Genomic DNA, 57,010 nt, shown 5'->3' with positions numbered 1-57,010 from the left:
GTCATACCGCGGTAGGTGACCTTGGCCTTGACGGAGAAGGGGACGTCGGCGCCCGAGCGCTTGCCGCCGGTCAGGGTCACGTCGCTGACGTGGGCGTCCTTGCCGAAGCCGGTCAGCGTGGTCGTGGCGGCGGCCGAGTCGTCGGTCGCCGCGGCCGCCGCGGTGACATCGCCGTTCTGCCAGGCGTTCAGGAAGGCGGTGGACGCCATGGAGACCTCGGCGGCCGACAGCGGGCCCGTCTTGACCGCCTTGCGGGTGGTGGCCGTGGTCCCCTCGTCGGCCGACGCCCCACTGCCGTAGAGGCTGTAGGCACCCAGCGCCCCGCCGACGACGGCCACGGCGATCACCCCGCCGAGTACGGCGGGCTGCTTCGTCTTCCGTCGCTCGGCGACGCGCCTTCTCTTGCCCACAGCCTGTTTCCTCCGCCGTCCCCTGGTGCCCCGTGATGCCCCCGTGCCTCTCGCTCCTCAACGAGAAGCACCACCCTAGGGTCCCGTCCTGTGCGGAGCGACTTCAGCCGCCCGTTCGTAGCACAGCTGCGACGATCGGGCCGGCCGCCTGACCGCCGTGACCGCCCTCCTGGGTCATGGCGGCGGCCGCCATGTCGTTGCGGTATCCGGTGAACCAGCTGTTGGACCTGGCCTGGCCGTCGACCTCGGCGGAGCCGGTCTTGGCTCCGATGATGCCGCCGAGCCTGGCCATCACCGGGGCCGCGGTGCCGCTGACGGCCGTGCGGTTCATCATCGAGCGGAGCTGGGCGACCGTACCGGAGGACAGGCCCTTCGCGGTGGCCAGTTCGCGGTCGTCGAGGGAGCGCGGCACGATGACCGGCTGCCGGAAGACGCCCGTCATCGCGGTGGCGGTCACCGACGCCATGTTCAGCGGGCTCATCTGGACCTGGCCCTGGCCGATCATGTTGGCCGCCGTGTCCGGGCCGCCGGAGGCGGGCACGGAGCCGTCGAAGGAATCGATGCCGGTCTTCCAGTTGTTCTGACCGAGTCCGAAGCGCTGCTGGGCCTCGTTGGTGAGGGAGTCGACCTTCACCTCGTCCGCGTACTTCACGAAAGCGGTGTTGCACGAGCGCGCGAAGCTGTCGGAGAGCGTGGCGTTCTCCTGTGGCTGCATGCCCTTGAGGTTGTGGAAGGTCTGGCTCTGCCAGGCCGCGGTGGGCGTGCAGGGCGCGGGCCCGTTCGCCGTCGTGATGCCGTTGTCGATGAGGGTCGCCGCGCTGATGATCTTCATCGTGGAGCCGGGCGCGAGTTTGCCGAGGAAGGCCGCGTTGAAGCCGTCCGCGCGGTGGTTGGCCACGGCGAGCACCTCTCCGGTGCTGGGCTTGACGGCCACCACGGAGGATTCGGCGAACTGGGTGACGGCCTTCTCCGCGGCGGCCTGCGCGCTCGCGCTGAGTGTCGTACGGAGCTTGCCCGCCCGTCCCTCGGCGAGAGTGACCAGGGTCGTGTCGCCGCTGCTCTCGCCGCTGTGCCGGATCGACAGCTCGATGCCGGGCGTGCCGCCCGCCGTGTCGCCGTACTTCTCCCGGAGCGCGTCCAGGATCGGCCCCAGGGACGGGTACTTCTCCTTCGTCAGGACAACGTTGTTCCGGTCCACGGCCTCGATCGCCGGGCTCGCCGACTCGCCCGTGACCAGGGTGTCCCCGTCCTTCAGTTCCGGGTGGACGACGGACGGCTTCCAGTCGACCAGGGCCTTCCCGGTGGTCTCGCCGCGGACGACGGTCAGTTCGGAGTCGTACGCGAACGGCTTGCTCTTCCCGTCGTACGACACCGTCGCCTTGACGGAGAACGGCACCCGAGCCCCGGACGCGGTGCCCGGCGTGATCTTCACGTCGGTCAGATGCGCGTCGTCGCGGTAGCCGGCGAGCAGGCCCTCGGCGTTCGACGCGTAGTTCGTGTCCGCGGCCGCCTCGGCCGCGTCGCCCTTCTCCCAGGCCGCGAAGAACGCGCGGCTGGCCTCCTTGACCTCGGCGCCGCTCGGCGGCCCGCTCTTCACCGCGGCGGGCCCGCCGTCTCCCGTCGCACCGCCCCCGCTGATCGAGGTCACCACGTTGTAGGCGCCGTACCCGGCGCCTCCCACCATCACCGCGAACACACTGCCTATGACGGCAGCCCTGGCCCCCTTGCGCATCGCGCGAATCCCTCCCCGTGAACCCTCCTCCGAACTTCTGAACGCGTTCAGAAAAGCCGGTTCACTTTGCACTGTAGGTGCGGACGGGGCTCGTGGTGCAGACCTTCGCCGAATTGTTGCCCAAACCACGGAGACGCATCCATGAATACCGTTCACGGATACGTCCATGGGTTTCTTTTCGGCCAGCCGGTCGGTCCGGCCCCGGCCGGCTGGCCGGCCACGGTCAGGCGGACGGCGGCGCCGATGACGCCGTGTCCAGCCATGTCCCGTCGCGCATGACGACCCTCCCGCGCAGTTCCGGCTCGCCGCGCCAAGCGCGCACCGTCCTCGGGACCACGCGCACATACAGGAAGGAACCCTCTTCCACGCGTGGGTCCCACCCGAACTTCTCGGCGAACGCCTCCGCCGCGTCCCCGGGCACCTCCCGGTCCGGGAAGCACTCCGCCTCGCCTTGGAGGAGCACCACGTCGAAGGTGTCCGGCAGCGCAAGGCGCACGCGCGCCTCCTTGCGGACGTTCCGCGCGGTCACGGAAGTGGCGCCGGTGCACATCCATATCGCCCGCCCGTCCCACAGGAACCACAGCGGCACCTGGTGCGGCCCGTGATCAGGGTGAGCCGTCGACACCCATACGTCCCGCTCGGTGACGAGCCGCTCCAGGGTGTCGCGCATGCGCTCCGCCGTCTCGCGGCGGACGATTCCCGTGGTCTCCATGAGGTCCGACCCTAGCCAGGCAGGCCCGAAGCCGCCTGAGGCGCGGGACCTACTCCCAGCGACCGATGGACCGCCGGATGTCTGCTCCGATGACGCCGGGCCGGCAACGACAGCGGCGGTCCGACAAGGTGTCGGACCGCCGCTGTGCGTTCACCCGGCTAGACCCAGGTATCCAGCCACATCCGGGACCGCCACTGTTCGATCGGGATCGCCGTGCCCGTGTACAGGGGCCAGAAGTAGATGAAGTTCCAGAGGATCAGGAGGACCAGGACGCCCGCTCCGGCCGCGCCGATGACGCGGCGGCGTTCCGCGGCGCCCGGTGGGCCGAGGATCGCGCCGATCATCATCGTCACGGCGAGGCAGAGGAACGGGAGGAAGACGACGGCGTAGAAGAGGAAGATCGTGCGCTCCTGGTACATGAACCAGGGGAGGTAGCCGGCCGCGACGGCGCAGGCGATGGCGCCCGCCCGCCAGTCGCGGCGGAAGGCCCAGCGCCACAGCACGTACAGGATCGCGAAGCAGGCGGCCCACCACAGCAGGGGCGTGCCGAGCGCCAGCACCTCACGGGCGCACTTGCCGCCGGCGTCGGAGGGGCAGCCGTCCTTGCCGGGCAGCGGGGACTCGTAGAAGTACGAGACCGGGCGGCCGAGGACGAGCCAGCTCCACGGGTTGGACTGGTAGGTGTGCGGCGACGACAGCCCGACGTGGAACTTGTAGACCTCGTGCTCGTAGTGCCACAGGCTGCGCAGCCAGTCCGGGAGGAAGGTCCAGTTGCCGCCCCTGCCGTCGGTCACGGCCCAGTTGCGGAAGTAGCCGCCCTTGCCGTTGTCCGGCGACAGGATCCAGCCGGTCCAGGAGACCAGGTACACGGACAGGGCGACCGGGACCGTCGCCAGGAACGCGAGGCCCGTGTCGTGCCGGAGCGATGCCGCGTAGGGGTGGCGGGCGCCCGCGACCCGGCGCGAGGCCACGTCCCACAGGACCGCCATCACACAGAACGCGGCGAGGACGTACAGCCCGTTCCACTTGGTGCCGATGGCCAGGCCCAGCATCAGGCCCGCCCCCCAGCGCCAGGGCCGCAGGCCCAGCCGGGTCGTCTCGGCGATGTGCGCGTCGGGGCGGACGAAACCGTTCCCGTCGGCGGGCAGCGCGGCGGCCAGCCTGGCCCGCGCCTTGTCCCGGTCCACGACCAGACAGCCGAAGGCCGCCAGCACGAAGAACATCAGCACCCCGTCGAGCAGCGAGGTGCGGCTCATCACGAAGTGCAGACCGTCCACCGCCATCAGCGTGCCCGCGAGGCAGCCGAGGAACGTCGAGCGGAACAGCCGGCGTCCGATCCGGCACAGCAGCAGCACCGACAGCGTGCCGAGCAGCGCCGTCATGAAGCGCCAGCCGAAGGGGTTGAAGCCGAACATCCACTCGCCGAGCCCGATGACGTACTTGCCGACCGGCGGGTGCACGACATAGGCGGCGTCGCTGGGGACCGGGACGTGCCCGTCGCGCTGGAGGATCAGGTCGTTGGCGTTCTTCGCCCAGTTGACCTCGTAGCCGCGGTGGAAGAGCGCCCAGGCGTCCTTGGCGTAGTACGTCTCGTCGAATATCACCGCCTTCGGGCTGCCCAGGTTCCAGAACCGCAGCAGCCCGGCGAGCAGGGTCACCAGAAGCGGCCCCACCCACCCTGACCAGCGGTTGAAACGGTCGGCGACCTCCTGGCGCAGCCCGAGCGAGGCCCAGATTCCGGGGCCTGGCTCGGCGTACGGCGGTACGAGCCGGTCGCGCACATCACTTCGGGGCGGCGCCGTGTAGCCGAATCGGCGCAGCCGATGCTGCCACGACGGCCGTCGAGCGTCGGCGGCCTGGCCCTGCCGGGTGTCCGTGGAGGACGCGGTACTGGTCACCGCGCCATCGTAGGGAACAGGTCTGTGGGAGTCCCGTGCATGGGCCCCTTCCGGTCGGATGAGCTTGTCGGGCCGCGCCCCTGCGAGGATGGGACCGTGACAGGAATCCTTGTGTTGGCAGGCACTCCCATCGGCGACATCTCCGACGCGCCGCCACGGCTCGCCGCGGAACTGACCGGGGCCGATGTCGTCGCCGCCGAGGACACGCGCAGGCTGCGCCGCCTCACCCAGTCCCTCGGTGTCCAGCCGACGGGGCGGATCGTGTCGTACTTCGAGGGGAACGAGGCCGCCCGGACCCCGGAACTCGTCGAGGCGCTCGTCGGCGGGGCGCGGGTGCTGCTCGTGACCGACGCCGGGATGCCCTCCGTGTCGGACCCCGGCTACCGGCTGGTCGCGGCCGCGGTCGAGAAGGACATCAAGGTCACCGCCGTCCCCGGCCCCTCCGCCGTGCTCACCGCGCTCGCGCTGTCCGGCCTGCCCGTCGACCGCTTCTGCTTCGAGGGCTTCCTGCCCCGGAAGGCCGGCGAGCGCCTGTCCCGGCTGCGGGAGGTCGCCGAGGAACGGCGCACGCTCGTCTACTTCGAGGCGCCCCACCGGCTCGACGACACCTTGGCCGCCATGGCGGAGGTCTTCGGCACCCAGCGGCGCGCCGCCGTCTGCCGCGAACTGACCAAGACGTACGAGGAGGTCAAGCGCGGCCCGCTCGGCGAGCTGGCCGCCTGGGCCGCCGAGGGCGTCCGCGGCGAGATCACCGTCGTCGTCGAGGGCGCCCCCGAGAAGGGCGCCGAGGAACTGGACGCCGCCGAGCTGGTGCGCAGGGTGCGGGTGCGCGAGGAGGCGGGGGAGCGGCGCAAGGAGGCCATCGCCGCCGTCGCCGCCGAAGCGGGAATTCCCAAGCGGGACGTCTTCGATGCCGTCGTGGCGGCAAAGAACGCCGAACGAACCGGCCCATAGAAGGGCAAAGGACTATCGTGAAAAGCAAAGATCAGGCCGGGTGACAGGAGCCTTCCGACAAGGAAAGGCCAAATCGACTCCAACACTCGACAGGCCGGATGCGTTCGCGCCGGGAGAAGCGTCCACTGGACAAAGGGACGCACCCGTCCCTCGCCTCCGGCGACTCGGCGGAACCCAGGGGGAGATCCGCCGACGGAGGTGCTTGTCCAGCGGACAAGAGGAGCTGGCATGAGTGAGACCACAGGACGGACCGGCGGTACCGCCGCCGGTCAGGTCACCGAACAGACCAGGCATCGCGGCACGGCTACGGCCGTCGTCCACGAATCGTATTCCTTCGCCTGCATGCGCTGCGGGCACGGCTGGGAACAGTCGTACGAGATCGAGCACCACCGCGACGCGGAAGGCGGCGAGTTCGTGGTGTACGTGGCGAACGGCGAGGTCGTGCCGTCGCCGCTCAGCCGGCCCACCTGCCTGAACTGCGACAGCCACGTGGTGCGCATCATGCGCGCCGGCCAGGTGTCCTCCGTCCACGACTCCATGCACTCCATGACGCAACGCCGGCCCCGGCCGGTACCGCGCCGGCCCGAGGACGGCCCGGAGGGAGAGGCGCGGGCCGGGGACTCCGCCGCCCCGAAGGAGCCGCACCACTGGCATCTGTCGGACCTGCTGCACCCCTTCCAGCACCGCCGGGCGGGCTGACCTCCCCGGGCGGACCCGCGCACGGGACCGCCCGCCGGCTCCCCGCGAGGTGAGACCGGGCGTGCCCCCTTCGTAGGATCGGGGCATGCCTTCCTCCGCCTCCGCCGCCGACAAGAACGCCGCACCGCCGCTCCCCGAGCCCCTGCGCGTTCCCGTGGCCGACTCGCACACCCATCTCGACATGCAGTCCGGCACGGTCGAGGACGCTCTCGCCAAGGCCGCCTCGGTCGGCGTGACGACGGTCGTGCAGGTCGGCTGCGACGTGAAGGGCTCGCGCTGGGCGGCCGAGACGGCGGCCACGCACGACGCCGTGCACGCCACCGTCGCCCTGCACCCCAACGAGGCACCCCGTATCGTGCTCGGCGATCCCGACGGCTGGTCCCGGCAGGGTGCCCGCCGGCCGGGCGGCGAGGCCGCGCTGGACGAGGCGCTCGCGGAGATCGACCGGCTCGCCGCCCTCCCGCACGTCAAGGGCGTCGGCGAGACCGGACTGGACTTCTTCCGCACCGGGCCCGAGGGCAAGGAGGCGCAGGAGCGCTCCTTCCGCGCCCACATCGAGATCGCCAAGCGGCACGGCAAGGCCCTGGTCATCCACGACCGCGACGCCCACGCGGACGTCCTGCGCGTCCTCGCGGAGGAGGGCGCCCCCGAGCGGACCGTCTTCCACTGCTACTCCGGTGACGCCGAGATGGCCGAGGTCTGCGCCCGCGCCGGCTACTTCATGTCCTTCGCCGGGAACATGACCTTCAAGAACGCCCAGCCGCTGCGCGACGCGCTGGCCGTGGCCCCGCTCGAACTCGTCCTCGTCGAGACCGACGCGCCCTTTTTGACCCCCGCGCCGTACCGCGGACGGCCCAACGCGCCGTATCTCATTCCGGTCACGGTGCGCGCCATGGCCGCGGTGCGGGGGATCGACGAGGACACGCTGGCGACCTCGATCTCCGCCAACACGGCGCGCGCGTTCGATTACTGAACGTAACGTCCTCGGGGGCCCCTCCCGGTCCCGCCGGGGTCTTCGGCGGAGGGATGTCGCGACACAGCGTAGCCGCGTTGCTTGGGAGAGTGACGATCGCTCCGCTAGGTTCTGGTCGCCCGATCCGGAACCTGGAGCGTGTCGTCGTGAGCAGCTCGCGGTACGAGTCGTACAAGACGTACGGGCCGACTGGCCCCGAGGCCACCACCGTCGTCATCGGCGTCACCGGCGCCGCCGCCGGCCCGCCCCCCGTGGCGGACCCGCTCGGCACGGCCGGGCCGCCCGGCGCATCCGGCCCGCCCGCCGGGCCCGGCCTCGCCGGTGCGACGCGGGCCGACCACGAGGGGTACCGCGGTCACGGGGAGTACCGGGGCCAGGAGACGTGGGCGGACCCCGGTCACCGGCCTCACCCCGGTCACCCGGCGTACACGGGTCACGAGGCCTGTCGCGGGCACGAGCTGCCGACGGACCCCGGTCATCAGACGCGGTCCGGTCACCCGGCGTACGCCGACGGCGAGGCGTACAACGGGCACGGGGTGCCGACGGACTCCCGGCACGACGCGTACGCCGGGCATGAGGCGCCGGCGGACCCCGGGCGCGAGGCGTACGCCGGGCGGGAGCCCTTCTCCGGGCGGGAGGCGTACTCCGGTCACGCGGGGTACGGGCCGTACGGCGGAGTCTCCCCGGTTTCCTGGACCCCGGCCTACGGGACCCGCGCCGCCGGGCCCGCGACACCGGAAGCGCCCCGAGCCCCCCTGCACGGCGTGCGGGGCGCGTCCGGCACACGGGGCGGGCGCACGGTGCCGGTGGCGCCCGACGCCCCGACCGAGCCCCGCCTGCCGCGTCTGCGGCAGGACAGCCCGGCCGCCACCACGAACCCCGCGGACGGTGTGGACGGTGTGGACGGCGCGAGGGGAACGGCCCGTCCCGGCAGCGGCAGCGGCACCCGCACCGCCGTCGCGGACGGGCGCGGTACGGGCGGCCGGGCCGAGGCGCGTCGCGCGGCCCGGCGCAGGCGGATCCCCGAGCGCTCCGAATCCCTGCGGCGGCTGCTCCCGCAGGCCCTGGTCGTGGCCTTCCTGGCCGGCGGCACCTCCGCGTTCGTCGCCAACGACAAGGCGATCGAGCTCAGCGTGGACGGCAGACCGCGCACGCTGCACACCTTCGCGGACGACGTGTCGGAACTGCTCGCCGACGAAGGCGTGAAGGTGGGCCCGCACGACATGGTCGCACCGGCCCCCGGCACCGCCCTCGCCAGCGGGGACGAGGTCGCGGTGCGCTACGGGCGCCCGGTGCACCTCACCATCGACGGGGAGCGGCGCAGGGTGTGGACGACGGCGCGCACCGTGGACGGAGCGCTCGGCCAGCTGGGGGTGCGCGCCGAGGGTGCCCACCTGTCGGCCTCGCGCTCCCGGCGCATCGGACCCGAAGGACTGGCGCTCGACGTACGGACCGAACGCGCCGTCACGATCATGGCCGACGGCCGGTCCCGGACGATCCGCACCAACGCGGCGAGCGTCGCGGAGGCCCTGCGGGAGGCCGGGATCACCCTGCGCGGACAGGACATGACCTCCGTACCGGGCGGGAGCTTCCCGCGGGACGGGCAGACGGTCACCGTGCTGCGCGTCACCGGGGCCAGGGAGGTCCGCGAGGAACGGATCCCGTTCGAGGTGCGGCGGGCCGACGACGCCTCGCTGTTCGAGGGCGTCGAGGTCGTCGAGAACCCGGGCCGGTACGGGGCCTGGCGCCTCACCTACAGCCTGCGCACCGTCAACGGCGTCAAGCAGCGGCCCCGGCTCGAACGGTCCGAGGTGGTGCGGCACCCGCAGGACCGGCTGGTCAGGGTCGGCACGAAGCCGCGTCCCCCGTCCCGCGGCGGCGCCGACCACCTGAACTGGAAGAGCCTCGCCGCGTGCGAGTCCGGCGGCCGGCCCGGCGCCGTCGATCCGTCCGGCACGTACGGCGGCCTCTATCAGTTCGACACCCGCACCTGGCACACCCTCGGCGGCACCGGGCGCCCCCAGGACGCCTCGGCCGCGGAACAGACGCGCAGGGCCAAGAAGCTGTACATGCGCCGCGGGACGACTCCCTGGCCGCACTGCGGGCCGCGGCTGCACAGCTGACACCGCCCCACCGGGCCCCGGCCGCACGGCCGGTACCGCCCCACCGGGCCGGAGCCGCACGGCCGACACCGGTACCACCGGGCCGCGGCTGCACGGCCGGGGCCCGGCCCCCCGTACCCTTGGCTCGTGACCAGCCCCACCTCCGACGCCCTCCTGGGCCCCGCCGAGATCCGCGAACTCGCGGCAGTCCTCGGCGTACGGCCCACCAAGCAGCGCGGCCAGAACTTTGTGATCGACGCCAACACGGTGCGCCGCATCGTGCGGACCGCGGAGGTGCGGCCCGACGACGTGGTCGTGGAGGTGGGCCCCGGCCTCGGCTCGCTGACGCTCGGTCTGCTGGAGACGGCGGACCGGGTCGTCGCCGTGGAGATCGACGACGTCCTCGCGAGCGCGCTCCCCGCGACGGTCGCGGCCCGCATGCCGCAGCGGGCCGACCGGTTCTCGCTGGTGCACTCGGACGCCATGCAGGTCCGGGAACTGCCGGGCCCGCCCCCGACCGCGCTGGTCGCGAACCTCCCGTACAACGTCGCCGTGCCCGTCCTGCTGCACATGCTCGACACCTTCCCGACGATCGAGCGCACCCTCGTGATGGTCCAGGCGGAGGTCGCCGACCGGCTCGCCGCCCCGCCCGGCTCGAAGGTGTACGGCGTGCCGTCCGTGAAGGCGAACTGGTACGCCGACGTGAAGCGGGCCGGCTCCATCGGGCGCAACGTCTTCTGGCCGGCGCCCAACGTCGACAGCGGTCTCGTGTCGCTCACCCGGCGTGCCGAGCCGATCTCCACGAACGTCCGGAAGAGTGACGTGTTCGCGGCCGTGGACGCGGCCTTCGCGCAGCGCCGCAAGACCCTGCGCGCCGCCCTCGCAGGATGGGCCGGTTCGGCCGCCGCCGCCGAGGCCGCGCTCGTCGCCGCCGGTGTCTCCCCGCAGGCCCGCGGCGAGTCCCTGACGGTCGAGGAGTTCGTCCGGATCGCGGAGAACCGCGGCGAGGCGAGCGGCGCGGACACCAGGAACGCACGCCGCTACCGCCCCGAGAACGCCGAGAACGCCGAGAACGAGGAGTCGACCCAGCCGTGACGGAGACGGTGACGGTACGCGTCCCTGCCAAGGTCAACGTCCAGCTCGCGGTCGGCGGCGCACGCCCCGACGGCTTCCACGACCTGGCCAACGTCTTCCTCGCGGTCGGCCTGTACGACGAGGTGACGGTCACCCCGGCGGACGGACTGCGCGTCACCTGCGCGGGCCCGGACGCCGCCCAGGTGCCCCTCGACCGCACGAACCTCGCGGCCCGCGCCGCCCTGGAACTCGCCCGCCGGTACGGCATCGACCCCGCCGTCCATCTCCACATCGCCAAGGACATCCCCGTCGCCGGCGGCATGGCCGGAGGCAGCGCGGACGGGGCGGGCGCGCTGCTCGCCTGCGACGCGCTGTGGGGCACGAACGCCTCGCGCGACGAACTCCTCGACATCTGCGCCGAACTGGGCAGCGATGTGCCGTTCTCCCTGGTGGGCGGGGCGGCGCTCGGCACCGGGCGTGGTGAGCGGCTGCGTGCCCTGGAGGTCGGCGGGACCTTCCACTGGGTGTTCGCGATGGCCGAGCGCGGACTGTCGACCCCGGCGGTCTTCCGGGAGTTCGACCGGATGAACGAGGGCGTACGCGTCCCGGAGCCGGTCGCCTCGCAGGAACTGCTGGACGCGCTGGCGAAGGGGGACGCCGGGGCCCTCGCCCGCACCGTCTCCAACGACCTCCAGCCCGCGGCCCTCTCCCTCTTCCCGGCCCTCGCCGACACCCTCGCGGCGGGCCGCGCGGCCGGCGCGCTCGCCGCGCTCGTCTCCGGGTCGGGCCCGACCACGGCGTTCCTCGCGCCGGACGCGGAGTCCGCGGAGACCATCGGCCAGGTGCTTCTCGCCTCGGGCAGCTGCCGGACGGTCCGCGTCACGCGGTCCCCGGCTCCCGGAGCGACCGTGCTCGACTGACCGGAGCGACCGTGCTCGACCGGGGGGACGGGGAACGCGCGGCGGGGACCGTCCGCCGCGCGGACTACCCTTGAGGGTCGATCGTCCCCCTTGTTCAGGAGAGAAATGGCCGTCAACCTGGTCAATGTCGAGTCCGTCAGCAAGGTGTACGGCACCCGTGCACTGCTCGACGGGGTCTCCCTCGGCGTCAGCGAGGGCGACCGGATCGGCGTGGTCGGCCGGAACGGGGACGGCAAGACGACCCTGATCCGCATGCTGGCCCGGCTGGAGGAGCCCGACACCGGCCGCGTCACGCACTCCGGCGGCCTGAACGTCGGCGTGCTCACCCAGCACGACTCGCTCGACCCCACGGCCACCGTGCGCCACGAGGTCATCCGGGACATGGCCGACCACGAGTGGGCGGGCAACGCCAAGATCAGGGACGTACTGACGGGCCTCTTCGGCGGTCTCGACCTGCCCGGGTTCCCGCAGGGGCTCGACACCGTGATCGGCCCGCTCTCCGGTGGCGAGCGCCGCCGTATCGCGCTGGCGAAGCTGCTCATCGACGAGCAGGACCTGATCGTCCTCGACGAGCCCACCAACCACCTGGACGTCGAGGGCATCGCCTGGCTCGCCGGGCACCTGCGCGAGCGCCGCTCCGCCCTGGTCTGCGTGACGCACGACCGCTGGTTCCTCGACCAGGTCTGCACCCGGATGTGGGACGTGCAGAAGGGCGCGGTCTACGAGTACGAGGGCGGCTACTCCGACTACGTGTTCGCCCGCGCCGAGCGTGAGCGCATCGCCGCGACCGAGGAGGTCAAGCGGCAGAACCTGGTCCGCAAGGAGCTGGCCTGGCTGCGGCGCGGCGCGCCCGCCCGCACCTCCAAGCCGCGTTTCCGCGTCGAGGCCGCCAACGAACTGATCGCCGACGTGCCGCCGCCCCGCGACAAGAGCGAGCTGATGCGGTTCGCCAACTCCCGGCTCGGCAGGACCGTCTTCGAGCTGGAGGACGTGACCGTGCAGGCCGGGCCCAAGGTGCTGCTCAAGCACCTGACCTGGCAGCTCGGCCCCGGCGACCGGGTCGGCCTGGTGGGTGTGAACGGCGCGGGCAAGACCTCCCTGCTGCGCGCCCTGGCCGAGGCCGCCCGCACCGAGGGCGAGAAGCAGCCCGCCGCCGGCCGGATCGTCACCGGCAAGACCGTCAAGCTCGCCTACCTCTCCCAGGAGGTCGGCGAACTCGACCCCACCTGGCGGGTCCTCCAGGCCGTCCAGTCCGTCCGCGACCGTGTCGACCTCGGCAAGGGCCGCGAGATGACCGCGGGGCAGCTCTGCGAGACGTTCGGCTTCAACAAGGAGAAGCAGTGGACGCCGGTCGGCGACCTCAGCGGTGGTGAGCGCCGACGGCTGCAGATCCTGCGCCTGCTGATGGACGAGCCCAACGTCCTCTTCCTCGACGAGCCGACGAACGACCTCGACATCGAGACCCTCACCCAGCTCGAGGACCTCCTCGACGGCTGGCCCGGCTCCATGATCGTGATCTCCCACGACCGCTTCTTCATCGAGCGCACCACGGACAACGTGTTCGCGCTCCTCGGCGACGGCACCCTGCGGATGCTTCCGCGCGGGATCGACGAGTACCTGGAGCGGCGCCGGAAGATGGAGGAGGTGGCCGCGGCCGCCGTGCTCGCCGCCGCTCCCGCCCCGGTGAAGGCGGCCTCGTCCGCCGACGCCCGTGCCGCGAAGAAGGAGCTCCAGAAGATCGAGCGCCAGCTGGACAAGATCTCCGAGAAGGAGACGAAGCTGCACGCCCAGATCGCCGACAACGCCACCGACTTCGGGAAGGTCGCCCGACTCGACTCCGAGCTGCGCGAGTTGGCGGGCGAGCGGGAGGAACTGGAGATGCGCTGGCTGGAGCTGGCGGAAGACGCCTGACGCGGGAGGGCGACCGCCCCCTGTCCGACGTGCCGCGCGCCCGGCTCGTTCGCCCGGCGTGACCGTCCCGGCGTGCGCGGCTCGCTCGAAGGGCGCGCAAGTGCCGCCGGGCGCCCCCGAGTTGCCGATGACGCCCCCCGTCACGGCGGTCCGGGGGCGGTGAACTCGCCCTGAGTGCCCGGCGTGAAGGGCACGTGAAGGCGCGTAACGGCGGCATCACAGCCCGGTCCTCCCTTGGGAACAGGGCGCGCACCGGCCCCCTGTCCGCGCCCCCCGGAGTGATAGAAAGAGCGGTCTGAGAACAGTCTGAGATCCACCGGGCGAGGCGCGAACCCGGCGCCGCCGGTGAGGGGTCACATCAGTGAAGAGGGGGACGCGCTGATGAGTCAGCCGCCGAGTCAGCCGCCGCAGGGCGGTTTCGGAGCACCGCAGGACCAGCCGCCGACAGGTGGTGCCGACGCCTCGCCGGACCCGCGGTCGCAGGGTGGTTTCGGCGCACCGCAGGGCACACCCCAGGGTGCGCCGCAGGGCACTCCGCAGGACCCGCGTTCGCAGGTCACGCCCCCGGCGCCCCACGGCACGCCCCCTCCTCCCGCGCAGCCGCCCCAGGCGCCCGCGCCCCAGAACACCCCGCCCGCCGGGCCCCCGCAGCCCGGCTACGGATACCCGCAGCAGCCCGGCCCCTACGCCCAGCCGGGCCCGTACGGACAGCCGCAGCAGCCGGGGCCCTACGGCGGGCCCGGACCCTACGGATACGGGCAGCAGCCGGGGTACGGGTATCCGCCCCAGGCGCCGTACCCGGGCGCGCCCGGCACCCCGCAGCCCGGCGGTCCCGGCGGTGGCTCGAAGAACCCGTTCAAGGGCAAGCCCGCGCTCGTCATCGCCGCCGCGGTGGCGGGTCTGCTCGTCGTCGGCGGCACCGTGTGGGCCGTCACCGGCAGTGGTGACGACAAGAAGCCCGTGGCGGAGCACAGTCCGAGCGGCAGCCCGTCGGCATCGGCGTCCGCGTCGGACGATCCGGTCAACCCCGGTGACGGCAGCGGTGACGGCGGCGAGGAGGACGGCGACCTGAACGCCGGCCGCAAGGCGGGCGAGGCGAAGGTCCTCTGGTACAAGTCGGCACCCGACGCGCCCGGTTCGGGCGCCGACGCCTCCGGGATGTGGATCACCGGCAAGACGGCGGTGAAGACGGCGTACAAGCAGCTCTTCGCGTTCGACGTCGGGGACGGCAAGCCGACCTGGCCCGCGCTGACCTTCCCGCAGAAGATCTGCGCGGTCACCCCGGAGAAGACCGCCGACGACAAGGTCGTCATCGCCTACATGAGCAGCTCCGCCAGCAGCGCCAAGTGCAACCAGCTCCAGCAGGTCGACCTGAACACAGGCGCCAAGGGCTGGAGCGGGAAGGTCGCGGACGGCGGCCTGTTCGACAGCACGCTCTCGGTCGAACTGTCCGTCACCGGGAACACGTTGACGGTCGGCCGCTCGATGTCGGGCACGGCCTACGACGTCACCAGCGGCAAGAAGCTGTGGGACAAGGAGAAGTACGGCGCCGGCTGCTACCCGGCGGGATTCGCGGGCGGCCCCAAGCTGCTGGCCGTCTCGTCCTGCGGGGCCGGCAGCAGCACCGAGCACGACGAGGTGCAGGAACTGGACCCGGCCACCGGCAAGGTCCGATGGACGAAGAAGTTCCCCAAGGGCTGGCGGGTGGGGCGCGCCTATTCCGTGGACCCGGTCGTGCTCTACCTGACCAACGACGCGAAGAAGACGGTGAACATCACGGTGCTGACGGGCAACGGTGCCGAGCGCTCGCAGCTCAAGAGCGACGACGGTCTCGCGCCCGAGTGCGGCTTCGCGATCCTCGACCGCGACCTGACGGGCTGCTTCGGTGCCGTCGCCGACGCCGACACGCTCTATCTGCCGACCGAGGCGAAGAGCGGCCCCAACGAGATCGTCGCGTTCAGCCTCGCGACCGGCAAGGAGAAGTGGCGCGTCAAGTCCCCGACGGACGCGACGATGATGCCGATGAAGACGGACGGCACCGGGCTCATCGCCTACGTCGAGGCGTCCTACGACGGCGGCGGCCGCGTCGTGTCGATCCCGACGGGCGGCACCGCCCACACGCCCACGACGCTGCTCCAGAACCCGCAGGGCACCGCGGACATCGAGTCCGGCTTCTACTCGAAGGCCGTCGACTACGTGGACGGACGCTTCTACATCTCCACGACCCGGCTGACGGGCAATGACGAGGCGAAGGAGAAGCTGATGCTGGCCTTCGGCAAGTGACCACGCCCCTGCCCGTTCCGTCGCGCCCGTACGCGCGCACAGGCCCGCCGTCCCGACGCATTCCGAGGTAATCACGTCATGAGCCAGCCGCCCCCGCCGCCGAACGAACCCCCGAAGGGCTTCGGCGCACCGCAGGAACCCTCCCCGGGCTCTCAGGAGAGCCCGGGCGGGGGAGCCCCCGAGCCCGGCGGTCCCGGCGCACCGCAGGACGCGCCCGCGAAGAGCCTCGGGGCACCGCAGGACGCGTCTCCGCAGGACGCGCCCGAGCAGGCTTCCGGCGCACCGCAGGTCCCGCCCGCGCAGGACTCGCCCACGAAGAGCCTCGGCGCACTGCAGGCCCCGCCCGCGCAGGACGCGCCCGTCCAGGGCTTCGGCGCGCCCCAGGATCCGTCCCCGCAGGCCCCGCCCGCGCAGGGCTTCGGCGCACCGCAGGCCCCGCCCGCAGGCGGTTTCGGCCCGCCGACGCCGACACCTCCACCGGCCGCCGCGGGTCCCGGCTATGGCTATCCCCATCCCCAGACGCCCCCGCCCGCGTTCCCGCAGCAGCCGTACGGCTATCCGCAGACGCCGCCCCCCGGTCAGCCGGGTTACGGCTACCCGGGTCAGCCGGGTCAGCAGGGTTACGGCTATCCGGGCCAGCCGCAGGCTCCGTACGGCGCCGCGGGCCAGCCGAGCCCGTACGGCTACCCGCAGCCGCAGACCATGCCGATGCAGCCGCACGCCCCGCAGGCCGGCGGCGGACGCAAGCTCAACAGTCAGCTGCTCATCATCGTGGCGGCCGTGGTGGCCGTCGCGCTGATCGTCGGCGGTGGCTTCCTGTACTCGCAGAACTCCAAGGACGACAAGCACGACACCGGGGCGACGAGCGGCGCCACCGGCGGCAAGGGCGGCAAGGGCGGCGACGACAAGGGCGGTGACGACGGGGAGAAGGTGCCGGCGAACACCAACTCCACGCTGCTGTTCCAGCTCCCCGCGCCGGCCGTGCCCAAGGGCCTCACGAGCGTGACGACGGCCGGCTCCTGGCTCACCGACAAGGTGTACGCCAAGACCGGCAACGCCGAGATCAACGGTTACGACCCGGACACCGGCGCCAAGACCTGGACGATCGAGCTCCCCGGCCCGGTGTGCCAGGCCAGCCGGCACACCTCGGAGCGCAACCGCTCGGCGATCATCTACGAGCCGGCCATGCCCACCAAGGCGCAGCCCTCGCACGGATGCACCCAGCTCGCCGCCGTCGACCTCGACGCGGGCGCGAAACTCTGGACCCGGACGATCAAGTCCGGTGACCAGTCGATCAACCTCGACAACGTGACGATCAGCGGGAACACGGTCGCCGCGGGCAGCACGGGCGGCGGCGGAGCGTTCGACATCTCCACCGGCAAGGCGCTGTGGGCGCCGAAGACGGGCGACAGCTGCTACGACTCCGGCTACGGCGGCGGCGAGAAGCTGGTCGCGGTCCGCAAGTGCGGCGAGTACGGCAGTACGCGCCAGCTGCACATCCAGACCATCGACCCGAAGTCCGGGAAGGTGATCTCCGAGTACAAGATGTCGCCCGGCATCGAGTACGCCAGCGTCGTCTCCACCGACCCGCTGGTCGTGGCGGCCGACGTCGGCGACTCCGCCGGTGACGGCAGCGGTATCTCGGACTTCTTCTCCATCGACAACAAGACCGGCAAACTGCGGGCGAAGATCTCGGCACCCGGCGAGACGTACGCGGCCAAGTGCGACGGCATCACCCGGATCGAGTTCTGCAAGTCGCTCGCCGTCGGCAACGACAAGCTGTACGTCCCGACGGAGGAGCACGAGGGCACCGGCGACTACAGCCGGACCAACGAGATCGTCTCCTTCGACCTGGCCACCGGGAAGCAGACGGGCCAGCGCGCCGACGCGGGCGACGGCTACAGCATCACCCCGCTGCGCATGGACGGCACCAGCCTCATCGCGTACAAGCGGCCGCCGTACGACAAGGGCGGGCAGATCGTCTCCATCGACGGAACCTCCTTCAAGGAGACGGAGCTGATGGAGAACCCGGCCACCCAGTCGACGCGTGACGCGGAGTCGAGCATGCTCCCGGACTACGCCGAGATCCTCTACGGCGACGGCCGGCTGTACATGTCCCAGGTCTACGCGTCCAAGCCGACCTCCGCGACGGACAAGGAGTACCTGGCGATCGCCTTCGGAACGAAGTGACCGTCACCTTTCGGGTGAAGCAAAGTGATCATCTTCGAAAGAATGCGGTGATCGTTTCTCCGGATTGATTTGTCCGGCCGAAACACCGCGTACGGCCCCGTCCCTGTTCAGGGGCGGGGCCGTACGCGTACTCCGCATCACTTCCTATTGGGTGGGATTTCGATATTCCGGGGCACTTCTCTCCAGTAGGGGAAGCGCAACGTCGAACAAGCGTGTAGCTTCCGGGGGATGGAGAGCCGGGGGGCTCCAAATCCACGGGGAACCAGTGGGGATGCTTGGGGGGACTGGGGGGTTGCCTGATGGGAGTCCGGCTCATGGTGGTCGATGACCACCGACTGCTCGCCGAGGCGTTGGCCTCGGCACTGAAGCTGCGCGGGCACCGGGTGCTCGCCGCGGCGGCGCCCGCCGCGGGGGCGGCGGAGCTGGTGATCACACGGGCACCCGAGGTGTGCCTGATGGGCACGGCGACACCCGCCGAGCCGGGGATCTTCGACCCGGTGGTGCGGATCAAACGGGAGCGTCCGCAGGTGGCGGTCCTGGTGCTCGGACCGGTGCCGAACCCGCGGGGGATCGCCGCCGCGTTCGCCGCCGGCGCCTCCGGCTACGTACGCCACGACGAGCGCATCGAGGGTGTCGAGCGCGCGATCATGAAGGCGAGGGCGGGCGAGGCGGCCGTGGCCCCGCAACTGCTCCAGGGCGCGTTCAGCGAACTGCTCAACCCCGCCGCCCAGCCCGACGACGAGGGCCAGCGGCTGCTCCAGATGCTCACACCCCGCGAGGTGGAGGTCCTGGTGCGGGTCGCCGACGGCGAGGACACCCGGCTCATCGCGGCCGGTATGGGCATCGCCCCGTCCACGGCCCGCACCCACGTCCAGCGGGTCCTGATGAAACTGGGCGTGGGCTCGCGCCTCGAAGCGGCGGCACTCGCGGCCCGCACGGGCCTGCTGGACCGGGCGGGCCCGATCCCGGCCCAGACACCGCACGGGAACATGGACGACGCCCGCTGAGGCGAACGGGGTCCACGGGCCGACGGGTCTACGGGGCTACGGGCCGACGGGTCTACGGGCTGACGGGCTGACGGGTCTACGGGGCTACGAGGAGGGGGGCTTCCCCTCCTCGAAGCTCGCGAAGTACGCGGCGGCCATGTCCTCGTCCCCGTGGCCGAGCGCGCCGGCACGGCCGAACCGTTCGGCGACGGCCTCGGCCACGTCCAGCCGCACGCCGTGCCGCTGCCCCGCCCGCACGATCAGGCGGGCGTCCTTCTCGGCGGTCGTGACGGCGAAACCGGCCGGGGACAGCCGGTCCTCCAGGACGAGGGCGGCCTTGGCGCGCAGATAGCCCATGTCGAGCGGGCCGTCCGCGATGAGGCCGAAGAAGTCCTCCGGGTCCACGCCGAGGCCCTTGGCCAGGGCGAGCACCTCCCCGGTCGCGGCCGTGGCGGCGAGGACCCAGCTGTTGGCGACGAGCTTGAGCCGGGTGGCGCTGCCCGCCGCGCCGTCCTCGCCGGTCCACACCGTACGGGCGCCGACGGCGTCGAAGACGGGGGTCACGGTGTCGCGGGCGGCGCTCGGACCGGCGGCGAGCACGGTGAGCTGTCCGGCCTCGGCGGGCGCGCGGGTTCCGAGGACGGGCGCGTCGAAGAAGACGAGGCCGTGCGCGTCGGCGAACTCGGTGAGCTCGCCGAGTGCCTCGGTCCCGGCGGTCGTGGACTGCACCCACACGGCCCCCGCGCGCAGCCCGGGTGCCGCCCGGCGCATGACGTCGAGGGCGGCCGGGCCGTCGTGCAGCATGGTCAGGACGACATCGGCGCCCCGTACGGCCTCCTCCGGGGTGTCCGCGACGTGCGCGCCGTCGGCGGCCAGCGGCTCGGCCTTGGCACGGCTGCGGTTCCAGACACGGACGTCGTGCCTGGCCCGGGCGAGGTTACGGGCCATGGCGGCCCCCATGATCCCGGTGCCGAGGACACTGATGGTGAGTTTGTCGGTCATGGGGTCAGCCTTCCCCGTCGGCCCTGTTCTTTATGTGGTTCAGGAGATGGACAAGGACACCCGGGGCGGTTGAGAGACGGGTGCCCGGGGTGTCGCTCTCACGGAGGTGGACGAGGCTGGGGGTGGTGGCGAGTTCGAGGCAGTTGTTGCCGTCGCCGCTTCCCGAGAAGGACGACTTCTGCCAGTTGTCGGGAGTGGTCACGGCAGGCCTCACAGTTCCTTCGCCAACTGGTGGATGAAGTCACGCGAACGGGTGGGTTCGAGCGACACAGCCTCCACCATATGGAAGAGCGTTCGAAAAGTGCCCAGTTGCGCTTCGGAGTCGATGAACACCGCGCCGTGAGGTGCGTCGCGTACCGCTGTGTCCAGCTTGGGCACGGCACCGCCCACGTACATCATCGCGTTCGTGGCTCCGGCGAAGCCGTCGAGCTCGAAGGGGATGACGCGCACGGTGACGTGGTCCGCTTCGGAGAGCTCCAGAACGGCCGCCAGTTGACGGTGAGCCGTTGTCCGGTCGCCGACCCTGATGCGCAGGGCCGCTTCATGGATCACCGCGGTGTAGGGAACCAGGGCGGGGTCCGCGATGACAGTCTTGCGCTCCATTCGATGGCGGACGCGCAACTCGATCTCGTTGCCTGGCAGTCGGGGGACCCGGTACGAGAAGACGGCACGCGCGTAGTCCTCCGTCTGGAAGAGACCGGGGACATGCAGGAACTCCACATCGAGCCGGTGCGTGGCGTGGTGCTCCAACTCGGCGAGATCCAGGAACGGCGTGGGCAGCAAGCCCCGGTACGCCTCCCACCAACCGCGTGTTCGGTCGGTCGCCATCCCTGCCAGCGCTTCGATCAACTCCCCGTCCGCACAGGAGTAGTGAGCGGCGAGACTTCGTACCCGTTCCTCGCTCACCCCCGCGATGCCGGACTCCATCTGACTCATCTGGGCGGAGTCGGACCCGACCAGTGCGGCAGCCTCGCGCGCCTTGAGCCCTGCGGCCTCGCGCAGTTTCCGCAGCTCGATGCCCAGGCGCTCCTGGCGTGCGGTTGGCTGCCGTCTGCGCGGCATGGCTTCCTCCCTCGCCCCAACTGCCTGGGGGCCGTGACTCCTTCGAGGGGAAGATTACGGCAGCGGCTTGCGCAGGCCCAAATTTTACCCATACCGTCGGTGACGCGACGCACACGCTGCGGAACCCCGGGGACCCGGAAGCGCACCACTCCGTCCTGCCACGGCGGCTGTGACACTGCCACCGGCCGCGCCCTCGGCAAACTCTCGACTCCCCACACCTGAAGCGGAGTTCACGCATGCCCACATCCGAGTCCTGGACCTACACCCTGCACATCCCGCAGGACGGCCGGGCGGTGACCGTCTGCCGCCGTACCGTCCGCCTGATCCTGACCCTGCACGGGCTGATCCGCCTCGTGGACGTCGCCGAGCTGATGGCGGCGGAGCTGGTCTCCAACGCTGTACGGCACACGAAGGGGCCCGCCGCCCTGCGGCTGCACCGGCGGGACGGGGTGCTGCGGATCGGCGCGTGGGACGCGAGCCCGGTGCCGCCGCCGTACGACCCGCCGGTCGCGGCCGACGCGGAGGAGGCGGGCCGGGGTCTCTCCCCGGTCCGGGCCTGCGCCGACGACTGGGGCTGGCATCCGCTGCGCCAGGGCGGCGACATCGGCAAGTACGTGTGGTGCGACCTCGCTGCCGCCTAGGCCTCGACGTGACCTCCTGGCGGCGAAGGGCCGGAGTTCCGCAGTGAACCCCGGCCCCCTGTGTGGGTGTTACTCGGTCGGCGGAGGCTGGTCCCCGGTCGGTGGTTCTGTCACGGGCAGGGGGCGCAGCCAGAGCCATGCCAGGAAGAACAGGCCGAGGGCGAGCATGCCCAGGCCGGTCCAGAGGTTGATGTTGATGCCGCCGGCCTTGTCGAGGTCGGCGTCGGAGGCCGTGATGCCGGCGATGGTGACGATGACGCCGTAGACCACGAACAGGCCGCCGATGATGCGACGGATGTCGAACAGGCGAGCGGCGGTCGCGGACTTCTTCTCGAGGTCCGAGACCTCGCGCTGCGCGTCGCTTTCCGAATAGTCGGACATGGTTTCTTGGTTCTCCCTCGTCGGAGTGGGCCAGGACTCGTCGGAACGGGATCAGAACGAGAACGGGATGTAGCAGGCGGCCGCCAGGATCAGCGCGCCCCAGCCCAGCAGGGCCGGCTTGCGGTACCAGGCGTCGTCGCCGGCGGCCGGCGGCTCGGCCATCCCGGGGGACACCGTGCCGTAGACCAGGCCCTGCAACTCCTCCGCCGGCTTCGGGGCGGTGAAGAGCGAGACCCCCACCATCACCACGCCACCGGCCACGAAGGCGACGATCGCGGAGACGAAGTTGGCGCCCTGGTCGGAGGGGAAGCCGATGACGTCCTGCTTGTAGAGGACGAAGTAGTTCACCATCGCGGCCGTCGTACCGGTCAGCAGGCCCCAGAAGCCCGACTTCACCGACGCCCGCTTCCAGAACATGCCGACGATGAAGACCGCGAACATCGGCACGTTGAAGAAGGAGAACAGTGTCTGGAGGTAGCTCATGATGTTGGAGAAGGACGAGGCCAGGAAGGCCGTTCCGATCGACGCGAGGACACCGATCACCGTGATCAGCCGGCCGAAGCGGACGTAGTAGGAGTCCTCGCGCCCCCTGGCCACGTACTTCGCCCAGATGTCCGAGGTGAACACCGTGTTGAAGGACGAGATGTTGGCCGCCATGCCCGCCATGAACGCGGCGAGCAGACCGGTCACCGCGATGCCGAGGACGCCGTTGGGCAGCAACTCCTGCATCAGATACGGGATCGCGTCGTTGTACTGGAGATCCGAGCCGGGGGTGCCGATCTTCGGGACCAGGACGGCCGCCACCAGGCCCGGGATCATCACCAGGAACACGATGAAGATCTTCGGGTAGGCCGCGATCAGCGGGGTGCGCCGGGCCGCGGAGAGGTTCTTCGCCGACAGCGCGCGCTGCACCTCGGCGAAGTTCGTCGTCCAGTAGCCGAAGGACAGCACGAAGCCGAGGCCGAGCACGATCGTCAGCCAGTTGGCGCCGAGCGGGTTGGCGCTGCCGATGCCCGTGCCGCCCCAGGCCGTCGTGAAGTCGGTGCCGTGGGTCTTGTCCAGGGAGTCCGTCAGGCCGTCCCAGCCGCCCACCCGGTGCAGGCCGAGCACGGCGATCGGGATCAGGGCCGCCAGGATCACGAAGAACTGGAGCACCTCGTTGTAGATCGCGGAGGAGAGACCGCCCAGGGTGATGTAGGCGAGGACGAAGAACCCGGCGACCACGATCGCCACCCACTGCGGCCAGCCGAGCAGTGCCTCGACCACGATCGCGAGCGAGTAGAGGTTGACGCCCGCGATCAGGACCGCGGCGAAGGCGAACAGGACCGAACTCAGCAGATGCGCCCATTTGTCGAAGCGCAGCAGCAGGAACTCGGGCACCGAGCGGACCTTGGAGCCGTAGTAGAACGGCATCATCACCAGGCCGAGGAAGACCATCGCCGGGATGGCGCCGATCCAGTACCAGTGCACGGTGTAGACGCCGTACTGGGCGCTGTTGGCGGCCATGCCGAGGATCTCGGTGGCGCCCAGGTTGGCCGAGATGAAGGCCAGGCCGGTGATCCACGCGGGCAGTGAGCGCCCGGACAGGAAGAAGTCGAGGCTCGTCCTCACCGAGCGGCGGGCCGCGAAGCCGATGCCGAGGACGACCACGAAGTAGATGCCGAGGATTGTGTAGTCGAGTGCGTTCGTGGGGAGACGCAGCTCGGCGGCGAGCAGGGTGCCCGGTTGGGGCGGATGTGTGGGGGACTGCATCAGAACTCGCTTCGTCGCGTGAACCAGTCGGAGCGGGACGCGTGCCTCCGCATTCAGGAAATACGCCCTTCCGATGGTGTCCTTTGTTTGATTGTGACGTTGACTGCGGTGGTGGCTTGTGGTTTGTTGTGTCCGGTTATGTTTGAAGGTTTGATCGGGTGCTGATGGGGAGTCCGACTGTGAAGAAGACCTCGACCCGGCTCGCCGACGGTCGTGAGCTCATCTACTACGACGCGGGCGACGACCAGGTGCGCGACGCGGTGGACCGGCGCCCGCTCGACCCGACCGTCACCACCTCGGAGGTGCGCCGCGACCCGCTGCTCGGCGATTCGGTGGCGATCGCCTCGCACCGCCAGGGGCGCATCTACCACCCCCCGGCGAACGAGTGCCCGCTGTGCCCGTCCTCGGGCGGCCGGCTGAGCGAGATCCCCGACTCCTCGTACGACGTCGTGGTGTTCGAGAACCGCTTCCCCTCGCTGGCGGGGGACTCCGGCCGCTGCGAGGTCGTCTGCTTCACCTCCGACCACGACGCCTCCTTCGCGGATCTGACGGAGGCGCAGGCGGCCCTCGTCCTGGAGGCCTGGACGGACCGCACCGCCGAACTGTCCCATCTGCCCTCCGTCCGACAGGTCTTCTGCTTCGAGAACCGCGGCGCCGAGATCGGCGTGACACTCGGTCACCCGCACGGGCAGATCTACGGCTACCCCTTCACCACCCCTCGTACCGCGCTGATGCTGCGCTCGCTCGCCGCGCACAAGGAGGCGACCGGCGGGGAGAACCTGTTCGACGAGGTCGTCGCGCGCGAGCTGGCGGACGGTTCACGGGTCGTCCTGTCGAGTGACCACTGGGTCGCCTTCGTCCCGTACGCCGCCCACTGGCCGTACGAGGTCCACCTCTACCCGCGCCGCCGCGTGCCCGACCTGCTCGGCCTCGACGAGGGCGCGCGCACAGAGTTCCCCCAGGTCTATCTGGAACTCTTGAGGCGCTTCGACCGGATCTTCGACGGACCGGACGGTGGGAAGGACGGGACGGGCGAGCCGCCGACGCCGTACATCGCGGCGTGGCACCAGGCTCCCTTCGGCCCGCTGGAGGAGTTCGAAGGCGTCAACCGGGACGACTTCGCGCTCCACCTCGAGCTTTTCACCATTCGCCGCACTTCCGGCAAGCTGAAGTTTCTCGCGGGTTCCGAGTCCGGCATGAACGTGTTCATCAACGACGTGCCGCCGGAGACCGCGGCTCAGCGACTGCGAGAGGTAGCGAGTACATGAGTGGGAAGTATCTGGTCACGGGTGGAGCGGGCTACGTGGGCAGCGTGGTCGCGCGCCACCTGATCGAGGCGGGCCACGAGGTCACCGTCCTCGACAACCTCTCGACGGGCTTCCGCGAGGGCGTGCCCGCCGGCGCCGCGTTCATCGAGGGCGACATCCGCGATGCCGCCAAGTGGCTGGACCCCTCGTACGACGCCGTCCTGCACTTCGCCGCGTTCTCGCAGGTCGGCGAGTCCGTGGTCAAGCCCGAGAAGTACTGGGACAACAACGTCGGCGGCACCATGGCGCTGCTCGCCGCGATGCGCGAGGCCGGCGTGCGCACGCTGGTCTTCTCCTCCACCGCCGCGACGTACGGCGAGCCCGAGACCACCCCGATCGTGGAGTCCGCGCCGACCCGGCCCACCAACCCCTACGGCGCCTCCAAGCTCGCCGTCGACCACATGATCACCGGCGAGGCGGCGGCCCACGGACTCGGGGCCGTCTCCCTGCGCTACTTCAACGTGGCCGGCGCCTACGGCGAGAGCGGCGAGCGGCACGACCCCGAGTCGCACCTCATCCCGCTGGTCCTCCAGGTCGCGCAGGGCCGCCGCGACGCGATCTCCGTCTTCGGCGACGACTACCCGACGCCGGACGGCACCTGCGTCCGCGACTACATCCATGTCGCGGACCTCGCCGAGGCGCACCTGCTGGCCCTCGCGGCCGCGGCCCCCGGCGAGCACCTGATCTGCAACCTCGGCAACGGCAACGGCTTCTCCGTCCGCGAGGTCATCGAAACCGTGCGCCAGGTGACCGGGCACCCGATCCCCGAGGCCGTGGCCCCCCGCCGCGGCGGGGACCCGGCGGTCCTGGTCGCCTCGGCCGAGACCGCCCGGGAGCGGCTCGGCTGGAACCCGTCCCGCGCGGATCTCGCGGGGATCGTCGCGGACGCGTGGGAGTTCGCACAGAACGTGGCAAAGGGGTAGCAGTGGACCAGGTGGGGGTACGTGAGGGCTTCGAGGAGCTGTACGGCGCCGCGCCCGAGGGGGTCTGGGCGGCGCCCGGCCGGGTCAACCTGATCGGCGAGTACACGGACTTCAACGAGGGGTTCGTGATGCCGCTCGCGCTGCCGCACACGGCGGTCGCGGCGGTGTCCCGCCGGTCCGACGGGGTGCTGCGGCTGCACTCGGCGGACATCGACGGCCCGGTCGTCGAGCTGCGCGTGGACGAACTGACGCCCCGGTCGGACACCGGCTGGGCCGCCTATCCGGCGGGTGTGGTGTGGGCGCTGCGCGAGGCGGGCCACGCCGTCGGCGGCGCGGACATCCATCTCGCCTCCACGGTCCCCACCGGCGCGGGGCTGTCCTCCTCGGCGGCCCTGGAGGTCGTCACCGCCCTCGCCCTCGACGAGCTGTACCGGCTCGGGCTCACCCGGCCCGAGCTGGCACGGCTCGCCCAGCGCGCCGAGAACGACTTCGTCGGCGTGCCCTGCGGGGTCATGGACCAGACGGCGTCGGCGTGCTGCACCGAGGGCCACGCCCTGCACCTCGACTGCCGCGACCTGTCCATCCGCCAGGTCCCCTTCGACCTCGCCTCCCAGGGACTCGAACTCCTCGTCGTCGACACCCGGGTGAAGCACGCGCTCGGCGACGGGGCGTACGCGGAGCGGCGCGCGGGCTGTGAGGAGGGGGCACGCCTGCTGGGCGTGTCCCATCTGCGCGACGTCGCGTACGAGGACCTCGACACGGCCCTCGCCCGGCTCTCCGACGAGCGCGTGCGCCGCTACGTCCGCCACGTCGTCTCCGACGACCACCGGGTGGACCGGGTCATCTCCCTGCTGGACGCGGGTGACGTCCGCGCGATCGGGCCGGTCCTGACGGACGGTCACGCCTCGCTCCGCGACGATCTGCGGATCTCGTGTCCCGAGCTGGACCTCGCGGTCTCGGCGGCCAACGCCGCGGGTGCGCTGGGTGCGCGGATGACGGGGGGTGGGTTCGGGGGATCCGCCGTCGTGCTGGTGGAGTCCACCGACATCGACGGGGTCACCAAGGCTGTGGTGGAGGCCTTTGCCGAGGCGGGCTTCACCGCTCCGCGGGTGTTTCCGGCTGTTCCTTCGGCGGGGGCCCGGCGGATCGGCTGACCTCCGGGTTTGTTTCGCCCCCTCCGCCCCTGCCCTCCCCCAAGGTCTCGGCTTCGCTCGACCAGGGGGGACCCCCATCGTCCCCGGGGGCTCCGCCCCCGGGCCCCCGCTCCTCAAACGCCGGAGGGGCTGAGACTTTCAGTCGCCGGAGGGGCTGGAACTTGCGCCGGAAGGGGGCCAGCGCTTCGTCAGGGTGTACTCCGTGATTCCCGGGGGGTAGTCGGGGATCACGGCCACCACCTCGTAGCCCTGTTTCCGGTAGAAGTCCGGGGCCTGGAAGTCCCAGGTCTCCAGGCGGGCGGCGTGGCAGCCCCGTTCCTCGCGCGCGACGCGCTCGGCCTCCGCCAGGAGCCGGCTGCCGAGACCCGTGCCCCGGGTGCGGCCGTCGACCCACAGGTAGGTCACGTGCAGCCAGGTCGTCCAGGTGTGGCCCACCAGACCGCCGGCCAGGGCGCCGTCCTGGTCCAAGGCCCAGACGTGAAGCGGGGATTCACGCTCGCCCGGGGTTCCGCGCAGCGCGCGCAGCACCGGGGAGGCCGCCGTGTTCGTGTCCAGCAGCCGTCTGCGGAGCAGATCCCGACGCTCCTTGTCGTCTCCTGTCTCGATACGAAACATACGGCTCACCATAAACGCGCTGGCCAACCAGTTCTGCAAATCACCTTCCGCTCCTCGCCCCCGGCCGTACTCTGATGAACAGTGCCGGTGGGGGCCGGTGCTGATCAGGGGGCGAGACAGTCGGGTACGACGCCCGAAGTGGGGGTAGCACTTCCAGCACGGCGGCGGCCGTGCGGCGGAGGCACCTCGTTTTCCGGGTCGCAAGCGGGCCCGGGATCACCTCGGGCGCCGTACCCGTACGGATCGTCCCCCGACAGTGGGGGTTTCTGTGGTTCGCATCCGAGTACTGGTCGTCGACGACCATCGCATCTTCGCCGAGTCGCTCGCCGCCGCGCTCGCGGCCGAGCCCGATGTCGACGTGTCCGCGGCCGGCAGCGGTCCGGCCGCGCTGCGCTGCCTCGAACGCGCGGCGGCCGAGGGCCGCCGCTTCGACGTGCTGCTCGTCGACGCCGACCTGGGCGGCAATCTGCCCGGCATGCGTCCGGCGGTGCCCGTCCAGGAGAGCAACGAGGACGGCCTGGTCGACGGCATATCGCTGGTCGCCGGAGTGCGCTCCGGGCAGCCGAGCGTACGGACCGTCGTGCTGGCCGAGAAGGACGATCCGCGCCGGGCCGCGCTCGCCCTCCAGGCCGGCGCCTCGGGATGGGTCGCCAAGGACTGCTCGCTGTCACGGCTGCTCACGGTCATACGGGGTGTGCTGCGCGACGAGACCCATCTGCCGCCCGCCCTGCTCACCGGGGTGCTGCGGGAGCTGACCGCCGCGCGCAAGCACCGCACCGAGAGCGAGCGGCTCGTCGAGTCGCTGACGCCCCGTGAGCGCGAGGTGCTGCGGTGCATGGTCGCCGGGCTCGGGCGCAAGGCGGTGGCGGAGCGGCTGTTCCTGTCGCCGCACACCGTCCGCACCCATATGCAGAACGTCCTGGGGAAGCTCGGTGTGCACTCCACCCTCGCCGCCGTGGCACTGGCCCGGCGCGCGGGTGTCGGACCCGTCGACCTAACCGGGGATGTTGTCGAACGGGGCGGTCAACTGGCGTAGCAGCCCGGCCAGTTCACCGCGCTGTGCCCGGCTCAGCTCGGCGAGGATCGCCCGTTCCTGGTCGAGCAGGCCGGCCAGCGCCTGGTCGGCGCGGTCGCATCCCTCGTCCGTGAGGCGTACGAGCACGCCCCTGCGGTCGCTCGGGTCCGGGAGGCGTTCGACCAGACCCTTCTTGGTCAGACGGTCGATGCGGTTCGTCATCGTGCCGGAGGTGACGAGCGTCTGCGTCAGCAACTGGCCGGGAGAGAGCTGATACGGGGAACCCGCGCGCCGCAGCGCCGTCAGGACGTCGAACTCCCAGGGCTCCAGGCTGTGCTCGGCGAAAGCGAGCCGGCGCGCACGGTCCAGATGCCGGGCCAGCCTGCTCACGCGGCTGAGCACCTCGAGCGGTTCCACGTCGAGGTCAGGGCGCTCACGGCGCCACGCAGCGACCAGCCGATCGACCTCGTCCTCCATGACGATCAGTGTAGTGGTTGTGTCGACATGAAGTCTCTTGATGTGGAGTTTCTTGATGACAAGTCTCTTGACGTCGAGATAGTTTTCCTGTGAGGCTGGAGACCCGAACGGTCCGGTCACCGCCGCCCCTTCAGCGGTCCGCGACCCCAGCGCGACTTCGAGGAGGCCACCCATGGCTGCCACCCCCACCTGGGACCCGGGCCAGTACCTGCGCCACTCCCGGCACCGGGCCCGCCCCTTCGCCGACCTGCTCGCCCAGGTCCCCGAGCTTCCGGGCGATCCCGCCCGCATCGCCGACCTCGGCTGCGGCCCCGGCAACGTCACCGTCCAGCTCGCCGCCCGCTGGCCCACCGCCCGCATCACCGGCTACGACAACTCCGCCGACATGCTGGCCCGGTCCGAGGAGTACGCGGGCCCCACGGCCGGCGGCGGGCGGCTCGACTTCGCCCACGCCGACCTCACCGACTGGACGCCCGCCGGGACGTACGACCTGATCACCTCGAACGCCGCGCTCCAGTGGGTGCCGGGACACCTGGAGTCGCTCCCCGGCTGGCTCGACGCGCTCGCGCCCGGCGGCACCTTCGCCTTCCAGGTCCCCCACAACACCGACGCCCCGCTGCACGTCCTCCTGCGCGAACTCGCCTCCTCCCCGCGCTGGAAAGGTCTGCTCGGCGACTCCCCGCGCCCCGCGGACTCGGTCCACGACCCGCTCGTCTACCTGGACCTCCTGGAGAGGGCCGGCTGCCGCGCGGACGTCTGGGAGACCACGTACATGCAACGGCTGAGCGGACCGGACCCCGTGCTCGACTGGGCGAAGGGGACCGCGCTGCGGCCCGTGCTGACCGCCCTCGCGGACGACCCCGAGGCCACGGACGGCTTCCTCGCCGCCTACCGGGACCTGCTGCGCGAGGCCTACCCCGCCCGGTCCTACGGCACGGTCCTGCCGTTTCGCCGGCTCTTCGCCGTGGCCCGGAAGGAGGCCTGATGCTCACCGCGCTCGACCATGTCCAGCTCGCCGCCCCGCCGGGCTGCGAGGACCGCCTGCGCGCGTACTACGTCGGCGTCCTCGGCATGACCGAGACGCCCAAGCCGCCCGTCCTCGCCGCCCGCGGGGGCTGCTGGTTCCGGGCGGGGCCGTCGAGCTGCACCTCGGGACCGAGGCCTCCTTCCGTCCCGCGAAGAAGGCCCACCCCGGGCTGCGCGTCACCGGCATCGACGCCTGTGCCGCACGGATCGAGGCCGCCGGCTTCCCCGTCGTCCGGGACGAGGACCTGCCCGGGCACCGGCGCTTCTTCTCCGAGGACCCCGTCGGCAACCGCCTCGAATTCCTGGAGCCGCTCCCGGCCCGCGACTGAGCCGGGAGCGCACTCGGCCCGGACCCCGTCTCAGGCCTTGCGATGCCCTATCAGCCGCGGCTTCGGCTCCAGCCCGTCCAGACCGTGCCACGCCAGGTTCACCAGATGGGCGGCCACCTCCGCCTTGCGCGGCTTGCGGACGTCCAGCCACCACTGGCCCGTCAGCGCGACCATGCCGACCAGGGCCTGGGCGTACAGCGGCGCCAGTTTCGAGTCGAAGCCGCGGCTCTTGAACTCACGGCCCAGGATGTCCTCCACCTGGGTGGCGATGTCCGAGATCAACGACGCGAACGAACCCGTCGACTGCGGGATGGGGGAGTCACGGACCAGGATGCGGAAACCGTCCGTGTACTCCTCGATGTAGTCCAGAAGGGCGAACGCCGCCTGCTCGCACAGCTCGCGCGGATGGCCCGCCGTCAGCGAACCGGTCACCATGTCCAGCAGCCGCCGCATCTCACGGTCCACCACCACCGCGTACAGGCCCTCCTTGCCGCCGAAGTGCTCGTAGACCACCGGCTTGGAGACACCGGCCTTGGCCGCGATCTCCTCCACCGACGTGCCCTCGAAGCCCTTGGCCGCGAACAGGGTGCGGCCGATCTCCAGCAGCTGCTGACGGCGCTCGGCGCCGGTCATACGAGTGCGACGCGCGCGCCGCGGCTTGTCGTTGCTGCTCGGGGTGCTGCTGGAGTCGGTCGCCACGCCGTCAATCATGCCGCTTCAGCGGTTTCCGTCTTGCGTCGGGAGCCGTTCCCGTCGTCGCTGCGGCGGGAATCGATACGCGAGCGTGACGGCCAGCGCACGTCATAGGCCCATCCGAGCTGCTCGCACCAGCGGATGATCCGCGCCGACGAGTCGAGCTGGCCGCGGTCCACACCGTGCCGGGCGGACGTCGGGTCCGAGTGGTGGAGGTTGTGCCAGGACTCGCCGCACGAGAGCACCGCCAGCCACCACACGTTGCCCGAACGGTCACGCGACTTGAACGGGCGCTTGCCGACCGCGTGACAGATCGAGTTGATCGACCAGGTCACATGGTGCAGCAGGGCCACCCGGACGAGGGAACCCCAGAAGAACCCGGTGAACGCGCCCCACCACGACATCGTCACCAGACCGCCGATCAGGGCCGGCAGGGCCAGCGAGAGCAGCGTCCAGAGGAGGAACTGACGCGAGATCGCCCGGATCACCGGGTCCTTGACCAGATCGGGCGCGTACTTCTCCTGCGAGGTCCGCTCCTCGTCGAACATCCATCCGATGTGCGCCCACCACAGGCCCTTCAGCAGCGCCGGGACCGTCTCCCCGTAACGCCACGGCGAATGCGGGTCACCCTCGGCGTCGGAGAACTTGTGGTGCTTGCGGTGGTCGGCGACCCAGCGCACGAGAGGGCCCTCGACCGCCATCGATCCCGCGATCGCGATCGCGATCCGCAGAGGCTGCTTCGCCTTGAAGGAGCCGTGCGTGAAGTAGCGGTGGTAACCGATCGTGACGCCGTGGCAGCCCAGGTAGTAGAAGAAGACCAGCAGGCCCGCGTCCAGCCAGCTCAGCCCCCATCCCCAGGCCAGAGGCACCGCGGCGAGCAGCGCCAGGAACGGAACGGCGATGAAGAGAAGAAGGGTGATCTGTTCGAGTGACCCCTTCTTCTCGCCGCCGAGGGTCGCGGCGGGGAGCGAGGTGCCGTCGTCCGCCCGCGGGGCGTCGTCGATCACATCCGAACTCGTGGTCATGGGCGTCCCTTGTGGGGTTCGAGGGTGAGGAACGGCGGGGAAGGGTGTCCGGGTGCGAACCCAGCGTCCTCCCGTCGTCCGACGGGAATACCTACGGGTCCGTAACCTACGGCGTCGTAAGTATGTCAGCGCGTAGCCCGGCGGCAAGAGCCCGTGAGCCTGCGCGTCCGAGGGGACACCTATCCTTGGAGTCGGTCGGACAGCGCGGTCCGTTCTGTTTTCTTCCCGGATGCCACCTCCTTAAGCGGCACCCGCCGCGCGCGGTCGTCACCCGGGTTCCCTCCCAGACGAGCTTCAGACGAGATTCCCCACTCTTCAGACGAGCTTCACCACTGCAAGGAGCCGCACCTGTGAGCAGTGCCGACGACCAGACCACGACCACCAGCAGCGAACTGCGCGCCGACATCCGCCGCCTGGGCGACCTGCTCGGCGAGACCCTCGTACGGCAGGAGGGCCCCGAGCTCCTGGAACTGGTCGAGAAGGTCCGCCGCCTGACCCGCGAGGACGGCGAGGCCGCCGCCGAGCTGCTGCGCGGCACCGAGCTGGAGACCGCCGCCAAGCTGGTCCGCGCCTTCTCGACCTACTTCCACCTCGCCAACGTCACCGAGCAGGTGCACCGCGGACGCGAGCTGCGCGCCAAGCGCGCCGCCGAGGGCGGCCTTCTCGCCCGGACGGCCGACCGGCTCAAGGACGCCGACCCCGAGCACCTGCGCCAGACGGTCAAGAACCTCAACGTCCGCCCGGTGTTCACCGCCCACCCCACGGAGGCGGCCCGGCGCTCGGTCCTCAACAAGCTGCGGCGCATCGCCGCGCTCCTGGAGACCCCGGTCATCGAGGCCGACCGCCGCCGCCACGACACCCGCCTCGCCGAGAACATCGACCTGGTGTGGCAGACGGACGAGCTCCGCGTCGTGCGCCCCGAACCCGCCGACGAGGCCCGCAACGCCATCTACTACCTGGACGAGCTGCACGCCGGCGCCGTCGGTGACGTCCTGGAGGACCTCACCGCCGAACTCGAACGCGTCGGCGTCGCCCTCCCGGACGACACGCGCCCCCTCACCTTCGGCACCTGGATCGGCGGCGACCGCGACGGCAACCCGAACGTCACCCCCGACGTCACCTGGGACGTCCTGATCCTCCAGCACGAGCACGGCATCAACGACGCCCTGGAGCTCATCGACGAACTCCGCGGCTTCCTGTCGAACTCCATCCGCTACACCGGCGCCACCGAGGAACTCCTGGAATCCCTCCAGAGCGACCTCGAACTCCTGCCGGAGATCAGCCCCCGCTACAAGCGCCTCAACGCCGAGGAGCCCTACCGCCTCAAGGCCACCTGCATCCGGCAGAAGCTGGAGAACACCAAGCAGCGCCTGGCCAAGGGCACCGCGCACGAGGACGGCCGCGACTACCTCGGCACCGCCGAACTCCTGCGCGACCTCATCCTCGTCCAGACCTCGCTGCGCGAGCACCGCGGCGGCCTGATCGCCGACGGCCGGATGAACCGCACCATCCGCACGCTCGCCGCGTTCGGCCTCCAGCTCGCCACCATGGACGTACGCGAGCACGCGGACGCCCACCACCACGCCCTCGGCCAGCTCTTCGACCGGCTCGGCGAGGAGTCCTGGCGCTACGTGGACATGCCGCGCGACTACCGCGCCAAGCTCCTCGCCAAGGAACTGCGCTCCCGGCGCCCGCTCGCTCCGACCCCCGCGCCGCTCGACGCCGCCGGCCAGAAGACCCTCGGCGTCTTCGAGACCGTCAAGAAGGCCCTGAAGACCTTCGGGCCCGAGGTCATCGAGTCGTACATCATCTCGATGTGCCAGGGCGCCGACGACGTCTTCGCCGCCGCCGTCCTCGCCCGCGAGGCCGGACTGCTCGACCTGCACGCCGGCTGGGCGAAGATCGGCATCGTGCCGCTCCTGGAGACCACCGACGAGCTCAAGGCCGCGGACACCATCCTGGAGGACATGCTCTCCGACCCCTCGTACCGCCGTCTGGTGGCACTGCGCGGGGACGTCCAGGAGGTCATGCTCGGCTACTCCGACTCCTCCAAGTTCGGCGGCATCACCACCTCGCAGTGGGAGATCCACCGCGCCCAGCGCCGGCTGCGCGACGTCGCCCACCGCTACGGCGTGCGCCTGCGGCTCTTCCACGGCCGCGGCGGCACCGTCGGCCGCGGCGGCGGCCCCTCGCACGACGCGATCCTCGCGCAGCCCTGGGGCACCCTGGAGGGCGAGATCAAGGTGACCGAGCAGGGCGAGGTCATCTCCGACAAGTACCTGGTCCCCTCGCTCGCCCGCGAGAACCTCGAACTGACGGTCGCCGCGACCCTCCAGGCGTCCGCCCTGCACACCGCGCCCCGCCAGTCCGACGAGGCGCTGGCCCGCTGGGACGCGGCGATGGACGTCGTCTCCGACGCCGCCCACTCCGCCTACCGGCGGCTCGTCGAGGACCCCGACCTGCCGACGTACTTCCTCGCCTCCACGCCGGTCGACCAGCTCGCCGACCTGCACCTGGGCTCGCGGCCCTCCCGCCGCCCCGGCTCGGGCGTCTCGCTCGACGGACTGCGCGCCATCCCGTGGGTCTTCGGCTGGACCCAGTCCCGGCAGATCGTGCCCGGCTGGTTCGGCGTCGGCTCCGGCCTCAAGGCACTGCGCGAGGCCGGCCTGGACACCGTGCTCGACGAGATGCACGAGCAGTGGCACTTCTTCCGGAACTTCCTCTCGAACGTCGAGATGACCCTCGCGAAGACCGATCTGCGGATCGCCCGCCACTACGTCGACACCCTCGTCCCCGACGAGCTCAAGCACGTGTTCGACGTCATCGAGGCCGAGCACGAGCTCACCGTGCGCGAGGTGCTGCGCATCACCGGCGGCGAGAAGCTGCTCGACACCCACCCGGTGCTCCAGCAGACCTTCGCCATCCGCGACGCCTACCTGGACCCGATCTCCTACCTCCAGGTCGCCCTCCTCAAGCGCCAGCGCGACGAGGCCGCGGCCGGGCAGACGACGGACCCGCTGCTCTCGCGGGCCCTGCTCCTGACGGTCAACGGTGTGGCGGCGGGCCTGCGCAACACCGGCTGAGCGAACGGCCCCGCCGGGCCGGTGACACCCGGACACCGGCGGGGCCGACGCGAAGGCGCCCTCCGCGCTCGTACCCGTACGAGCGCGGAGGGCGCCTTCATGTGTCCGTGCGGCCGTCCGCCCCCATGGCGGCGCGTGTGTTCCCCCGCGTCTCCGCGGGCCCCTACAGGACCAGGAACGTGGCCGTCAGCAGGGCGATCCCCGTGCCCGCCATCACCCAGGCCGGGCGGGGCAGCCGCAGACCGCCCGCGACCACCACCGAGGCGAGCAGCAGGGCCCCCGCGAGCGGGATCCAGGCGTAGAGCAGTCCGGCCGGCCCGCTGCGGACGACCTCGTCGCTGCCGGGTTTCACCGTGACCGTGTACGTCCGGCCCTTCTCCACGGCCACCGACTGGTCGATGACGACGTGGGACCGTGCCCGTGAACCGGGCGACACCGGCGTGTACGACCCCGCGCAGACGTCCCCCGAGCACGACCGCACGGTGATCGTGCCCTGCTCCCGGCCCTTGCTCAGCATCACGTGCTGCGCGGTGCCCCAGGAGGCCCAGACGCCCGCGATCAGGATGAGCCCGGTGACCACGCCCATCGCCGTGAGCTGTCCGAGACGCAGCGCCGTGTACGCGCTCTGACGTGAGGTGACGGCACGCATGGCGGGGATCATTGGCCATGGCCGCGCGCTCGGTCAACTCCCGAGGGGGACAAGTCGGCAGTTGTGCGCGTACGTCGACCACCCGGCCCCGGCCGCGCGGCCGTCCCGCGGTTCCCGGGGCCTCACGGGCCGTCCCTCAGGAGCCGTACGGGCGGTTCCTCAGGAGTTGTAGGTGCTCTGGGCCCGCTCCAGGCCCTCGATCACCAGGCACTCCACCGCGTCCGCCGCCCGGTCCACGAAGTAGTCCAGTTCCTTGCGCTCGGCCGGGGAGAAGTCCTTGAGGACGAAGTCCGCGACCTGCATACGGCCCGGAGGGCGCCCGATGCCGAACCGCACCCGGTGGTAGTCCGCGCCCATCGCCTTCGTCATGGACTTGAGGCCGTTGTGGCCGTTGTCGCCGCCGCCCAGCTTCAGCCGCAGCACGCCGTGGTCGATGTCGAGCTCGTCGTGGACGGCCACGATGTTCGCCGTCGGCACCTTGTAGAAGTCCCGCAGCGCGGTCACCGGGCCGCCCGACAGGTTCATGTACGACATCGGCTTGGCCAGGATCACCCGGCGGTTCGCCGGACCGGGCGGTCCGATCCGCCCCTCGATCACCTGGGCCTGCGCCTTGCCCGCCCGCTTGAACTTCCCGCCGATCCGCCCGGCCAGCAGATCGGCCACCATGAAGCCCACGTTGTGCCGGTTCATGGCGTACTCGGGGCCCGGATTGCCGAGGCCCACGATCAGCCAGGGCGCATTGGCGTCGGTCGTCACGTCCGTGTCTCCCATGTGTCCTTGATACGCGGCAGCCGCCGCTCCCGAGAAGGAGCGGCGGCTGGCACAGATGAAGATTCCGGGGGGAATCAGGCCTCGGCGGCAGCCTCGGACTCGCCCTCGGCGGCCGGCTCCTCGGCCTGCGCCGACAGGACCTGGATGACGACCGCGTCCTCGTCGATCGCCAGCGTGGTGCCCTTGGGGAGCTTGATGTCCTTGGCGTGGATGGAGGCACCGGCCTCCAGGCCCGCGATGGAGACGGTGACCGACTCCGGGATGTGGGTGGCCTCGGCCTCGACCGTCAGCGTGTTCAGCACGTTCTCGACGAGGAAGCTGCCCGGGGCCAGCTCGCCCTCGGTCTGCACGAAGACCTCGACGGTGACCTTCTCGCCGCGCTTCACGAGGAGCAGGTCGACGTGCTCGAGGTGGCCCTTGATGGCGTCGCGCTGGACGGCCTTCGGGATCGCGAGCTCGGTCTTGCCGCCCAGGTCCAGGGAGAGCAGGACGTTCGGCGTACGCAGCGCGAGAAGCAGCTCGTGGCCCGGCAGCGTGATGTGGACCGGGTCCGTGCCGTGACCGTAGACGACGCCGGGAACCCTGCCCTCGCGGCGGACGCGGCGGGCGGCGCCCTTGCCGAACTCGTTGCGGGACTCGGCGGCGAGCTTGATCTCGGACATGTTCACTCCTCGTAGATCTGGGGAAAGAGGTCACCCGGCCAAACCATCGGCCTGCTACGAAGAGCGCGTCGATAACGGACCGCCGCACACAAAAGTGCGGCCTCCCTCGCCGAGCAACTGTGACAGCTTACGGGGCGGGGAGGCCGTACAAGAAATCGATCTAGGCGACCGACGGGAGAGGGGCCTACTGCTCCTCGAACAGGCTCGTCACCGAGCCGTCCTGGAAGACCTCGCGCACCGCGTCCGCGATGGTCGGCGCGATCGAGAGCACCGTGATCTTGTCGAGCTCCAGCTCGCCGGGGGTCGGCAGGGTGTCCGTGAAGATGAACTCGCTGACCTTGGAGTTCTTCAGACGGTCGGCCGCCGGGCCGGAGAGGACACCGTGCGTGGCCGTCACGATGACGTCCTCCGCGCCGTGCGCGAACAGCGCGTCGGCGGCGGCGCAGATGGTGCCACCGGTGTCGATCATGTCGTCGACGAGGACGCAGACGCGGCCCTTCACGTCACCGACCACCTCGTGGACGGTGACCTGGTTGGCGACGTCCTTGTCGCGGCGCTTGTGCACGATGGCCAGCGGAGCGTCGAGACGGTCGCACCAGCGGTCGGCCACGCGCACCCGGCCGGCGTCCGGCGAGACGACGGTGAGCTTGGACCTGTCGACCTTGGCGCCCACGTAGTCGGCGAGGATCGGCAGCGCGAACAGGTGGTCCACCGGGCCGTCGAAGAAGCCCTGGATCTGGTCCGTGTGCAGATCGACCGTGAGGATGCGGTCCGCACCGGCCGTCGCCATCAGGTCGGCGACCAGACGCGCCGAGATCGGTTCACGTCCACGGTGCTTCTTGTCCTGACGGGCGTAACCGTAGAAGGGCACGATCACCGTGATGCTCCTGGCGGAGGCCCGCTTCAGAGCGTCGATCATGATCAGCTGTTCCATGATCCACTTGTTGATGGGGGCCGTGTGGCTCTGCATCAGGAAGCAGTCGGCGCCGCGCGCGGACTCCTGGTAGCGGATGTAGATCTCGCCGTTCGCGAAGTCGAAGGCCTTGGTCGGGACGACCCCGACACCCAGCTTGTGGGCGACCTCCTCGGCAAGCTCGGGGTGGGCGCGGCCGGAGAAGAACATCATCTTCTTCTCGCCGGTCGTCGTCTTGATCCCGGTCACAGCACTGTCTCCTCAGAGGTCATCTCAGTGGGCGTGAGAGGCCTTCTCAGCTGGGTTGCGAGAGGGCTTCTCAGCAGGGGTGCGGATGTGCACTTATCACGGTACGCCGTCCCGGACGTGCCGCTTTCCGGTCAGCCTTCGTCTTCCGGTTCCCGGGAGGCGGTCTCCGCGGCCTTCGCCGCGGCGCTTCCGGGACGCTTGCGAGCCACCCAGCCCTCGATATTGCGCTGCTGGCCACGGGCCACGGCCAGCGAACCGGGCGGCACGTCCTTGGTGATGACGGAGCCCGCCGCGGTGTACGCGCCGTCCCCGATCGTGACAGGAGCCACAAACATGTTGTCCGAACCCGTACGGCAGTGCGAGCCGATCGTGGTGTGGTGCTTGTCCTGCCCGTCGTAGTTCACGAACACGCTCGCGGCACCGATGTTCGAGTACTCGCCGATCGTCGCGTCCCCCACGTACGACAGGTGCGGGATCTTCGTCCCCTCGCCGATCGTGGCGTTCTTCGTCTCGACGTACGTGCCGACCTTGGCCTTCAGGCCGATCCGCGTGCCGGGACGCAGGTAGGCGAACGGGCCGACCTTGGCCTCGGGACCCACCTCGGCGGTGTCGGCCACGGTGTTGTCGACGCGGGCGCCGGCGCCCACCCGGGTGTCCTTCAGGCGGCAGTTGGGCCCGACCTCGGCGCCCTCGGCGAGATGCGTGGCGCCCTGGAGCTGTGTCCCGGGGTGCACGATCGCGTCCTGCTCGAAGGTGACCGTCACGTCGACCCAGGTCGTCGCGGGGTCGAGGACGCTGACGCCGGCCAGCATGGCCCGCGTGAGCAGCCGGTCGTTCAGGATGCGGCGGGCCTCGGCGAGCTGGACGCGGTTGTTGATGCCGGCGATCTCGCGGTGGTCGGCGGCGACGGCCGCGCCCACCCGGTGCCCGGCCTCGCGCAGGATCCCGAGGACGTCGGTCAGGTACTCCTCGCCCTGGCTGTTGTCCGTCCGCACCTTGCCGAGCGCGTCGGCGAGCAGGCGGCCGTCGAAGGCGAAGACGCCCGAGTTGATCTCGCGGATCGCGCGCTGCGAGTCGCTCGCGTCCTTGTGCTCGACGATCGCGGTGACCGCGCCGCCGGCGCCGTCCCGCACGATGCGGCCGTAGCCGGTGGCGTCGGGGACCTCGGCGGTGAGCACGGTGACGGCGTTGCCGTCGGCGCTGTGGGCCGAGGCCAGTGTGAGCAGGGTCTCGCCGCTGAGCAGGGGGGTGTCGCCGCAGACCACGACGACGGTGCCGTCCACGTCCCCGCCGAGCTCCTCGAGGGCCATCCGTACCGCGTGCCCGGTGCCGTTCTGCTCGGCCTGCACCGCGGTGCGTACGTCCGGGTCGATCTCCGCGAGATGCCCGACGACCTTCTCGCGTGCGTGCCCGACGACGACGATCAGGTTCTCGGGGTCCAACTCGTTCGCGGCGGCCAGTACATGACCGACGAGGGAGCGTCCGCAGATGTCGTGCAGAACCTTGGGGGTGGCCGATTTCATACGGGTGCCCTCACCCGCTGCGAGTACAACGACGGCTGCCGGGCGACTGGAGCTCACGGGACTGCCCTTCGGCTTCGGATGACTGGGGGGAGTGGACATCCGCAGGATACCGGGGCGAAACAGGAGGCATGTGGGAGAGGGCCCTGAGAGCACTGTCAGGGACCGGGTCGACCGAGGCTCCCCCGCCAGGACTCGAACCCGGACAGATGGCACCAAAAGCCACAGTGCTGCCAATTACACCACGGGGGAATGAACTCGATCGAACCGGACAATCGGTCGGCCCGTCGAGTCGGCACCCAACACTATGCCGTACCGGATGCCCTCCGTGCGACGGTACAACTCGGCGCCTCCCGCGCGGCAGATGACCGGGTGGCCCCGCCGGGTGTCCGAGGCGTTCGTGCCGGTCGGGTGTTTGCGTTCCTGTGCTTGCGCGACGGGGACCGGCCCGGGGCCGGCGGCGTCCCGGAGGCCGTCGATTCCCGGCGGGGTGTGGTGTAGGCCAGTAGCCAAAACTCACCGGAAATGGTTCGGGGTGCAACCGTAGGCTGGAGCCATGACCACGACGGGGGAAGCGCACACCGCGGCCGGGACCGGGCCGTGGTGGTGGGTCGGATGGCGCGGTGCGGTGCTGGACGCGGGGCTCGCTCTGGCATCGGCGTTCGAATGCGGAGGTGAGGGGGTCCGCTTCGCGCACGACGCGGGGCTGCCCGCTCCGGTGGGTGTCGTGTTCGGGGCGGTGGCCGGGTCCGTACTGCTGGTACGGCGGAAGTGGCCGATCGCGGTCGTCCTGGTGTCCATCGCGATCACGCCCGCCCAGATGGGGTTCCTGATGGGACTCGTCGGGCTCTACACGCTCGCCGCCTCCGAGCTGCCGCGGCGCATCACCGCGGCGCTGGCCGGGATGTCCTTCGCCGGCATGCTGATCGTCACGTTCGTCCGGGCGCACCAGAGCGTCGTGGACGGGGACGTGCCGATGGGGAACTGGCTGGTCCCCTTCGCCTCCATCACGACGGCGATCGGGATGACCGCGCCGCCCGTGCTGCTCGGGCTGTACATGGGGGCCAGGCGGCGGCTGATGGAGAGCCTGCGGGAGCGGGCGGACTCGCTGGAGCGGGAGCTCCAGTTGCTCGCGGAGCGGGCCGAGGAACGGGCGGAGTGGGCGCGCAACGAGGAGCGCACCCGGATCGCGCGGGAGATGCACGACGTGGTCGCGCACCGGGTCTCCCTGATGGTCGTGCACGCGGCGGCGCTCCAGGCGGTCGCCCGGAAGGATCCCGAGAAGGCGGTGAAGAACGCCGCCCTGGTGGGGGACATGGGGCGGCAGGCGCTCACGGAGCTGAGAGAGATGCTCGGCGTACTGCGTACGGGGGACGGGCTGGACACGCGGGTGCCGTCGGTGCCGCTGGCGGCGGTGGGGGCCGCCGCGGCCGCTGCCGCGTCGCGGGCCGCGGGCGACTCCGGGACCGGTGAGGGGCCGAGCCTGGCCGAGATCGACGAGCTGATCGGGCAGTCGGCGGCGGCCGGGATGGTCGTGGCCCTGTCGGTCGAGGGGGACTTGCGGGCGTATGCCCGTGAGATCGAACAGACCGCCTACCGGGTGGTGCAGGAGGCGTTGACGAACGTCCACAAGCACGCGGCGGGGGCGAAGACGTACGTCCGGCTGGCGCATCGGGTGTCCGAGATCGCGATGCAGGTGGAGAACGAGTGCCCGCCGGAGGTGGGGGCGGGGTCGTCCGTCGCGCTGCCCAGCGGGGGGAACGGGCTGCTGGGGATGAAGGAGCGGGTGGCCGCGCTCGGGGGTGTGTTCGTGTCGGGGCCGACCGATGCGGGTGGGTTCCGGGTGTCGGCGGTGATCCCCGCGTAGTGGCGGCGCCGGCCGTCGCGGGTGCGGGTGCGGGTGCGGGTGCGGTTCGGTGGGTGGGTGGGTCGGGGCCGTGCCGGTGCATCAGCCCGTCGCCGTCGGGTGAGGGGTGGGCGTCGGTGGCGACGGGCGTCGATGTACCGGCACGTCCCCTTCCGTCGGATCCCGGCTGCGGGTGTGCGGTGGCTTGGGTGCCGTCCCTCACGGGCGTGATTTTCAGCCCCTCCGGCGTTTGAGGAGCGGGGGCTGGGGCGGAGCCCCGGGGTGGGGCGGAGGGGGCGGAAGAAGGTCCTGGTGGGTCAGGTCGTGGTGAGCCGGGGTGGGGCGGTGCCGGTGAGGAGGTTGGTGAGGGCCGCGTCGATGTGCGGGCCGAGGTACCAGTCGCCGGTGTGGTCGAGGGTGTAGACGCGGCCCTCGGCGTCGATGGCGAGCAGGGCGTGGGAGTCGGCCTCCTCGCCCAGGGGGCAGACCTCGGTGTCGAGCGCCCGGCCGAGGTCGCCGAGGGTACGGGCCATGTGCAGCCCGTGCAGGGGATCGAGATGGAGCAGGGCGGGGGCGAGCTGGCGCCCGGGTCCCGTGGCGCCCACGCGCAGCCCCCCGAACTCCGCCCAGGCCTCGACCGCCGCCGGGAACACGGAGTGCCGGTGCCCGGCCGGCGACGCGTGTCCGCGCAGCTCGTCGGCCCAGTACTCGGCCTGCTTTATGTCCCAGCGTCCCGGCTGCCATCCCGCCGAGCGCAGTACGGCGACCACGGGCTCGGGGAAACGCGACGAGGATCCCCCCTGCCCGGCAGGGGAGAAGAGGCTGGAGGAGGAGCGTTCGGAGTGCATCTGCCCTTCGTTCGTCGAGGGATGGGACATCGGCGTCGCGGGACGCCGTCATACGTACGTATGCGGGGATAGGGGAGTTCAGGCGTCCGGTTCCGCCGGGTCGACGATGCGTACGCCGAAGTGGCCGCTGAGCGCCGTGCAGGAGCGGCAGGGCGCGGCGAAGCTCCCGTGCAGCGGGTCGCCGTCCTCGCGGATGCGGCGCGCGGTGAGTTTGGCCCCCTTGAGGGCCTTGCGGGCCTCGCCGCTGGTCATCGGCTTGCGGCCGGCGCGCTTGCTGCGTTCGGCGTCGGCGGCGGCGATCTGCCGGGAGATCAGGATGGCCTCGGCGCAGCGGCCGGTGAAGCGGTCGCGCTGGGCGTTCGTGAGGGTGTCGAGGAAGTCCTGGACCAGCGGGTGAAGAGCGGGTGGCTGGTCGCCGCGGGCTGCCGTGCCGGTGAGGGTGGCGCCGCGGACGGAGAGGGCGGCGGCGACGGTGGGAAGTATGCCGTCGCGGCGGTACAGCAGGACGGGCGCGTGCAGTGCTTCGGTGCTGCTCCAGCCGACCCGGGGGTCCCCGGACGTGCTCGTATGCGTCGCATTCATGATCGTCTTTCCCTCCCGTGCATCCCCCGGTGCGGAGACAGACTGCCAAACGCCGTGGCGGGAGCGGTAGCTGGGGCGCCGCGACACGCCAGGTCTTCGGCGTACGGTCACGGCGGGGTGACGGCTGGTCACGGAACCGGAGGCCCGGTGACCGGTGTCGTACAACCGAATAGGCTGTCGACATCCGCGCTCCATCCAGCTACTGAAGACGCCGCAGGGGGCAACCGTCATGACGACAGGTCGGCTCGGGCAACAGGCCGCGCCGCCGAACGCGGCCTACGCCGGGCAAGTCGTGCACTTCCCGGATCCGGTCCGGGCGGCGCGCCATCCCAGAGGTGTACGGATCGACGAGCGCGGTTATCCCGACTTCTCGCTCTACGCGCGTGCCGCGGCGGAGATCGCCGAGCCCCCGGAGGGCTTCGGCGTCGACGAGTTGAGGCTGACGGACTACGTCTCCGCGAACGCCGCGCTCGCCGCGTCCGGCCACGATCTGTGGGACACGATTCCCGCGGTGGCGACTCCGCACGGCTGGACGTGGCATCACGTGGCGGGCACCCGGCGGCTGGAGCTGGTGCCGGTCGAGGTGAAGGCGCTGCTGCGGCACCACGGTGGTGTCGCGACCGCGGCCGTCGACCATTCCAAGCGGGGGACGCGGCCGCTGCAGGAGACGCGGCCCGCGCACTTCGGGCTGCCGAAGTCGTCGGTCGCGGTGACCGAGCAGCAGGTGCTGGCCGTCGAGGAGGACCTCGGTTACCGGCTGCCCGGTGCCTACCGGTCGTTCCTGAAGGCGGCGGGCGGGTGCGCGCCGGTCGGTGCCGCGCTCGACGCCGAGCTCGGACTGCTGGTGGACCAGCCGCTGTTCACCGTGCGCGACGAGGCCGCGGTCAACGACCTGGTGTACGTCAACAAGTGTCTGCGCGACCATCTGACCAAGGACTACCTGGGTGTCGGGTTCGTGCAGGGCGGCCTGCTGGCCGTGAAGGTGAAGGGCGACCGGATCGGTTCGGTCTGGTTCTGCGCGTTCGACGACGCCCGTGACCAGGACGCGTGGCCGGCGGCCGAGCGGGTGCAGCGGCTGCTGCTGCCGTGCGGTGACGACTTCGACCAGTTCCTGTCCCGGCTCGCGGGCAATCCGCCGGAGTTGGAGACGGTGGCGAATCTGATGGTGGACGGCGGCTTCGCGTACGCCGTGCCCGTCTCTTCGGTGGGGGAGTGACGTTGCGATGGTGACCTTCGCACAGGCGCAGGAGCGCGCGGAAGAGTGGATCAACGGGGACGTGGCCGGGTACCAGCACCGCGAGGTGCGGGTACGCGAGTTCGAACTCGGTTTCGTCGTATGGGCGGAGGACCGCGCCGAGGGGCCGCGTTCCGACGGGGGCGCGCAGCGGCTCGTCATCGCGCGGGACAGCGGGGAGGCCACACTGTGGCCCGCGCTGCCGGTGGGTGAGGTCATCCGCCGCTACGAGGAGGAGTACGGGGTGCCGGCCGGGGCCCCCGATCCGGCGCCGGCGCCCGCGGCGCGGGTCGACCTGAACCAGACGTCGTTCCTGCTCAGCCCTCCGGAATGGCTTCAGGAGGCCGCGGACAGGATGGGGATCCCGGACCGGCGTGCCGGGTCGGGCCCGTCCGGCTCCGACGGGGCGGGATCCCGTCCGGCCGCCGCCTCCGCGGCGGGCGGTTCCGTGAACGGGGCCGCCGGGGGCGGGAGTCCGCTTTCCGGTGCGCCGGGACAGCCCGGGGAGCACGGAGCCGCGGCCGCGCCGGGCGTGCACGCCCCTTCCCCGGCCGTCACGCCGGGTGCGCCTTCCTCGCCGGGCTCCGCCGCTCCGGTACCGGGTGCGCCGCCGGTTCCCGTGGGGGCCACGCCGTGGCCGGACGCCGCGACCGACGACGAGGTCCCCGGTCCGCGGGACGCGAGTCCCGCCATACCTGCCGACGCGACCCCGTGGGCGGGGACGGACACCAACGCCGATCCCGGGGACGACCGTTCCGTACCGCTGCCGGCGACCGTGTTCGCGCCGCAGCTGACGGACGTCGACGACTCGCGCACGCCGCCGCCGGCCGCCGCGCTCGATCAGACCGCCATGATGTCGGGGGGCAGCCAACTCCCGCGCACCACGCTGGCGCCCGTGGCCGGTGACCCGAACTCTCCCGCGCCGTCCGGTACCTCGTCGGGCCACGGTCTGCCGGGTGCCTCGGCCTACGGCTATCCGCAGGGCCCCGGCGCGGGTCAGGGCACTCCGCCGCCCGGCGCCCCGGCCGCTCCGGGTGCCCCTGGTACGCCGCCGCCGGCCGTGCCGTCGCGGCCGCTGCCCCCGAACGCGGGTGACATCGCCGACGCCGCGACCAGCAAGGCGCAGCCGCCCCGAGCGGCGCGCGGTGGAGGGGCGGGCACTCCGCCTCCGCCGAGTGCTCCGGGTGTGCCGGGCGCTCGGCCGGGCAGTACGCCTCCGCCGTCCGCCCCGGGCGCCCCGGGTGCCCCCGCGGGCGGCTATGTGCCGACGCAGCTCGTCTCCCAGCTCGGGCCGGACGGGCCCGAGGGCGCGCCCCGGCCTCCCGGTGCCACACCTCCTCCGGGCGGTGTCCACCACGCCGCGACGATGCTGGCGGGGCCCGCGGTGGGCGGCCCCGGCGCGCCGCAGCCGCCGGGTGCCCCCGGGGCACCCTGGCAGCAGGCCGCTCCCGGTGTGCCGGCCCCGCCGGGCGCCACGCCCCCGGGTGGAGCGCACCACGCCGCGACGATGCTGGCCGGGCCCCCGGCGGGGCCGGGCGCGCCGCAGCCGCCGGGAGCGCCCGGCGTTCCGGGGGGTACGCCCTCCGGTGAGGTGCACCACGCGGCCACGATGTTCGCCCCTCCGGCCGGAGGCCCCGGTGCGCCGCAGCCTCCGCAGCCTCCGCAGGCTCACGGCATGATGCCGGGCGCCCCTCAGCCGCTGCCCGGACGGCAGCCCGTACCGGGACAGCCCGTGCCGGGACAGCAGCCGGCGTACGGCTATCCGCAGACGGGGCAGCCGACCGTCGGACCCGGCTATCAGGCCGTGCTGCGCTACCGGGCCCAGGACGGGTCCGAGCAGCAGCTGATCCGGCGGTCCGCTCCGGGTACTCCGCACCCGGAGTGGCAGATCCTGCACGAGCTGCGCGCGATGAACGTGCCGCCGCAGCAAGTGCTGGAGCTGCACACGGAGTTGGAGTCCTGCGAGCTGCCGGGCGCGTACTGTGCGCGGATGATCAGGGAGACCTTCCCGCAGGCGCGGATCACGAGCATCGCGCCGTACGGCACGGATCACGCGAGCCGGCAGCAGGGAATGCATCAACTTCTCGCGCATCAGGGTGAGTTGCACCAGGTCGCGGACGGGCCGGCGCGTCCGGCACCGGTGCGGGCGCCGATTCCGCCGGTGCAGCCCGCGCCGCCGATCCCGCCGGAGGCGATCGCGCAGGAGCTGGCGGCGGCGTTCGGGCCGGGGGTGTTCCGGTTCGACCACGCGGCCGTGTCGCGGCAGGGTGTGCCGCCGATCGTGGCGCACACCCTGGTCGTGGCCGGGCTGCCGGTCGACATGGGCCCGTTCTTCTGGGCGCAGGCCCAGCCGGGCCGCCCGGTGCCGACCCTCGCCGAACTGGCGCAGGAGCGCGGGGTGGCGGCGTCCCCGGACGCGGGCTCGTACCTCGTCATGGGCAGCGACTTCGGCAAGGCGATCTGCGTCCAGTACGGCACGGCGAACATCGTCGCCGTGCCCGTGGAGGCCGGTCCCGGAGGTGCTCCGGTGCCGCCGCAGTTCGTGAACACCGGTCTGCCCGAGTTCGCGCGCTGTCTGGCGCTGCTCGGCCGGATGTGGCGGCTGCGGTTCGGCCTCAACCAGGAGCAGGCGGGCCGCTGGACGGTCGACTTCCAGGCCCAGCTCGCCGCGCTCGACCCGGCGGCCCTGGCCTCTCCGGAGAGCTGGTGGTCGGTCCTGCTGGAGGAGATGTGGGACGGGCTGCTCTAGGAGCGGCTCCCCGGAGAACGGCGGCGCCGGTGCCGCCGGCGGGACACGCAGGACAACGGCGGTAAGGACGAGGCGCTCGGCCCGGGTCGCGGGTCGGGCGCCTCGTTCGTTCGTGCCTGTCGGGTGTCGCTGACCTCAAATGACACGCTTGTGAACCGTCTCCGGCCGAATGGGCGGGCGGAGTGTCGCGTTATGAACACTTCCGTGCGATCCATCAAGATGTGCGCGAAATCGTCTTTTCGTGTGTGTCGGGCGGAGAGGGGTCCAAGGATGAGCAGCACACCGGTGTCGCCGTACGGCTTCGTGGCCGTACGGAGACGTGGCTACCGTCCCGAACAGGTCGACGCGTACGCCGCGGCGCTCTCCCGGGACCGGGACGCCGCCTGGGAGCGGGCCGCCCGGCTCACGGTGCTGGCCAAGGACATGGAGGCCGAGGCGGAACGGCTGCGGGAGGCCGTGACGCGGCTCGCCCCGCAGTCGTACGAGGAACTCGGCGAGCGGGCGCGGCGGATCTTCGAGCTCGGCGGCCAGGAGGCCGAGGCCCTGCGGGAGGAGGCACGGCAGGAGGCCCGGTCGGAGGCCGAGGCGGCCGAGGCGGTGGGGCGCGATGTGCGGGAGGCGGCGCAGGCGTACGCCGACGAGCTGCGCGACGCGGCGGAGGCGTGGGCCCTGCGGCGGCTGGCCGACGCCCGTGCCGAGGCCGACGAGGTACGTGTCTCCGCGCGGCGGGACATCAAGGAGCACCGGGGAGAGGTGCTCACGGCGTTGCGCGAGGTGCGGCGGCGGACGGAGGACCTGGTCACCGGGCAGGAAGCGGAGCACGCGGCGCGGTGGGCGGATCACGAGCGGGCCGCCGCCGAGCGCGAGGCCGCGACCGAGGCCGGGCTGCTCGACCGCGAGGCACGTGCCGTCGAGTCGCTCGCCCTGGCCGAACGGGTCCTCGCGGAGGCGGAGGAGTGGGACCGGCACCAGCAGGAGGACGCGGCGGCGCGCGCGGCCGGGCTGGTCGCCGAGGCCCGGGTCAGTGGGGAGCGGATCTCCCGGGAGACCGATCGGGTGCTGCGGGAGCACGCGGAGCGGTGGGATCACGTACGGGCCCATATGGACCACGTACGGAGCAGTCTCACGTCTCTCACCGGGCACGCCCCGGCGGAGTAGCCGGCCTCGGCGGGAGCCCCGCTCCGCGGTGCTCCTTCGACCGCTCCGCGGTCCGGGGCCGACCACCGCTCCGCGGTCCGGGCTTCCACCGCTCCGCGGTGCCTCTTCGCCGCTCCGCGGCGCCTTTCCCACCCACCCGCCCGTCTCGCCCGGTTTCCATCGGGCCGTCGTCTCGCCTGGTTTCCGCCGGGCGTTGTCTCGCCCGGTTTCCGCCGGGTCGTCGTCCCGCCCCGTTTCACCGCCCCCGGCGTATCGCTCCCGCCAGGATCCAGGCCTCCACCGCCTCGTACTGCTTGCGTTGTTCTCCCGCCTTGCGGCGGCCCGAGGCCACCGTTCCGATCCACCCGTAGGCGAACCCCAGCGGGATCGACACGATGCCGGTCGTGGTGAACGGGAACCAGTTGAAGTCGGCGTTCGGGAACGCGGCGGTGGGCGAGCCGGAGACGAGGTTCGTGCCGGGCATGAGGACGAGGACGGTGAGGGTGCCGCCGATGAGGGTGGCGAGGAGGCCCGCGCGGGTGTAGCGGCGCCAGAAGAGGCCGTAGACCAGTGCGGGCGCGATCGCGGAGGCGCCCAGGCAGAAGGACAGGGTGATCAGGGGCTGAAGGCTGTGATGCTGGACGAGGGTGGCGAGCAGGATGGCCGGTGCCCCCACCGCCAGCGCGGAGATGCGGGCGAGGAGCATCTCGCGGCGCGGGGAGAGCTGGTCGTCGCGGCGGCGGCCGCGGAAGAGCCGGCTGTGGGCGAACACGTCGTGGGCCAGGGAGTTGGCGCAGGCCAGGATCATCCCGGCGACGGACGCGAGCAGCGTGAGGAAGATCGCTGTCGTCACGGTGGTGAACAGGAGGGTCTCGGCCGCGGAGACCGTGGTGCCGAAGGCCGCCCGGGAACCCAGCAGATAGGCCGTGTTGCCCTGTGGGTCGGCCGTGGCGATCACATCGCGGCCGATCAGGGCCGTGGCGCCGAAGCCGATGACGCTGACGATCAGGACGAACAGGGCCACGCACGGCACCGCCCAGGACAGCGACCTGCGCACCTGGCGGGCGCTGTTCGCCGTGTACATGCGCATGGTGATGTGGGGGAGGCAGGCGCCGCCGAGGACGACCGTCAGCTCCGAGGTGATCATGTCGAGGCGGGGGCTGGCACCGCCCGCGAACTGGAGGCCGGAGCGGAGGTAGGCGTCGCCCACCCCGCTGTTGCCGGCGGCGGCGGCCAGCAGCGTGCCGGGGTTCCAGTCGAAGCGCTGAAGGACGAGCACGGCGATCACCGTGCCCGAGCCGAGCAGCATCACGATCTTCATGATCTGGATGAGGGCGGTGCCCTTCATGCCGCCGATCGCCGCGTAGCTGATCATCAGCGCGCCGAGGCCGATGACGCAGCCGGTCTTCAGGGAGTCGGCGGAGAAGCCGAGGATGAAGGCCAGCAGGTCTCCCGCACCGGCCAGTTGGACCAGCATCAGCGGCAGCAGCGCCACGATGGTCACCGCGCAGGCCGTGTTGCGGACGGCGCGGCCCGGCATACGGCGTGCGAGCGCGTCGCCCATGGTGAACCGGCCCGCGTTGCGCAGCGGTTCGGCCAGCAGGAACATCAGCAGCACCAGGGACAGGGCCGTGCTCAGGGCGAGGACCACGCCGTCGTAGCCGGCCAGCGCGATGACACCGCCGGTGCCGAGCACGCTCGCGGCGGAGATGTAGTCCCCGGCGATGGCGAGGCCGTTGCGCATCGGGGAGAGCGACCCGTAGCCGGTGTAGAACTCGTCGAGGTCGTCGCGGTCCGGGCCGGTCATCACGCACAGCAGCAGGGTGATCGTGGCGACGGCCGTGAACGCCACGAGTGACATGGTCTGTGCCGAACTGGTGAACCCCGTCATCGTGCCGCCTCCCGCTTCGCGTCCAGTTCACTCTGTCTGCGGATCCGGTCCGCGATCGGGTCGAGGCGCCGGCGCGCGGAGTGCTCGTACAGAGCGATGGCCAGGCAGGTGACGGGGACCTGGAGCAGGCCGAGCAGGAGGCCGGTCGACAGTCCGCCGGACACCGTGCTCGTCATCAGCGAGGGCGCGAAGGCCGACAGGATGAGGAAGAGGGTGAAGTAGCCGAGGGCGGTGAGGGTCGCGACCCGGCGCTGACGCCGGTAGGCGCCGCGCAGGCGTCTGATGTCGCTGTGCTGCCCGAGGGGCTGGTGGCGCGGCATCCGCGGCCGCTGGGGCTCGGGAGGCCGGGGCCGGGGCTGCCAGGGGTAGGTCAGCCGGCTGGGATCGGGGGCCGGGTCGGGTTCTTGCGGAGGGTGGCCGGGGTCCTCCGGGTAGGGCGGGTACGGCTGGTACAGGGGTGCCCGCGGGGGCGGGGGCGGTGAGTAGGGGCGTCGGTGCGGTTGTTGCCGGCGTGGCCGGGGGTGCTCGGGGGACGAGAACGCGTCGGGCATCCCGGTTCTCCTTGCGTGGCTCGGGTCCGCGGTGGGACCGCAGGGAGCGGGGGGTGAGCAGCGCGCACGCTACTCGTAGGTAGCGGGGCCGCGCGACCGTTTCGCCGAACTGGGCGGTCGGTACGCGCTTACTTCGGTGACCTGGGGTGTTACCCGCGTTTACCTGTGGAGTTCTCCTGGAGCAGCCCTGAAGGTTCTTCGGATTTCGCGTGGGGAAGCGGGTGCCGGGCGGAGGCCGGGGTGGGTCCCGTGGGTGGGTCGGGGCCGTGCCGGTGCATCAGCCCGTCGCCGTCGGGTGAGGGGTGGCCGTCGGTGGCGACGGGCATCGATGTGCCGGCACGGCCCCTTCCGCCGGATTTCGGCTGCGCGTGCGCGGGGTCGCCGAGGACCGGCGGCCGGGGTCAGTCCGTGGGGTCGTCGAGGACCGGGAAGCGGCGCGGTGCGACGAACAGCAGGACCAGGAGGGCGAGGGCGGCGGCACCGGCGGCGCCCAGATAGACGGCGTGGACCGCGTCGGCGACCGCGCTCCGCAACTGCCCGCCCGGAGCACCCGAGTTCAGTGCCCGGGTCACCGCGTCGAGATCGCCGGCGCCGCCGAGCCGCGCGGCCAGCACCCCGTTGGCGACGGCGCCGAACAGGGCGGCTCCGAGGGTCTGTCCGGTCTGCCGGCAGAACAGGACGGAGGCGGTGGTCGTCCCGCGTTCGGCCCATCCGACGGTGGACTGGACGCCGATGAGCAGAGGGAGCTGGAAGAGTCCGAGCGCGCCGCCCAGCAGCAGCATCAGCAGGACGGGCTGCCACGCCTCGCCCGGGTAGGGCAGGAAGGGGAAGGCGAGCAGGAGCAGGCCCGCCGCGCCGATGCCGAGCACGGCCGTGTCGCGGAAGCCGATGCGGCGGTAGACGTGCTGGCTCAGCGCCGCCGACACCGGCCAGCTCAACGTCCATACGGAGAGCACGAATCCGGCGGCGACCGGGGCGAGGCCGAGGACCGCCTGCGCGTAGGTGGGCAGGAAGACCGTGGGCGCGACCATGAGCAGGCCCAGTGCCCCGAGCGCCAGGTTGACCGCGGCGATCGTCCGGCGGCGCCACACCCAGCCCGGGATGATGGGTTCGGCGGCCCGCCGCTCGACGGCCACGACGACCCCGACCAGGCCGAGGCCCGTTCCGAACAGGGCGATCGAGGGGGCCGAGAGCCAGTCCCAGGCGACACCGCCCTGCACCAGCGCGGTCAGCAGGACACCGCCGCAGGCGAACACGGCGAGGGCGCCCGCCCAGTCGATCCGCGGCCGCCGGGCCGGGGCGGCCCGCTGCGGTTCGCGCAGATGACGGATGATCAGCCACAGGGCGAGGGCCCCGACCGGCAGGTTGATGAGAAAGATCCACCGCCAGTCGGCGTACGTCGCGAGGACTCCGCCCAGGGCGGGACCCGCGACGGCCGAGGTCGCCCACACGGTGGACAGCTTGGCCTGGATCTTCGGGCGTTCCCCGAGCGGGTACAGATCGGCGGCGAGTGTCTGCACGGTTCCCTGGAGGGCGCCGCCGCCCAGGCCCTGGACGACGCGGAAGGCGATGAGCGCGGCCATGTTCCAGGCGCCGGCGCAGAGCAGCGATCCGAGGAGGAAGAGCGAGGCGCCCGCCACGAGGACCGGTTTGCGGCCGAAGGTGTCGGAGAGCTTTCCGTAGACGGGGAGCGTGACCGTGACGGCCAGCAGGTAGCCCGAGAACAGCCAGGAGAAGACCGAGAAGCCACCGAGGTCGCCGACGATCTGCGGGACGGCGGTGGACACGACGGTGGAGTCGAGCGCGGCGAGCCCCATCGCCAGCATGAGCGCGGCGACGACGGCGCGCCGCCGCCGGGTCTCGGCCCGGCCCGTGCGGGCGGCGTGCTCCCGTACGACCGGTGTCCCGGTGTTTCCCTCGCCCACGGGATTCCTTCCCCCTGCATGCATCTGCCGGTGCCAGCTTCCCACTTGAGCCTCACGCCGGGGGAGGGTGGAGGCTGGGTGGGCCCAGAGGTGGACCCGACCCCGAGGTCTCGTCCACCGCAGGGTGGAGAACCCCTAGGGGGACCTCCGTACCAGGGCTCGGGGAGGGTTCGTCCCGTCGGAGGACGAGACGGGCCGAAGCCGTTCTTAACCTGGTCTTACGTCGTCGGGGGCGCCCTCCGGTCGTGCGGACCGCACCCACGGGGGTGGGGTTTTCCCCAGCAGAAGACGGGGCCGTGCACCAGCGCGGCCGACCCCCTCGCGACACCAGACTTAACGACGTGGCCGGCGCGGCGCGTCCGAACAGCGTGGACCTCCGCGGCCCGTCGCACCCGCTCGCAGACTTTCGCAGCCCGGCAGGTCCCCCTGCCGGCCGACTTAGGAGACATACCGTGACATCGGCTGTAAGCATTCCCAGGCACGAGGGCACTGGAGGGCGTACGGCCGTCGCCGCGCGGGCGCGACAGGTCGTCAAGGCGTACGGGTCCGGGGAGACCCGCGTCGTCGCCCTCGACCAGGTCGACGTGGACATCGCGCGGGGCCGGTTCACCGCGATCATGGGCCCCTCGGGGTCCGGCAAGTCCACTCTGATGCACTGCCTCGCCGGGCTCGACACCGTCACCTCCGGCCAGATCTTCCTCGACGAGACCGAGATCACCGGGCTCAAGGACAAGAAGCTGACGCAGCTGCGCCGGGACCGGATCGGCTTCATCTTCCAGGCGTTCAACCTGCTGCCGACGCTGAACGCCCTGGAGAACATCACGCTCCCGATGGACATCGCGGGCCGCAAGCCCGACCGGGCCTGGCTGGACCAGGTCGTGGAGACCGTCGGCCTCAAGGACCGGCTCAAGCACCGTCCGACCCAGCTCTCCGGCGGCCAGCAGCAGCGCGTCGCGGTGGCGCGGGCGCTGGCGGCCCGGCCCGAGATCATCTTCGGCGACGAGCCGACCGGAAACCTCGACTCCCGGGCCGGCGCCGAGGTGCTGGGCTTCCTGCGGCGCTCGGTGGACGACCTGGGCCAGACCATCGTGATGGTCACGCACGACCCGGTGGCGGCCTCGTACGCGGACCGTGTGCTGTATCTCGCGGACGGCAGGATCGTCGACGAGATGCACCAGCCGACGGCCGATCAGGTCCTGGACCGCATGAAGGACTTCGACTCCCGCGGGCGGACGTCATGACCGTCCTCAAGACCTCGATGCGCAACTTCTTCGCGCACAAGGGACGCATGGCCCTGTCGGCCGTCGCCGTCCTGCTGTCGGTGGCCTTCGTCTGCGGGACGCTCGTGTTCAGCGACACGATGAACACGACGTTCGACAAGCTGTTCGCGGCCACCTCCTCCGATGTGACCGTGAGCGCGAAGAGCGCCTCGGACACCGGCGAGACGACGTCCGGCAACGGCAGGCCGCCGGTCATGCCCGCCTCCGTGCTCGCCCAGGTGCGTACGGCGCCGGGCGTGAAGTCGGCCGAGGGCGCCGTCTTCTCCAGCGCCGTGACCGTCGTGGACGCGGACAAGGACAACCTGTCGCCCTCCAGCGGCGCGCCCACCATCGTCGGCAGCTGGAACGCCAACGAAGCGCGCACCATGAAGATCACCTCCGGCGCGGCGCCGAAGGGCTCCGACCAGGTGATGGTCGACGAGGACACCGCCGACAAGCACCACCTGAAGCTCGGTGACGAGATCGGCGTGATCAGCGCCGTCGGCACGCACACCGCGAAGATCTCCGGCATCGCGCACTTCACCGTCACCAACCCCGGCGCGGCCATCTTCTACCTGGACACGCCGACCGCCCAGAAGACGCTCGTCGGCCGGACCGGCGTCTACACCAACGTGAACGTCACCGCCGCCGCCGGAGTCGACGACGCCCGGCTGAAGCAGGACGTGAAGGCCGCGACCGGCGGCCACTACAAGGTGCAGACCGCCAAGGAGACCGCCGACGCCAACAGCCAGGACGTGAGCGGCTTCCTGGACGTCATGAAGTACGCGATGCTCGGCTTCGCCGGGATCGCCTTCCTGGTCGGCATCTTCCTGATCATCAACACCTTCTCGATGCTCGTCGCCCAGCGCACCCGCGAGATCGGTCTGATGCGGGCCATCGGCTCCAGCCGCAAGCAGGTCAACCGCTCGGTCCTGGTCGAGGCACTGCTCCTCGGCACGGTCGGCTCCGTCCTCGGTGTCGGCGCGGGCATCGGCATCGCCGTCGGCCTGATGAAGCTCATGGGCATGACCGGCATGAACCTGTCCACCGACGACCTGACGGTGGCCTGGACGACCCCGGTGATCGGCATGGTGCTGGGCATCGTCGTCACGGTCCTGGCGGCCTATCTGCCGGCCCGCCGGGCCGGCAAGGTCTCCCCGATGGCCGCCCTGCGCGACGCCGGCGCCCCGGCCGACGCGAAGGCCGGAGTCGTACGGGCCGTGCTCGGCCTGCTCCTCACCGGCGCCGGCGGCCTCGGCCTCTACCTCGCAGCCGACGCCACCAAGGCGAGCGAGGGCTCGATGTGGCTCGGTCTCGGCGTGGTGCTCAGCCTGCTCGGGTTCGTCATCATCGGCCCGCTGCTCGCGAGCGGTGTGGTGCGCGTCCTGGGCGCGGTCCTGCTGCGGGCGTTCGGCCCGGTGGGACGCCTGGCCGAGCGCAACGCCCTGCGCAACCCGCGCCGCACCGGCGCCACCGGCGCCGCCCTCATGATCGGTCTCGCGCTGGTCGCCTGCCTGTCGGTGGTCGGCTCCTCCATGGTCGCCTCCGCGGGCGACGAGCTCGACAAGACCGTCGGCACCGACTTCATCATCCAGAACGACGGCGGTCAGCCGATCACCCCGCAGGCCGTGCAGGCCGTGAAGAAGACGCCGGGGCTGTCCGGGGTCACCGAGTACCGGATCGCGGAGGGCGACTACACCACCCCCGACGGCAAGACGCTCAAGGGCACGGACGTCACGGCGGCCGACCCGTCGTACGCCACCGACCTGCGGACCGAGACCGTCGCGGGCGACCTGAAGGACGCCTACCTGCCCGACTCGATGTCCGTGCACGACAAGTTCGCCAAGGACCACGGCATCCACCTCGGGTCGAAGATCAAGATCGCCTTCAAGGACGGCGCCACCGCGAGCCTGACGGTCCGAGCCATCACCAGCAGCGACGCCGTCATCGACAAGGGCTCGAAGTACATCTCCATCGCCACGCTGGCCAAGTACGTGCCGGCCGACAAGATGCCCCTGGACCAGCTGGTCTTCGCCTCGGCGAAGGACGGACAGCAGGACAGCGCGTACAAGGCCCTGAAGTCCTCCCTGCACGACTACCCGCAGTACCAGGTCCGCGACCAGACCGACTACAAGGAGGCCATGAAGGACCAGATCGGGCAGCTGCTGAACCTGATCTACGGCCTGCTGGCCCTCGCGATCATCGTCGCGGTGCTCGGTGTGGTGAACACCCTCGCCCTGTCCGTGGTCGAGCGCACCCGGGAGATCGGTCTGATGCGGGCCATCGGCCTCTCGCGCCGTCAGCTGCGCCGCATGATCCGGATGGAGTCGGTGGTCATCGCCCTCTTCGGCGCGCTGCTCGGCCTCGGCCTGGGCATGGGCTGGGGCGCCACCGCCCAGCAGCTCCTCGCCCTGGAGGGACTGAAGGTCCTGGAGATCCCCTGGCCGACCATCATCGGGGTCTTCGTCGGATCGGCCTTCGTGGGCCTGTTCGCCGCACTGATCCCGGCGTTCCGGGCGGGCCGGATGAACGTACTGAACGCGATCGCCACCGACTAGGAGCAGTCCTGGCCGATCGGCGGGCGGTCGAAGGGGCCACCGCGTACGGGGGTCGTGGTGGCCCCGGGGGGGGGGGGGGGGGGGGGGGGGGGGGGGGGGGGGGGGGGGGGCGCGGGGGGCGGGGGGGGGGGGGGGGGGGGGGGGGGGGGGGGGGGGGGGGGGCGGGGGGGGGGGGGGGGGGGGGGGGCCCCCCCGGGGGGGGGGGGGCGGGGGGGGGGGGGGGGGGGGGGGGGGGGGGGGGGGGGGGGGGGGGGGGGGGGGGGGGCCCCCCGTGCCGGTGCATCAGCCCGTCGCCGTCGGGTGAGGGGTGGGCGTCGGTGGCGACGGGCGTCGATGT

General features: G+C 71.6%; 46 protein-coding genes, 1 tRNA gene and 1 pseudogene (1 of these 48 cut by a window edge). 24 read left to right on the top strand and 24 right to left on the bottom strand.

The features are described 5' to 3' along the window. From ACFYW9_RS35260 to ACFYW9_RS35245, 4 genes are all read right to left on the bottom strand, one after another. Positions 1-410 carry the start of a penicillin-binding transpeptidase domain-containing protein gene (locus ACFYW9_RS35260; protein WP_389159180.1) on the bottom strand. The gene continues 1,267 nt to the left of window position 1, outside the view, so 410 of the gene's 1,677 nt are visible here — the first part of the coding sequence; the start codon lies at positions 408-410; its stop codon lies beyond the left edge, outside the window. A gap of 103 nt (positions 411-513) precedes the next feature. Then, on the bottom strand, positions 514-2,142 hold the full coding sequence (locus ACFYW9_RS35255) for a penicillin-binding transpeptidase domain-containing protein (RefSeq protein WP_389159178.1): 1,629 nt from the start codon (positions 2,140-2,142) through the stop codon (positions 514-516). Between the two features lie 223 nt (positions 2,143-2,365). Continuing rightward, complete coding sequence (locus tag ACFYW9_RS35250) at positions 2,366-2,854, bottom strand: pyridoxamine 5'-phosphate oxidase family protein (RefSeq protein WP_389159176.1); 489 nt, start codon at positions 2,852-2,854, stop codon at positions 2,366-2,368. A gap of 158 nt (positions 2,855-3,012) precedes the next feature. Continuing rightward, positions 3,013-4,752: a dolichyl-phosphate-mannose--protein mannosyltransferase gene (locus ACFYW9_RS35245; protein ID WP_389159174.1), complete on the bottom strand. Its 1,740-nt coding sequence runs from the start codon at positions 4,750-4,752 to the stop codon at positions 3,013-3,015. A 96-nt stretch (positions 4,753-4,848) separates the two neighbouring features. Between ACFYW9_RS35245 and rsmI the strand changes: the two genes are divergently transcribed. The 10 genes from rsmI (at position 4,849) to ACFYW9_RS35195 (ending at position 18,865) form a co-directional block, all read left to right on the top strand. Beyond that, positions 4,849-5,706 carry a 16S rRNA (cytidine(1402)-2'-O)-methyltransferase gene (gene rsmI / locus ACFYW9_RS35240; protein ID WP_351859727.1) on the top strand — a complete coding sequence of 286 codons (858 nt, stop codon included), beginning with the start codon at positions 4,849-4,851 and terminating at the stop codon, positions 5,704-5,706. Positions 5,707-5,934: 228 nt separating this feature from the next. After that, positions 5,935-6,405, top strand: coding sequence for a hypothetical protein (locus tag ACFYW9_RS35235; protein WP_389159172.1), 471 nt, complete (start codon positions 5,935-5,937; stop codon positions 6,403-6,405). 85 nt (positions 6,406-6,490) lie between these two features. Then, entirely contained in the window at positions 6,491-7,378 is an 888-nt protein-coding gene (locus ACFYW9_RS35230; RefSeq protein ID WP_389159170.1) for a TatD family hydrolase, read from the top strand. A gap of 764 nt (positions 7,379-8,142) precedes the next feature. After that, positions 8,143-9,501, top strand: coding sequence for a ubiquitin-like domain-containing protein (locus tag ACFYW9_RS35225; RefSeq protein ID WP_389159203.1), 1,359 nt, complete (start codon positions 8,143-8,145; stop codon positions 9,499-9,501). A gap of 126 nt (positions 9,502-9,627) precedes the next feature. Next, on the top strand, positions 9,628-10,575 hold the full coding sequence (rsmA, locus tag ACFYW9_RS35220) for a 16S rRNA (adenine(1518)-N(6)/adenine(1519)-N(6))-dimethyltransferase RsmA (RefSeq protein ID WP_389159168.1): 948 nt from the start codon (positions 9,628-9,630) through the stop codon (positions 10,573-10,575). Further along, positions 10,572-11,474 carry a 4-(cytidine 5'-diphospho)-2-C-methyl-D-erythritol kinase gene (locus ACFYW9_RS35215; protein WP_389159166.1) on the top strand — a complete coding sequence of 301 codons (903 nt, stop codon included), beginning with the start codon at positions 10,572-10,574 and terminating at the stop codon, positions 11,472-11,474. The genes rsmA and ACFYW9_RS35215 overlap by 4 nt, the downstream gene beginning before the upstream one ends. Before the next feature lie 105 nt (positions 11,475-11,579). Then, positions 11,580-13,385: an ABC-F family ATP-binding cassette domain-containing protein gene (locus ACFYW9_RS35210; protein ID WP_389159164.1), complete on the top strand. Its 1,806-nt coding sequence runs from the start codon at positions 11,580-11,582 to the stop codon at positions 13,383-13,385. 381 nt (positions 13,386-13,766) lie between these two features. Further along, entirely contained in the window at positions 13,767-15,668 is a 1,902-nt protein-coding gene (locus ACFYW9_RS35205) for a PQQ-binding-like beta-propeller repeat protein (RefSeq protein ID WP_389159162.1), read from the top strand. Positions 15,669-15,746: 78 nt separating this feature from the next. Then, positions 15,747-17,858 carry a PQQ-binding-like beta-propeller repeat protein gene (locus ACFYW9_RS35200; RefSeq protein WP_389159160.1) on the top strand — a complete coding sequence of 704 codons (2,112 nt, stop codon included), beginning with the start codon at positions 15,747-15,749 and terminating at the stop codon, positions 17,856-17,858. 299 nt (positions 17,859-18,157) lie between these two features. Next, on the top strand, positions 18,158-18,865 hold the full coding sequence (locus tag ACFYW9_RS35195) for a response regulator transcription factor (RefSeq protein ID WP_328451584.1): 708 nt from the start codon (positions 18,158-18,160) through the stop codon (positions 18,863-18,865). A gap of 84 nt (positions 18,866-18,949) precedes the next feature. On the opposite strand, the gene ACFYW9_RS35190 is transcribed toward ACFYW9_RS35195, so the two are convergent. The 3 genes from ACFYW9_RS35190 to ACFYW9_RS35180 are packed head-to-tail and all read right to left on the bottom strand — an operon-like array spanning position 18,950 to position 20,908. Continuing rightward, a complete protein-coding gene (locus ACFYW9_RS35190; RefSeq protein ID WP_389159158.1) occupies positions 18,950-19,846 on the bottom strand; it encodes an NAD(P)-dependent oxidoreductase in 897 nt (298 codons plus the stop codon). A 4-nt stretch (positions 19,847-19,850) separates the two neighbouring features. Then, a complete protein-coding gene (locus ACFYW9_RS35185; protein WP_389159156.1) occupies positions 19,851-20,048 on the bottom strand; it encodes a DUF397 domain-containing protein in 198 nt (65 codons plus the stop codon). A gap of 8 nt (positions 20,049-20,056) precedes the next feature. Then, positions 20,057-20,908 carry a helix-turn-helix domain-containing protein gene (locus ACFYW9_RS35180; protein WP_389159154.1) on the bottom strand — a complete coding sequence of 284 codons (852 nt, stop codon included), beginning with the start codon at positions 20,906-20,908 and terminating at the stop codon, positions 20,057-20,059. A 236-nt stretch (positions 20,909-21,144) separates the two neighbouring features. Here ACFYW9_RS35180 and ACFYW9_RS35175 point away from each other — a divergent pair, with 236 nt between their 5' ends. Further along, complete coding sequence (locus ACFYW9_RS35175) at positions 21,145-21,549, top strand: ATP-binding protein (RefSeq protein WP_389159152.1); 405 nt, start codon at positions 21,145-21,147, stop codon at positions 21,547-21,549. A 69-nt stretch (positions 21,550-21,618) separates the two neighbouring features. On the opposite strand, the gene ACFYW9_RS35170 is transcribed toward ACFYW9_RS35175, so the two are convergent. Then, a complete protein-coding gene (locus tag ACFYW9_RS35170; protein ID WP_389159150.1) occupies positions 21,619-21,930 on the bottom strand; it encodes a hypothetical protein in 312 nt (103 codons plus the stop codon). 51 nt (positions 21,931-21,981) lie between these two features. Beyond that, positions 21,982-23,682: a sodium:solute symporter family protein gene (locus tag ACFYW9_RS35165; RefSeq protein ID WP_389159148.1), complete on the bottom strand. Its 1,701-nt coding sequence runs from the start codon at positions 23,680-23,682 to the stop codon at positions 21,982-21,984. Between the two features lie 179 nt (positions 23,683-23,861). On the opposite strand from ACFYW9_RS35165, the gene galT reads away from it, so the two are divergent. From galT to galK, 3 genes are read left to right on the top strand one after another with little or no spacing between them, the layout of a single operon-like run. After that, positions 23,862-24,950, top strand: coding sequence for a galactose-1-phosphate uridylyltransferase (gene galT / locus ACFYW9_RS35160; RefSeq protein WP_389159146.1), 1,089 nt, complete (start codon positions 23,862-23,864; stop codon positions 24,948-24,950). Then, positions 24,947-25,912, top strand: a complete 966-nt coding sequence (galE, locus tag ACFYW9_RS35155; RefSeq protein ID WP_389159144.1) for a UDP-glucose 4-epimerase GalE — start codon at positions 24,947-24,949, stop codon at positions 25,910-25,912. Before galT ends, galE begins: the two co-directional genes overlap by 4 nt. 11 nt (positions 25,913-25,923) lie before the next feature. Beyond that, the gene (gene galK, locus ACFYW9_RS35150; protein WP_389159201.1) at positions 25,924-27,066 is read left to right on the top strand and encodes a galactokinase; all 1,143 of its coding nucleotides are present in this window, start codon (positions 25,924-25,926) and stop codon (positions 27,064-27,066) included. Positions 27,067-27,204: 138 nt separating this feature from the next. Here galK and ACFYW9_RS35145 read toward each other — a convergent pair whose 3' ends face one another. Beyond that, positions 27,205-27,693, bottom strand: coding sequence for a GNAT family N-acetyltransferase (locus ACFYW9_RS35145; protein ID WP_389159199.1), 489 nt, complete (start codon positions 27,691-27,693; stop codon positions 27,205-27,207). Between the two features lie 256 nt (positions 27,694-27,949). Between ACFYW9_RS35145 and ACFYW9_RS35140 the strand changes: the two genes are divergently transcribed. Further along, positions 27,950-28,717 (top strand): response regulator transcription factor, encoded by a 768-nt coding sequence (locus tag ACFYW9_RS35140; protein ID WP_351859695.1) that lies wholly within the window; start codon positions 27,950-27,952, stop codon positions 28,715-28,717. On the opposite strand, the gene ACFYW9_RS35135 is transcribed toward ACFYW9_RS35140, so the two are convergent. Next, positions 28,676-29,173 (bottom strand): MarR family winged helix-turn-helix transcriptional regulator, encoded by a 498-nt coding sequence (locus tag ACFYW9_RS35135; protein ID WP_261703948.1) that lies wholly within the window; start codon positions 29,171-29,173, stop codon positions 28,676-28,678. The genes ACFYW9_RS35140 and ACFYW9_RS35135 overlap by 42 nt on opposite strands. A gap of 172 nt (positions 29,174-29,345) precedes the next feature. On the opposite strand from ACFYW9_RS35135, the gene ACFYW9_RS35130 reads away from it, so the two are divergent. Then, complete coding sequence (locus tag ACFYW9_RS35130; RefSeq protein WP_351859692.1) at positions 29,346-30,158, top strand: trans-aconitate 2-methyltransferase; 813 nt, start codon at positions 29,346-29,348, stop codon at positions 30,156-30,158. Next, positions 30,158-30,528 (top strand): annotated as a pseudogene (locus ACFYW9_RS35125) (VOC family protein). The gene ACFYW9_RS35130 and the pseudogene ACFYW9_RS35125 overlap by 1 nt, the downstream one beginning before the upstream one ends. Positions 30,529-30,558: 30 nt before the next feature. Here ACFYW9_RS35125 and ACFYW9_RS35120 read toward each other — a convergent pair. Further along, positions 30,559-31,239 carry a TetR/AcrR family transcriptional regulator gene (locus ACFYW9_RS35120; protein ID WP_326787291.1) on the bottom strand — a complete coding sequence of 227 codons (681 nt, stop codon included), beginning with the start codon at positions 31,237-31,239 and terminating at the stop codon, positions 30,559-30,561. After that, positions 31,236-32,246 carry an acyl-CoA desaturase gene (locus ACFYW9_RS35115; protein WP_389159140.1) on the bottom strand — a complete coding sequence of 337 codons (1,011 nt, stop codon included), beginning with the start codon at positions 32,244-32,246 and terminating at the stop codon, positions 31,236-31,238. Before ACFYW9_RS35115 ends, ACFYW9_RS35120 begins: the two co-directional genes overlap by 4 nt. 350 nt (positions 32,247-32,596) lie before the next feature. Here ACFYW9_RS35115 and ppc point away from each other — a divergent pair, with 350 nt between their 5' ends. Further along, entirely contained in the window at positions 32,597-35,329 is a 2,733-nt protein-coding gene (gene ppc, locus ACFYW9_RS35110; RefSeq protein WP_389159138.1) for a phosphoenolpyruvate carboxylase, read from the top strand. A gap of 163 nt (positions 35,330-35,492) precedes the next feature. On the opposite strand, the gene ACFYW9_RS35105 is transcribed toward ppc, so the two are convergent. From ACFYW9_RS35105 to ACFYW9_RS35080, 6 genes are all read right to left on the bottom strand, one after another. Continuing rightward, the gene (locus tag ACFYW9_RS35105) at positions 35,493-35,990 is read right to left on the bottom strand and encodes a hypothetical protein (protein WP_389159136.1); all 498 of its coding nucleotides are present in this window, start codon (positions 35,988-35,990) and stop codon (positions 35,493-35,495) included. 147 nt (positions 35,991-36,137) lie between these two features. Beyond that, complete coding sequence (gene pth, locus ACFYW9_RS35100; protein WP_351859680.1) at positions 36,138-36,749, bottom strand: aminoacyl-tRNA hydrolase; 612 nt, start codon at positions 36,747-36,749, stop codon at positions 36,138-36,140. Positions 36,750-36,823: 74 nt separating this feature from the next. After that, the gene (locus ACFYW9_RS35095) at positions 36,824-37,411 is read right to left on the bottom strand and encodes a 50S ribosomal protein L25/general stress protein Ctc (RefSeq protein WP_387308587.1); all 588 of its coding nucleotides are present in this window, start codon (positions 37,409-37,411) and stop codon (positions 36,824-36,826) included. Between the two features lie 184 nt (positions 37,412-37,595). After that, positions 37,596-38,573 (bottom strand): ribose-phosphate diphosphokinase, encoded by a 978-nt coding sequence (locus ACFYW9_RS35090; protein WP_351859676.1) that lies wholly within the window; start codon positions 38,571-38,573, stop codon positions 37,596-37,598. Positions 38,574-38,704: 131 nt separating this feature from the next. After that, on the bottom strand, positions 38,705-40,153 hold the full coding sequence (gene glmU / locus ACFYW9_RS35085) for a bifunctional UDP-N-acetylglucosamine diphosphorylase/glucosamine-1-phosphate N-acetyltransferase GlmU (protein ID WP_389159133.1): 1,449 nt from the start codon (positions 40,151-40,153) through the stop codon (positions 38,705-38,707). Between the two features lie 120 nt (positions 40,154-40,273). After that, positions 40,274-40,345, bottom strand: a tRNA-Gln gene (locus ACFYW9_RS35080). 304 nt (positions 40,346-40,649) lie between these two features. Between ACFYW9_RS35080 and ACFYW9_RS35075 the strand changes: the two genes are divergently transcribed. Beyond that, the gene (locus tag ACFYW9_RS35075) at positions 40,650-41,960 is read left to right on the top strand and encodes a sensor histidine kinase (RefSeq protein WP_389159131.1); all 1,311 of its coding nucleotides are present in this window, start codon (positions 40,650-40,652) and stop codon (positions 41,958-41,960) included. A 296-nt stretch (positions 41,961-42,256) separates the two neighbouring features. Here ACFYW9_RS35075 and ACFYW9_RS35070 read toward each other — a convergent pair whose 3' ends face one another. After that, entirely contained in the window at positions 42,257-42,787 is a 531-nt protein-coding gene (locus ACFYW9_RS35070) for an SUKH-3 domain-containing protein (RefSeq protein WP_389159129.1), read from the bottom strand. Between the two features lie 78 nt (positions 42,788-42,865). After that, on the bottom strand, positions 42,866-43,369 hold the full coding sequence (locus tag ACFYW9_RS35065) for a YwqJ-related putative deaminase (protein ID WP_389159127.1): 504 nt from the start codon (positions 43,367-43,369) through the stop codon (positions 42,866-42,868). A gap of 229 nt (positions 43,370-43,598) precedes the next feature. On the opposite strand from ACFYW9_RS35065, the gene ACFYW9_RS35060 reads away from it, so the two are divergent. The 3 genes from ACFYW9_RS35060 to ACFYW9_RS35050 all read left to right on the top strand — a co-directional run bounded on the left by ACFYW9_RS35060 (position 43,599) and on the right by ACFYW9_RS35050 (position 48,510). Continuing rightward, positions 43,599-44,585, top strand: coding sequence for an SMI1/KNR4 family protein (locus ACFYW9_RS35060; protein ID WP_351859670.1), 987 nt, complete (start codon positions 43,599-43,601; stop codon positions 44,583-44,585). Positions 44,586-44,592: 7 nt separating this feature from the next. Then, positions 44,593-47,352 carry an SUKH-4 family immunity protein gene (locus ACFYW9_RS35055; RefSeq protein WP_389159125.1) on the top strand — a complete coding sequence of 920 codons (2,760 nt, stop codon included), beginning with the start codon at positions 44,593-44,595 and terminating at the stop codon, positions 47,350-47,352. 270 nt (positions 47,353-47,622) lie between these two features. Next, the gene (locus tag ACFYW9_RS35050; RefSeq protein ID WP_389159123.1) at positions 47,623-48,510 is read left to right on the top strand and encodes a cellulose-binding protein; all 888 of its coding nucleotides are present in this window, start codon (positions 47,623-47,625) and stop codon (positions 48,508-48,510) included. A gap of 235 nt (positions 48,511-48,745) precedes the next feature. On the opposite strand, the gene ACFYW9_RS35045 is transcribed toward ACFYW9_RS35050, so the two are convergent. From ACFYW9_RS35045 to ACFYW9_RS35035, 3 genes are all read right to left on the bottom strand, one after another. Continuing rightward, positions 48,746-50,380 carry a cation acetate symporter gene (locus ACFYW9_RS35045; RefSeq protein WP_389159121.1) on the bottom strand — a complete coding sequence of 545 codons (1,635 nt, stop codon included), beginning with the start codon at positions 50,378-50,380 and terminating at the stop codon, positions 48,746-48,748. Continuing rightward, positions 50,377-50,931 (bottom strand): DUF485 domain-containing protein, encoded by a 555-nt coding sequence (locus ACFYW9_RS35040; protein WP_389159119.1) that lies wholly within the window; start codon positions 50,929-50,931, stop codon positions 50,377-50,379. The genes ACFYW9_RS35045 and ACFYW9_RS35040 overlap by 4 nt, the downstream gene beginning before the upstream one ends. 401 nt (positions 50,932-51,332) lie before the next feature. After that, positions 51,333-52,880 carry an MFS transporter gene (locus ACFYW9_RS35035; protein ID WP_389159117.1) on the bottom strand — a complete coding sequence of 516 codons (1,548 nt, stop codon included), beginning with the start codon at positions 52,878-52,880 and terminating at the stop codon, positions 51,333-51,335. 428 nt (positions 52,881-53,308) lie between these two features. On the opposite strand from ACFYW9_RS35035, the gene ACFYW9_RS35030 reads away from it, so the two are divergent. Together ACFYW9_RS35030 and ACFYW9_RS35025 are read left to right on the top strand one after the other, a co-directional pair. Beyond that, complete coding sequence (locus ACFYW9_RS35030; RefSeq protein ID WP_351859659.1) at positions 53,309-54,097, top strand: ABC transporter ATP-binding protein; 789 nt, start codon at positions 53,309-53,311, stop codon at positions 54,095-54,097. After that, a complete protein-coding gene (locus ACFYW9_RS35025) occupies positions 54,094-56,673 on the top strand; it encodes an ABC transporter permease (protein ID WP_389159115.1) in 2,580 nt (859 codons plus the stop codon). The genes ACFYW9_RS35030 and ACFYW9_RS35025 overlap by 4 nt, the downstream gene beginning before the upstream one ends. The last annotated feature ends 337 nt before the right edge of the window (positions 56,674-57,010 follow it).

This window comes from Streptomyces sp. NPDC002698 (genome assembly GCF_042888945.1).
Classification (GTDB): domain Bacteria; phylum Actinomycetota; class Actinomycetes; order Streptomycetales; family Streptomycetaceae; genus Streptomyces.
This window is presented reverse-complemented; position numbering and strand designations above follow the sequence as displayed.

Bases quoted from the DNA above. Each gene is read 5' to 3' on its own strand.
- ACFYW9_RS35135 (WP_261703948.1), bottom strand. From the start codon at position 29,173: ATGGAGGACGAGGTCGATCGGCTGGTCGCTGCGTGGCGCCGTGAGCGC.
- ACFYW9_RS35235 (WP_389159172.1), top strand. From the start codon at position 5,935: ATGAGTGAGACCACAGGACGGACCGGCGGTACCGCCGCCGGTCAGGTC.
- ACFYW9_RS35025 (WP_389159115.1), top strand. From the start codon at position 54,094: ATGACCGTCCTCAAGACCTCGATGCGCAACTTCTTCGCGCACAAGGGA.
- ACFYW9_RS35250 (WP_389159176.1), bottom strand. From the start codon at position 2,854: ATGGAGACCACGGGAATCGTCCGCCGCGAGACGGCGGAGCGCATGCGC.
- ACFYW9_RS35035 (WP_389159117.1), bottom strand. From the start codon at position 52,880: ATGCATGCAGGGGGAAGGAATCCCGTGGGCGAGGGAAACACCGGGACA.
- ACFYW9_RS35055 (WP_389159125.1), top strand. From the start codon at position 44,593: ATGGTGACCTTCGCACAGGCGCAGGAGCGCGCGGAAGAGTGGATCAAC.
- ACFYW9_RS35255 (WP_389159178.1), bottom strand. From the start codon at position 2,142: ATGCGCAAGGGGGCCAGGGCTGCCGTCATAGGCAGTGTGTTCGCGGTG.
- ACFYW9_RS35170 (WP_389159150.1), bottom strand. From the start codon at position 21,930: ATGTCCGACTATTCGGAAAGCGACGCGCAGCGCGAGGTCTCGGACCTC.
- ACFYW9_RS35075 (WP_389159131.1), top strand. From the start codon at position 40,650: ATGACCACGACGGGGGAAGCGCACACCGCGGCCGGGACCGGGCCGTGG.
- ACFYW9_RS35230 (WP_389159170.1), top strand. From the start codon at position 6,491: ATGCCTTCCTCCGCCTCCGCCGCCGACAAGAACGCCGCACCGCCGCTC.
- ACFYW9_RS35205 (WP_389159162.1), top strand. From the start codon at position 13,767: ATGAGTCAGCCGCCGAGTCAGCCGCCGCAGGGCGGTTTCGGAGCACCG.
- ACFYW9_RS35180 (WP_389159154.1), bottom strand. From the start codon at position 20,908: ATGCCGCGCAGACGGCAGCCAACCGCACGCCAGGAGCGCCTGGGCATC.
- ACFYW9_RS35065 (WP_389159127.1), bottom strand. From the start codon at position 43,369: ATGAATGCGACGCATACGAGCACGTCCGGGGACCCCCGGGTCGGCTGG.
- ACFYW9_RS35190 (WP_389159158.1), bottom strand. From the start codon at position 19,846: ATGACCGACAAACTCACCATCAGTGTCCTCGGCACCGGGATCATGGGG.
- ACFYW9_RS35040 (WP_389159119.1), bottom strand. From the start codon at position 50,931: ATGCCCGACGCGTTCTCGTCCCCCGAGCACCCCCGGCCACGCCGGCAA.
- ACFYW9_RS35120 (WP_326787291.1), bottom strand. From the start codon at position 31,239: ATGATTGACGGCGTGGCGACCGACTCCAGCAGCACCCCGAGCAGCAAC.
- ACFYW9_RS35145 (WP_389159199.1), bottom strand. From the start codon at position 27,693: ATGGTGAGCCGTATGTTTCGTATCGAGACAGGAGACGACAAGGAGCGT.
- ACFYW9_RS35115 (WP_389159140.1), bottom strand. From the start codon at position 32,246: ATGACCACGAGTTCGGATGTGATCGACGACGCCCCGCGGGCGGACGAC.
- ACFYW9_RS35200 (WP_389159160.1), top strand. From the start codon at position 15,747: ATGAGCCAGCCGCCCCCGCCGCCGAACGAACCCCCGAAGGGCTTCGGC.
- pth (WP_351859680.1), bottom strand. From the start codon at position 36,749: ATGGGAGACACGGACGTGACGACCGACGCCAATGCGCCCTGGCTGATC.
- ACFYW9_RS35045 (WP_389159121.1), bottom strand. From the start codon at position 50,380: ATGACGGGGTTCACCAGTTCGGCACAGACCATGTCACTCGTGGCGTTC.
- ACFYW9_RS35195 (WP_328451584.1), top strand. From the start codon at position 18,158: ATGGGAGTCCGGCTCATGGTGGTCGATGACCACCGACTGCTCGCCGAG.
- ACFYW9_RS35060 (WP_351859670.1), top strand. From the start codon at position 43,599: ATGACGACAGGTCGGCTCGGGCAACAGGCCGCGCCGCCGAACGCGGCC.
- ACFYW9_RS35175 (WP_389159152.1), top strand. From the start codon at position 21,145: ATGCCCACATCCGAGTCCTGGACCTACACCCTGCACATCCCGCAGGAC.
- ACFYW9_RS35105 (WP_389159136.1), bottom strand. From the start codon at position 35,990: ATGATCCCCGCCATGCGTGCCGTCACCTCACGTCAGAGCGCGTACACG.
- ACFYW9_RS35050 (WP_389159123.1), top strand. From the start codon at position 47,623: ATGAGCAGCACACCGGTGTCGCCGTACGGCTTCGTGGCCGTACGGAGA.
- ACFYW9_RS35165 (WP_389159148.1), bottom strand. From the start codon at position 23,682: ATGCAGTCCCCCACACATCCGCCCCAACCGGGCACCCTGCTCGCCGCC.
- ACFYW9_RS35070 (WP_389159129.1), bottom strand. From the start codon at position 42,787: ATGCACTCCGAACGCTCCTCCTCCAGCCTCTTCTCCCCTGCCGGGCAG.
- ACFYW9_RS35095 (WP_387308587.1), bottom strand. From the start codon at position 37,411: ATGTCCGAGATCAAGCTCGCCGCCGAGTCCCGCAACGAGTTCGGCAAG.
- galE (WP_389159144.1), top strand. From the start codon at position 24,947: ATGAGTGGGAAGTATCTGGTCACGGGTGGAGCGGGCTACGTGGGCAGC.
- ACFYW9_RS35210 (WP_389159164.1), top strand. From the start codon at position 11,580: ATGGCCGTCAACCTGGTCAATGTCGAGTCCGTCAGCAAGGTGTACGGC.
- ACFYW9_RS35130 (WP_351859692.1), top strand. From the start codon at position 29,346: ATGGCTGCCACCCCCACCTGGGACCCGGGCCAGTACCTGCGCCACTCC.